Origin of the sequence: Pseudomonas rhizozeae, assembly GCF_031583775.1 — a bacterium.
Lineage (GTDB): Bacteria > Pseudomonadota > Gammaproteobacteria > Pseudomonadales > Pseudomonadaceae > Aquipseudomonas.
Window position 1 is genome coordinate 1 of the sequence record NZ_JAVLSB010000049.1, and the last position, 57,671, is coordinate 57,671.

The window sequence follows — 57,671 nt, forward strand, 5'->3', positions numbered from 1 at the left end:
GAAGGTACGCCGAGCCTAGGCGAGGGGCCGAACGTCAGGGGCGAGCGTTTTGGGTTACCTTTTAGGCGTTTGTAAAAGGTGACTCGCTGTAAGAGCGAAACCATAAGCAGCCGTTACCGCAGCAACGGATATGCACTCGCCCACCAACCCAATCCAACCCAAAAAAAACCCCGCCTCTTTGCAGAAGCGGGGCCTTTCATCACATCACCCGAACTAAGCCAACTGAGACTGCGGCTGCACCAGCAACGGCTGCAGCGGCAACAGCGGCGCATGCGGATCAGCCTTCACCGAAGCCCGCCAGGCGTCGAGCCACTCAGCGTGGTTCTCGTTCCACACCTGCTCGTGCAACCGCGCCAAGGCGACCGGGTCGCTGAGCAGTTGCAGCCGTTCATGATTATTGAGACCGGCCGGGCCGGCCTTCAACGCGTGACGCACGCGCTCGATCCGCAACCACTCGATCGGCTCAGCCTGACCGTGGCGAGAGGTCGCCAGCGAGCATGCCAGGGCGTTCTGCTGCGGATCGACCACCGCGCGGATAAAGCCGTCGTTCAGTGCATGCCAACGGTTTTCGTGGGTGTACTGATCCGTCGCAATCAAAGCCTGTGGCGGATTGTATTCCTCAGGGATCAGGAACAGGCTCTCGTCACGGGACTTCAGGCCCAGGCCCACGCGACTGGAGATCACCGACACCGGGATCGACAGCATCAGCGAACCGACGATCGGCACCAGCCACCACAGGAAGCTCGGGTTCAGCCAGATCACCAGCAGCGCCCATAAGAAACCGAGCAAGGTCTGTGGACCGTGGCGCTTGACCGCTTCGCTCCACGGCGTGGAGTCATCGTCCCGCTGTGGCGAGTTCCAGGTCGCGGCCCAGCCGAGGAACGCGGCGAGGACGAAACGGGTGTGGAAAATCATCCGCACCGGCGCCAGCAGCATGGAGAACAACATCTCCAGCAGCATCGACAGGGTGACCTTGAACTTGCCGCCGAACTCTTTCGCGCCCTTGGCCCAGATCAGGATGATGCTCAGCAACTTCGGCAGGAACAGCAGCACGATGGTCGTCGAGAACAACGCGACGGCCTTGTCCGGATGCCATTGCGGCCACAACGGATAGAGCTGTCGCGGCGCCATGAAGTACTGCGGCTCCATCAGGGTGTTGACCGCCAGCAGCGCAGTCGACAGTACCAGGAAGAAGAACCACAACGGCGCCGACAGGTAAGACATCACCCCCGTCAGGAACACCGCGCGGTGCACCGGGTGCATGCCCTTGACCAGGAAAAGACGGAAGTTCATCAGGTTGCCGTGACACCAGCGACGGTCACGCTTGAGTTCGTCGAGCAGGTTCGGCGGCAATTCTTCGTAGCTGCCGGGCAAGTCGTAGGCAATCCACACACCCCAGCCGGCACGGCGCATCAACGCCGCTTCAACGAAGTCGTGGGAAAGGATTGCACCGGCGAACGCGCCTTTACCGGGCAACGGCGCCAGGGCGCAGTGCTCGATAAACGGCTTCATGCGGATGATCGCGTTGTGACCCCAGTAGTGGGATTCGCCCAACTGCCAGAAGTGCAGGCCGGCGGTGAACAGCGGACCGTAAACCCGGGTCGCGAACTGCTGCATGCGCGCATACAGAGTGTCCATCCCCGAAGCTCGCGGCGCGGTCTGGATAATCCCGGCGTCCGGCGTGGCTTCCATCAGGCGCACCAGGCTGGTCAGGCATTCGCCGCTCATCACCGAGTCCGCGTCGAGCACCACCATGTACTTGTAGTCGCCGCCCCAGCGACGGCAGAAGTCGTCGAGGTTGCCGCTTTTGCGTTTAACGCGACGACGGCGACGGCGGTAGAAGATCTTGCCGAAGCCTTTGGCTTCCCGGCAGACGTCCAGCCAGGCCTGTTGCTCGGCCACGCAGATGTCGGTTTCGTTACTGTCGCTGAGCACGAAAAAGTCGAACCGGTCGAGGTCGCCGGTAGCGGCCACCGATTCGAACGTCGCGCGCAAACCGGCAAACACTCGCGGCACGTCTTCGTTGCAGATCGGCATCACCAATGCGGTGCGTGCGTCCTTGGCAATCGGCTCGTTGCCGGCGCTTTTGCCGGAGATACGGTATTTATCGTGACCGGTGAGCAACTCGAGGAAGCCCATCAGCGCGGTCCAGAAACCGGCCGAAACCCAGCAGAACAGGATCCCGAACAAAATCAGGATGCTGGTTTGCAGGGCATACGGCAGCACTTGGGTCGCTGTCTGCAGCAGAGACTGATTGATGATCTCGTCCATGTCGACGAACGACCAACCCTGATACGGCATGATGCCTTTCATGTACCAGCCGGCAACGATGGTCTGGCCGAGCATCAGGATCAGCAGAATATAACGACGGATCGAACCGACCGTGCGCCAGCGCGCCGCTGGAAGCACGCGCTCATCCTTCGGCGGCGCCGGTGGATTGGTGCGCCCGGTCAACCGTCGCCAGCCGCGCACCAGGATATTGGTGCGCCACGGCTCCGGAACGACCTTGGTCCGACGGATCGGCGGGGTGGCCTTCAGGCACACCCGGCCGCTGGCATCCAGCGCCAGCATCTCGGCGTCCTGCAGTTCTTCAGCCGTGCTCAACGTCAAACGCGTGCCGACCGAGGCTTGCGCAGCCTCGGTGGGCGCGTCGAACGTCGAGGACGACAGACGCTGGTGCAGTTCGCTGAAGGACTGGCAGCCCGCGAGTTCCGCGCGCTGCTGATCGGTCATCGGTAAGTGGGCCAAGTACTCGTGCAGAGTCTCTGGCTGTACAGAAGAGTTACTCATCGGCAGGCAACTGATAGCTCCAGGTCTCGGTCAGGACTTCTTCAGTCGGCGCCGATTCCGGTGTGGCTGGGGCCGCGTCCGCAGCGACTGGCTGCTTGGCGTCTTTATTGGCCTGATCCTTGGTGTCGCTGACCGGTTGCGCAGCGGCGTCGGCCGGTTTGGCGTCTGCGGCCTTGCCGTCGGCTTGCTTGGCGGCGGCTTCCTTGTCTTTCTTCTCTTGCTGGCGGGCCGCCACTTTCTCGGCCTTGGCGATCGAAGAATTGGCCGGCGCGGCCGAGGCCTTGGTCAGGTCGACCGGAGCAATGTTCTGCACCAGCGCCGCGCGCATTTCAGTTGGCTTGCCTGCATCCTTGATCTTCATCCGCAGGGTCAGGCGCCAGCCCTTGGTTTCAGGGTTGTAGCGCACGCTGTTTTCCACCAGTTCGGCGTTGTCGCCGACACTGACCTGGCTACGCACTTCGGCATCCGGTTGCAGGGCTTGCAACGATGGGCCTTCGAAATCGACCAGGTAGGCCACACTGCCATCCGGCTGACGGATCAGGTTCGACTGCTTGACGTCACCGGTAGAACGCAGGGTCTGTTGCACCCAGGCGCTGTCCGGCGCGTGCAGCGCTGCTTCGTCGATGGTCCAGTGCATGCGGTAGGCGAAGTCCAGCGGCTGGCCAGGCTCCGGCAGTTTTTCCGGGCTCCAGAAAGCCACGATGTTGTCGTTGGTTTCATCGGCGGTCGGAATTTCCACCAGGTCGACCGAGCCTTTGCCCCAATCGCCTTTCGGTTCGATCCAGGCGCTTGGGCGCTTGTCGTAGCGGTCGTCGAGGTCTTCATAGTGGCTGAAGTCGCGGCCACGTTGCAGCAAGCCGAAGCCACGCGGGTTCTCGACGGAGAAGTTGCTCACGGCCAGGTGTTTCGGGTTGTTCAGTGGGCGCCAGATCCACTCTCCGTTGCCGGCATGGATCGACAGACCGCTGGAGTCGTGCAGCTCGCGACGGTAGTTCAGCACTTTCGACGGCTGGTTGGCGCCGAACAGGAACATGCTGGTCAACGGCGCAATGCCGAGCTTGCTGACATTTTCCCGCAGGAACATCTGCGCTTTCACGTCGACAATGGTATCGCTACCTGGGCGCAGGGTCAGGCGGTAGGCACCGGTGGCGCGCGGGGAGTCCAGCAGGGCGAAGATCACCAGGTGCTTGTCACCCGGCTTCGGCTGTTGAACCCAGAACTCGGTGAAGCGCGGAAATTCTTCGCCGGACGGCAATGCGGTGTCGATGGCCATGCCGCGAGCGGACAAGCCATAGGTGTGACCTTTACCAACCACGCGGAAGTAACTCGCGCCGAGCATGGTCATGATTTCGTCTTGCTTGTCGGCCTTGTTGATCGGGTACAGCACACGGAAACCGGCATAACCCAGTTGCTCGGTGGCTTTAGGATCGAACTGCAGGTCGCCGAAATCGAAGCGACTGGCGTCGTATTTGATCTCTTCGACGGTGTTGGCCGTGATTTCGTTGATTTTGACCGGTGTGTCGAAGTGCATGCCCTGGTGATAAAAGGACAGCTTGAACGGGGTTTTCTGATCGGCCCATTCGGCTTTTTCGGTGCGGAAACGAATTTTTTGATAATCCGCGAATTTCATTTCGCGGAATTCGTTCGGCAGGTTACTGCGCGGCGCTTGGTACTTCTGCGCGGCCAGCTCTTTTGCCTTGACCGAAACATCATCCAGACTGAATGCGAAAAGCTGGCCGGCGCTGAGCAGGCAGAGCAAGGCAGAGCCCGCTACCAGAGCGTTTCGAAACCGTTTGGCAGACAATTTTGGAGCATTACAGGGACTAACAATCACGAGCAACCCTCGCCGAAAACAGATCAAAAAACCAACGGCCAGTTGAAGGGCCTGTGCGGTGCGCGGTTCGTAAAAACCACCCTCACAAACCACTCTTGCCAAGTTGGCGAGCAATGTTCGGACTCCGATGGGGCAAAATGATTCCCCAAACGGTTCCGGGCATGTCTCTACCTAAGTCAAAATGGACCAACGAACGCTGATCCCCGTAGCGCGCGATTATCTAGTAGGCCGCGTTACAACGCATCAGGGGTAACAAAGTATTTATCGCGGAAAAACCCCGTTTTCAGTCGAAATGGGCCTAAAAAGGTGTTTCAAGCGCTTTCAGGTCTGTAACAGGAAGGTCACCGGGCCGTCATTGACCAGATGCACTTGCATATCGGCGCCGAATCTACCTGATGCCACAGTGCCATGCACCTGTTTCGCTTTGCCTAATAGATAGTCGAAAAGCGCTTCGCCCAAGTCCGGTGGCGCCGCTGTCGAAAAGCTCGGCCGCAAGCCGCTCTTGGTGTCGGCCGCCAGGGTGAATTGCGAAACCAGCAGCAATCCTGCGCCAACGTCCGCCAGGGACAAATTCATCTTGCCCTCGGCATCACTGAACACTCGATAGTTAAGCAGCTTATGCAGAAGTTTGTCGGCGCTGGCCCGCGTGTCGTGTGGCTCGACCGCCACCAGCACCAGCAAGCCTTGATCGATGGCGCCGACCACTTGCCCGTCTACCTCAACCCGCGCGCCGCGCACGCGCTGCAACAGCCCCTTCATGCTTCTTCGGGCGGCAGGTCGAGCAAACGGCTGGCCATCTGACTGGCGGCACGCACCAGGGCATCGGTGATGCCCGGCTCGGACGCCGAGTGCCCGGCATCGCGGATCACCTGCAATTCGCTGTTGGGCCAGTTCTGGTGCAGTTCCCAGGCGTTATCCAGCGGACAGATCACGTCATAGCGGCCATGCACGATCACACCGGGCAGGTGGGCGATCTTGCCCATGTCGCGGATCAACTGGTTCGGCTCAAGAAAGGCATTGTTGGTGAAGTAGTGGCATTCGATGCGGGCGATCGACAAGGCGCGCTGCGGCTCGGAGAAGCGGTCGACCACCAGCGGGTTCGGGCGCAGAGTTGCGGTGCGGCCCTCCCAGGTCGACCAGGCTTTGGCCGCGTGCATCTGGGCGATCTGATCGTTACCGGTCAGGCGTTTGTGGAAGGCATTGAGCAAGTCACCGCGCTCATCCAACGGGATCGGCGCGACGTAGTCCTGCCAGTAGTCCGGGAACAGACGACTGGCGCCGGCCTGGTAGAACCACTCGATGTCCTGCGGGCGGGCGAGAAAGATCCCACGCACGATCAGGCCGTGCACGCGTTCCGGATGGGTTTGCGCGTAGGCCAGCGCCAGGGTCGAACCCCAGGAACCGCCGAACAACACCCACTTGTCGATACCCAGGTGCTGGCGAATCCGCTCGAGGTCGGCGACCAGATCCCAGGTCGTGTTGTTTTCCAGACTTGCATGCGGTGTTGAGCGGCCGCAGCCACGCTGGTCGAAGGTGACGATGCGATAGAGATTGGGATCGAAGAAGCAACGACTCTGTGCATCACACCCGGCGCCGGGGCCGCCGTGGATGAACACCACCGGCAAACCTTCCGGTGAACCGCTTTCGTCGACATACAGGGTGTGGGTTTCATCGACGGCCAGATCGTGCCGGGCGTAGGGTTTGATCTGCGGGTACAAAGTCTGCATTGCGCGCTCCGTAAGGGGTCGAGGTCATCCCTGGGGGGACTTCTATTATTCTGCCGTGGGGCATCATAAACCCGATTTACGTCAATGAGCATGCCCTTGCTGCGTTAGCGACCCGCCGTCAGAAAAGGCTGTAGCCAGGCGAGCAACTTTTCGTACAAGCGATCCACCTCTGGCACCTGGCCATGGCCGCGCAAACAGCCGTGCACCAGGCCGGTACCATAATAGAGCTCGGCGTGGCTACCGGCCTGCTGCAAGGCCCGGGCGTACTCGACGCCGTCGTCGCGCAAGGGATCATGCTCGGCCACCGCGATCAATGCCGGCGGCAGATGATCGAAATCACCGGCCAATAACGGCATGGCATACGGCGACGGACCGACCGGGCCGCTCAGGTAGAGCCCGAGATAGTCATCCACCTCGCTACTGCTGAGCAACGGCGCGTTGGCGCATTGGCGACGCGAGGACAACTCGGCACTGCCGCCCAGTCCGGGGTAGATCAACACCTGCGCCAAGGGCAGACGCTCGCCTGCGTCGCGTAGCGCGAGGCACAACGCGGCGGCCAGATTGCCGCCGGCGCTGTCGCCGATCACCAACAGGCGCTCGCGATCCAGGTTGAAGGTACCCTCGCCTGACCACAGCGCGCGCCACACCGCCAGGCAGTCGTCGAACGCCGCAGGGAACGGATGCTCAGGCGCCAGTCGGTAGTCGATGGCGATCACCAGCACGCCCAGCGCCATCGCCAGTTCGGCGCAGATGAAGTCGTGGGAATCGAGCCCGCCCACCACCCAGCCGCCACCATGCATATAAAGGAGGGCCGGCCAACCCTTGGCCGGTGGCGGCACCGGCGGTTGATAACGGCGCACAGGCACGCCGTCCATGGTGAAATCGGCGACGCTCAGGCCAGGCGGGCGCGGTGGGGTGAACGCGCGGCACATGGCGTTGTAAGTCTGGCGTGAGGCCGCGAGGCTGCTGTCGACGCTGCTGAAGCGCTGGGTTTTCTCGATGAAAACGGCCATCTCGGGAGAGAGGCGATAGTCAGCCATGGGTGATTGTCCTCTGGGAACATCGGGGCTGCTGGAGTTTAGCGGGAGCAAGCTCCCTCGCCACAAGCAAGCTCTTCAGCCACAAGCAAGCCCCACCGCCACAAGGGAGTAGGTTACTTGCGGTAGTGGTGGTTGCCCCACGTCAGTAAACCTTCAAGCAATTGCCGTAACACCACCTGCGTGGGCGCGGCCAGGTCCGGGCGATAGCGGAACGGTTCGAACTCTTCCATGTAAGTGCACTGGCCCAGTTCCAGTTGCACCGCGTGGATGTTCTGCGCCGGGTCGCCGTAATGGCGGGTGATATGGCCGCCCTTGAAACGGCCGTTGAGCACGTGGCTGTAATCGCTGTGCTGCGCGCAGATGGCTTCCAGTTGCCGCGCCAGCTCAGGATCGCAACTGGCGCCGTTGAAGGTACCGAGGTTGAAGTCTGGCAGTTTGCCGTCGAACAGGTGCGGGATCACCGAGCGAATCGAATGCGCATCGAACAGCAGCGCGTAACCGAATTCATCCTTGAGGCGCGCCAACTCCTCTTGCAGGGTGCGGTGGTAGGGCGTCCAGATCTGCTCCAGATACGTCGCCCGCTCCGCCGCCGTCGGCTCCAGGCCTTCGCGGAACAGCGGGATGCCATCGAACAGCGTGGCTGGGAACAGCCCGGTGGTGGCGCCGGCGTACAGCGGTTTGTCGTCGGACGGCCGATTGAGGTCGATGACAAACCGCGAATACTCCGCCGCCAGGGTGCTGGCGCCCAGTTCAGCGGCGAACGCGTACAGCGTCGGGATATGCCAGTCCGTGTCCGGCAGGCTGCCGGCATCGGGGATCAGCCCGGCCTCGACCGCAGGCGTCAGACGCAGGCCGGCGTGGGGCATGCTGATCAGCAGCGGCACGCGTCCTTGTTGGAAATTCAGAACCTTATCCACAACCGCTCTCCTCTTATTCAACGTCGACGCCGTGACGCACGACGCGTTTGTCCAGTTCGCCGCCCAACCAGTACGCCAGGTCGGCCGGACGATCAATCTGCCAAGCGACAAAATCCGCGACCTTGCCGACTTCCAGCGAACCGTGGGTGTGCTCCATGCCCAGGGCTTTGGCCGCGTGAATGGTCGCGCCGGCCAGGGCTTCCTCAGGGGTCAGGCGGAAACAGGTGCAAGCCATGTTCAGCATCAGGCGCACCGACAGCGCCGGCGAGGTGCCGGGGTTAAGGTCGCTGGCAATGGCGATTTTTACGCCGTGCTTGCGCAGGGCCTCCATCGGCGGCAACTGGGTTTCGCGCAGGCAGTAAAAGGCCCCAGGCAGCAGCACCGCGACCGTGCCGGATTCCGCCATGGCGATGGCGTCGTCCTCGGTCATGAACTCCAGGTGATCTGCCGACAATGCCTGATAACGCGCCGCCAGGCTGGAGCCGTGCAGCGACGACAGTTGCTCGGCATGCAGTTTCACCGGCAAGCCCAGTTTCTGTGCGGCGATGAAGACTCGCTCGACCTGCTGCGGCGAGAACGCCAGGTATTCGCAGAAGGCATCCACCGCATCGACCAGGCCTTCGGCGGCCAGGGCCGGGAGCATCTCGTTGCAGATCAGGTCGATGTAAGCGTCGGGGCGATCGGCGTATTCCGGCGGCAAGGCATGAGCCGCCAGACAAGTGGCGCGCACGCTGACCGGGAAGGCTTCGCCAAGACGACGAATGACTCGCAGGATTTTCCGCTCATTGGCCAGGTCGAGGCCGTAGCCGGATTTCATTTCGACTGTGGTCACGCCGTCGCGCAGCAAGCTGTGCAGACGCTTGGCAGCGCTGGCGAACAATTCGTCTTCGCTGGCCGCGCGAGTAGCGCGCACCGTGCTGGCGATGCCGCCACCGGCCGCAGCGATCTCGGCGTAGCTGACCCCTTGCAGGCGCTGCTCGAACTCGCCGCTGCGGTTGCCGCCGAACACGGTGTGGGTGTGGCAGTCGATCAGGCCCGGGGTGACCCACGCGCCGTTGAGGTCGTTGACCGCTGGGTAGTCGCCGGACGGCAACGCGTGGCGCGGGCCGATCCACTCGATGAGCGACCCTGACGTCACGATGGCCGCATCCTCGATGATCGAGTAAACGCCCTGCGCCATGGTTGCGACGTGGCAGTGTTGCCAGAGGGTTTTCATCCCGTAATCTCCACAATGTTCAAAATCTGTTCGCGAGCAGGGGGCGTATTCCAGAGTGGGAGCGAGCCTGCTCGCGAAAGGGCCTTCACAGGCTCGGCAACAGCTTCGCCGGCATCAGTTCATTCAGGCAGCGGGTCGCCAGCAGCTCGCTGGCGGCGTTGATGTCCGGCGCGAAGAAGCGGTCCTTCTCATAGAACGGCACTTGGTTGCGCAAAATCGCCCGCGCTTTTTCCAGTTTCGGCGAGGTCTTCAGGCCGTTGCGCAGGTCCAGTCCCTGCACCGCCGCCAGCCATTCCACAGCGAGCACGCCACGGGTGTTTTCGGCCATTTCCCACAGGCGCTTGCCGGCGGCGGGTGCCATGGACACATGGTCTTCCTGGTTGGCGGAAGTCGGCAGGCTGTCCACCGAATGCGGATGGGCCAACGCTTTGTTCTCGCTGGCCAATGCGGCAGCGGTGACCTGGGCAATCATGAAGCCGGAGTTGACCCCACCGTTGGCCACCAGGAACGGCGGCAATTGCGACATGTGTTTGTCCATCATCAGCGAGATGCGGCGCTCACTCAGCGAACCGATTTCAGCGATGGCCAGGGCCATGTTGTCAGCGGCCATGGCCACCGGTTCGGCGTGGAAATTGCCGCCGGAAATCACGTCGCCTTCGGCGGCGAACACCAACGGGTTGTCGGACACGGCGTTGGCTTCGACCACCAGCACATCGGCAGCCTGGCGGAACTGGGTCAGGCAGGCGCCCATGACTTGCGGCTGACAGCGTAGGGAATACGGGTCCTGGACCTTCTCGCAATTCTCGTGGGACGCCGACACTTCGCTGCGCTCGCCGAGCAACTCGCGGTAAGCGGCGGCGGCATCGATCTGCCCTTTTTGTCCGCGCGCGGCGTGGATGCGCGCGTCGAACGGCGAGCGCGAGCCGAGCACTGCTTCCACCGTCAACGCACCAAGGGTCACGGCGCCGGCAAACAGGTCTTCGCCTTCAAACAAACCGCGCAAGGCGTAAGCGGTGGACACTTGAGTGCCGTTAAGCAGCGCCAGGCCTTCTTTTGCCGCCAGGGTCAACGGCATCAGGCCGGCGACTTTCAACGCGTCGGTAGCCGGCAGCCACTCGCCTTTGTAGCGCGCCTTGCCCTCGCCCAGCAGCACCAGCGACATGTGCGCCAGCGGTGCCAGGTCGCCGGACGCGCCGACCGAGCCTTTCAGCGGAATGTGCGGGTAGACCTCGGCATTGATCAGCGCAATCAGCGCATCGATCACCTGCCGGCGAATCCCGGAGAAACCGCGGCTGAGGCTGTTGACCTTGAGCACCATGATCAGTCGCACCAAGGCGTCGCTGATCGGCTGGCCGACGCCGGCGGCGTGGGACAGCACCAGCGAGCGCTGGAGGTTTTCCAGGTCTTCGCTGGCGATGCGGGTCGAGGCCAGCAGGCCGAAACCGGTGTTGATGCCGTACGCGGTGCGGTTCTCGGCGAGGATCTGCTCGACGCAGGCGACACTGGCTTCAATCTGCGCCGCCGCGCTGTTGTCCAGGCTCAGGGTCACCGGGTGCAGGTAGATATCACGCAACTGGGCCAGGGTCAGTTGGCCGGGAATCAGGTTAAGCGCAGTCATTTCGTGCTCCTTTTGAGAGGTTCTTATTAACTCGCCAGACGCTCCGGAGCGATCCGTTGTCCGTCGCGTCAGCCCTTGTGGGGAGACGCGCCTTGGCACGCTGGCGTGGTAAGGGTCAGTGCAAATTCGGTAGCGCGCTGTGCAGCAGGTTTGGCTCCTTGAGCAGGCTCGCGGCGGCGGCTATGTCCGGCGCCAGCCAGCGGTCCTGGTCGTAGGCCGGGACCAGTTCACGCAGCAAGCGCCACGCGGTGTCGGTGCCCGCGCCAAATCGCTGTTCTTTGAGAAACTCAAAGGCCTGGCCCGCCAGCAGGTATTCGATGGCGAGGATCTGCGTGCAGTTTTCCAGGGCGCGGTGCAGTTTCAGCGCGGCGTTGGTGCCCAGGCTCAGGTGGTCTTCTTGCAGGCCGGAGGTCACGAAGTTGTCGAGCACCGCCGGTTGCGCCAGTTGGCGGTTTTCCGCACACAGCGATGCTGCGACGTACTGCACGATCATCATCCCCGAGTTGACCCCGGGATTGGCCACCAGAAACGCCGGCAAACCGCTGACGTGCGGGTTGATCAAGCGGTCGAGGCGACGCTCGGCAATCGAGCCGATTTCCGCCATGGCGATCGCCAGCAGGTCAGCGGCCAGCGCCACCGACTGGCCGTGCGGATTGGCCTGGGACATCACCCGGTAATCGTCCGGCGTGCCGAGCAGCATCGGGTTGTCGGTGACCGAGTTGAGTTCTGTTTCCACCTGCTGGATCGCATGGTTCAGTTGATCTCGCGCGGCGCCGTGCACTTGTGGAATCGAGCGGATGCTCAACGCGTCCTGAGTGCGAATACCTTTGCTTGCGGCGATCACTTCGCTGCCGTCGAGCAACGCGCGCAGGTTGATGCCGACCTGCTGCATGCCGGGGTGCGGCTTGAGCGCGAGGATCTCGCCATCGAACGCAGCGATTTGCCCGCGCTGCGCCTCGAAGCTCATGGCACCGATCACATCGGCCCATTGCGCCAGCCGCGTCGCATCGGCAATCGCCAGACAGCTGAGGCCGGTCATGCACGGCGTGCCGTTGACCAGGCACAAGCCGTCCTTGGCGCCGAGCTTCACCGGTTGCAGGCCTTCTGCGGCCAACGCTTCTTGCGCGCTGACGATGCGCCCGGCGTAGCTGACGTTGCCGACGCCCAGCAGCGCGATGCTGATGTGCGCCATGTGCGTCAGGTAACCCACCGAACCTTGCGCCGGCACTTGTGGGGTGATGCCACGGTTGAGCAGCGCCAGCAGGGCTTCGACCACTTGCCGATGAATGCCGGATTTGCCCTGGCTGTAATTGAGGATCGCCGCGCAAAGAATCGCCCGGGTTTGCTCATCGGCCAGCGGCGCGCCAACGCCACAGGCGTGGCTGAGCAGGGTATTGCGCGACAGTTGGCTGAGTTGTTCGTCCTTTAGCGAGACGTTGCACAGCGCACCGAGGCCGGTGTTCACGCCGTACGCCCGTTCGCCACTGACCACAATGCGCTGGACGATCGCCTGGGCATTGTCGATCCGCGCCCAGGCACTGGCCGACAACTCAAGCACCGCACCATGACGCGCCACCGCGACCACATCCTGCCAACGCGACTTGGCGTCGGCGATAACGATTTTTTCAGCCTGGGACATCTTTAACCTCAACCTGACTATTGATGCAGCTTCACCGCCCCTATCGCTGGCAAGCCAGCTCCCACAGTGTTCTGCTGAGTGAATGTAATCTTCGCAACACAACAAACCTGTGGAGCTGGCCTGCGATCAGACCTGGCCAGTCACTGCAAATCCTTAAACCACCGCCGCCCGCCGCTGCACGAACCGGTCGACGTACTCATCCGCTGGCGAGTGCAGGATCTCCCGCGGCGTACCGACCTGGATCAGCCGGCCGTCCTTGAGGATCGCGATGCGGTTGCCGATGCGCACGGCTTCGTCGAGGTCGTGGGTGATAAAGACGATGGTCTTGTGCAGGGTCTTTTGCAGCTCCAGCAACTGGTCCTGCATTTCTGCGCGGATCAGCGGATCGAGAGCACTGAAGGCTTCGTCCATCAGGATGATGTCGGTGTCCGCCGCCAGTGCGCGGGCCAGGCCAACTCGCTGGCGCATGCCGCCGGACAGCTGATGCGGGTATTTGTTTTCGTAGCCTTTGAGGCCCACGGTGTTGATCCAGTGCAGCGCGCGCTCGGTGCACAGTTGCTTGGTCTCGCCACGCACCTTGAGGCCATAGGCAACGTTGTCCAGCACGGTCTTGTGCGGCAGCAGGCCGAAGCTCTGGAACACCATGCTGATCCGGTGCCGACGAAATTCACGCAGGGCGTCCATGTCGTATTGCAGGATGTCCACGCCGTCCACCAGGATCGCGCCGCTGGTGGGGTCGATCAGGCGATTGAAGTGGCGCACCAGCGTCGATTTACCCGAACCCGACAGGCCCATGATCACGAAGATCTCGCCGGTGCTGATGCTCAGCGACAAGTCGTTGACCCCGACCACGCAACCGGTTTCGGCCAGTACCTGATCCTTGGTCTTGCCCTGGCCGACCATGGCCAATGCGTCTTTGGAGCGGTTACCGAAAATCTTGAAGACGTTCTTCACTTCGATCTTGCTGATGGATGCTTCGCTCATTTGCTCACCTCATGCCGTGGCCGACCATACGCCTGCGTGATGCGGTCGATGACCACTGCGAGAATCACGATCGCCAGGCCGGCCTCCAGGCCACGCCCGACGTTGAGGGTCTGGATGCCCACCAACACATCTTCACCCAGGCCACGGGCGCCGATCATCGAGGCGATCACCACCATCGACAGGGCCATCATGGTGGTCTGGTTGATTCCGGCCATGATGCTCGGCAGCGCCAGCGGCAGTTGCACGCCAAACAGTTGCTGCCAACGGTTGGCGCCGAAGGCGTTGATCGCTTCCATCACTTCGCCGTCGACCTGGCGAATGCCCAGGTCAGTCAGGCGAATCAGCGGCGGCGCGGCGTAGATCACCGTGGCGAAAATTGCCGGGACCTTGCCCAGGCCGAACAGCATCAGCACCGGAATCAGGTACACGAAGCTCGGCATGGTTTGCATGATGTCGAGCAGCGGCATCAGCACCGACCGCAGGCGATTGCTGCGCGCCGAGAGAATCCCCAAGGGTATGCCGATCAGCACCGAAATTACCGTGGCCACCATCATCAGCGCCAGGGTCTGCATCAGCTTGTCCCACAGCCCGACCGCGCCCACCAGGAACAACAGGCCGACAATCACCAGCGTGGTCACAACCTTGCGCGTCGCATGCCAGGCCACGGCCGCGACGATCGCCAGCATCAGCCACCAAGGCGCCGCCCGCAGCAGGCCTTCGAGATTGACGATGGCCCAGAGCAGCGTGTCGGAGATGTGCCGGAACACATCACCGTAGTTGGTCACCAGCGAATCGACCCAACCGTTGACCCAGTCAGCGATGGAAAAAGTAAAGCGTTCGGGAAACATAAGCGGCTCTCAATCAGGAAACTCAATCAAGCGATTGCGGCGAACATCCCGGCCAGCCTCTCGGTTAGCCGGGAGGATTCAACCTACAGCGCCGCGTCGATTTTCTTCGCTGCATCGGCACTGACCCACGCGTGCCAGACCTCAGGATGTTCCTTCAGGAAGATCTTCGCCAGTTTTGGCGACTCGATCCGCTCCTTGGCCATGCGCCCGAGGTTCTGGTTGAGGATGTCGATCGGCAGGTTGACCTTTTCCAGCACGGCGACCAGCTCCGGCGCTTCGTCGTGGAAGGTCTTGGACAGGCCGACCTTGATGCTCACGCTTTTATCGACGCCGGGTTTTTCTTCGAGTTTCACCAGGTCGACCTGGCCCATCAGCGGAGTAGGCGACCAGTAGTAGAACAGGATCGGCTCGCCACGCTTGTAGCTCGACAGCACGGCCGCATCCAGCGCCGGGCCGGTGCCTGGGCGGAAGTTGGTGTAGCTGCTTTCCAGGCCGTAGCTTTTGAGCATTTCGCTGTTGTCCAGCTCGCAGGTCCAGCCGGCCGGGCAGTTGTAGAACCGGCCCTTGGACGGCTCTTCGGCGTCCTTGAACACGGCGGCGTATTTACCCAGGTCAGCGATGTTTTTCAGGTCAGGGGCTTTGGCTTCCAGCTTGCGCTTGGCGTCGCCTTCGATCACATAACGCGGCACGTACCAGCCTTCAATCGCACCCACCACCGGGGCGCCGACGCCAATGACTTTGCCGGCCTTCTCGGCTTTGTTCCAGACTTCGCTGCGGCCGACCCATTCTTCGGCAAACACTTGGATGTCGTTGCTGCTCAGGGCGTTTTCCATGGTGATGGAGTTGCCCGGCAGGCTGTCGGTCTTGCAGTCGTAACCTTTCTCGAGCACCACTTGCAGCACGTCGGTCAGCAGCATGCCGCTTTCCCAGTTCAGGCCGGCGAATTTCACCGGTTTGCCCGACTCGCACCAACCGGCCGCCTGGGTAGCACCGGCGCTGGCGAGCAGGCCCATGGACAGCAATGTGGTCAGCAGGGTCTTGTTCGATTTCATTGTGTGACGCTCCTAATCATGAAATTGGCTTACGGCAGTCAAGAGGCATCCAGCCCTGTCCACGTCCAATCAAGGTCTAGATCGCAGCAGCGCGACCTGCCCCGCTTGCTTTAGGTTGTACAACGCTGTCCTGCTCGACCGGCAGGATCAGACGATCGGGCACCGCGCTGTGCCATTTTTTTGCGCACAGGTAATACAGGGCGGCGGGCAATACCAGGCCGATGATCCAGGAAATATCCACATCACCCAGCGCCGCCACCAGCGGACCGGTGTAGAACTTGGTGGAGATGAACGGCAACTGCACCAGCACGCCAAACACGTAAACGCTGATCCCGAGCAGGTTCCAGCGGCCATAACGACCGTTGGGATCGGCCAGGGCCGGCACGTCATAACGCTCGCGGGTGATGCAGTAGTAGTCCACCAGGTTGATCGCGCTCCAGGGCGTGAAAAACGCCAGCAGGAACAGGATGAAAGACTTGAACGCACCGAGGAACGAATGCTGGCCGAGCAGGGCAATCAGGGTCGCCGCACCGACGATCACCAGCACGAACACCAGGCGCTGCAAGCGCGAGACCTGCAAGTGGCCACGGAAGCCGCTGATGATGGTGGCGATGCACATGAAGCTGCCATAGGAGTTGAGCGTCGAGATGGTCACCTTGCCGAAGGCGATGCTGAAGTACAGCAGCGCCGCCGTGGCACCGGTGCCACCGAGGCCGACGATGTACGCGACTTCGTGGCCGGCGAACTGGCCGTTGGCCGAGGCCGCAGCGAACACCCCGAGGATCATCGCCACTTGCGCGCCAATCACCGAACCGGCGCCGGCGGCAAAAAAGGTTTTCACCGAAGACGTCGTGCTCGGCAGGTAGCGAGAATAGTCGGCCACGTAAGGGCCGAACGCGATCTGCCAGGACGCCGCAAGCGAGACCGCCAGCAGGAAGCTGCTCCAGCTGAAGTGACGAATCTCCAGCAGCGCGCCCACATCAACCTGGCTGATCAGTCGGCTGAACAGGTACACAAAGGCAATCACGCCAATGACGCTGGCGACCCGCCCAATAAAGTGGATCACCCGGTAACCGAGCACTGTCACCAACACGATGACACTGGCGAAAATCAGGATGCCGGTGCTATCGCTGACCCCAAACAACTGACCCAGCGCCTGGCCGGACAGAACCGTACCCGTCGCGGTGAAGCCCAGGTACATCAGGCACACCAGCACGATCGGAATCGCCGCGCCATACACGCCGAACTGCACGCGACTGGAGATCATCTGCGGCAAGCCCAGCTTCGGCCCTTGCGCAGCATGCAGCGCCATGACGCCGCCGCCGAGCAACTGACCGATCAACAAACCGATCAATGACCAAAACACATCACCGCCCAGCACCACGGCCAACGCCCCGGTGACAATCGCAGTGATTTGCAGGTTGGCGCCCATCCACAGGGTGAACTGACTGAACAGACGACCGTGTCTTTCCGCTTCCGGGATGTAGTCGATCGAGCGTCGCTCGATCAACGGTTTACTGCTTGCACGATCGTTGACAGCCATGGTTCAACCTCTGTGGATTGTTTGATTGTTCTGTTCGGGCGACTCGCCCCCTGTGGGAGCTGGCTTGCCAGCGATGACGTCGGCACCTGCTACATCATTTCCAGCAGCGCCACCGCTTTCGCTGGCAAGCCAGCTCCCACAGGAATCTGTGTTACTTGCTGCCGGTAATCATCGGCAAGTTCAGCCCTTGTTCCTTGGCGCAATCGATGGCGATCGGGTAACCGGCATCGGCGTGACGCATGACACCGGTGGCCGGGTCGTTGTGCAGTACGCGAGCGATGCGCGCGGCCGCTTCGTCGGTGCCGTCGCAGACAATCACCATGCCCGAGTGCTGCGAAAAGCCCATGCCGACGCCGCCGCCGTGGTGCAGCGAAACCCAGGTTGCGCCGCTGGCGGTGTTGAGCAAGGCGTTGAGCAGCGGCCAGTCGGACACGGCGTCGGAACCGTCCTGCATCGATTCGGTTTCGCGGTTGGGGCTGGCCACCGAACCGGAGTCGAGGTGGTCGCGACCGATCACGACCGGCGCCGACAACTCGCCGCTGCGTACCATTTCGTTGAACGCCAAACCAAGCTTGGCGCGCTGGCCCAGGCCGACCCAGCAAATACGCGCCGGCAGGCCTTGGAAGCTGATGCGTTCACGGGCCATGTCCAGCCAGTTGTGCAGGTGCGCGTCGTCCGGGATCAGCTCTTTAACCTTGGCGTCGGTTTTGTAGATGTCTTGCGGATCACCCGACAGCGCCGCCCAACGGAACGGGCCGATGCCACGGCAGAACAGCGGACGGATATAGGCCGGGACGAAACCGGGGAAGTCGAACGCGTTTTCGACGCCTTCTTCCTGGGCCATCTGGCGGATGTTGTTGCCGTAGTCGAAGGTCGGCACGCCCATTTTCTGGAAGTCGAGCATCGCCCTGACGTGCACTGCCATCGATTGCTTGGCGGCTTTGACCACGGCGGCAGGTTCGGTCTTGGCGCGGGCGCGGTACTCGTCCCAGGTCCAACCGGCCGGCAGGTAACCGTTAAGCGGGTCGTGGGCGCTGGTCTGGTCGGTGACCATGTCCGGGCGCACGCCACGCTTGACCAGCTCTGGGAGAATTTCCGCGGCATTACCCAGCAGTGCGATAGAGATCGCTTTACCTTCCTTGGTGTATTTGTCGATACGCGCCAGGGCGTCGTCGAGGTCGGTGGCTTGCTCGTCGACGTAGCGGCTGTTAAGGCGGAAATCGATGCTGACCTGCTGGCATTCGATGTTCAGCGAGCAGGCGCCGGCCAGGGTCGCGGCCAGTGGCTGCGCGCCGCCCATGCCGCCGAGGCCGGCGGTCAGGACCCAACGGCCTTTGAGGTCACTGTTGTAGTGTTGGCGCCCGGCTTCGACGAAGGTTTCGTAAGTGCCCTGGACGATGCCCTGGCTGCCGATGTAGATCCAGCTGCCGGCGGTCATTTGGCCGTACATCGCCAGGCCTTTGGCGTCGAGTTCGTTGAAGTGCTCCCAACTCGCCCAGTGCGGCACCAGGTTGGAGTTGGCGATCAGTACGCGCGGCGCATTGCTGTGGGTCTTGAACACGCCGACCGGTTTGCCGGATTGCACCAGCAGGGTTTCGTCGTCGTTGAGATTGGTAAGGCTTTCGACGATTTTGTCGTAGCACTCCCAGTTACGCGCGGCACGGCCGATGCCGCCGTACACCACCAGTTCTTTCGGGTTTTCGGCGACTTCCGGGTCGAGGTTGTTCATCAGCATGCGCAACGGCGCTTCAGTCAGCCAGCTTTTGGCGGTCAGCGTGTTGCCGCGGGCAGCGCGGATTTCGACGTTACGGTATTTGGTCTGTTTGTTGTCAGTCACGAAAAAAACTCCTCAGCGAATCAATTCAAACCAACCCTGGCGGTGGGCGAGCAAGCCGACACGCGTCGACGCGCTGCCAGCGAATCAGTGGACGCTGCGGGAATCGCCATGGACTCATACGCATACGTCTTTACTTGTACATACAAGCATATGCAATCAAGCGGCCAACTTGCTGGATGAGCATTCGATAAAAAATGCAGACACGACTGGAGAGCGCCTGGATCAAGGGTTACTGCTGAAGACAAAATTTTTCGCGGGGGAATTTGCGCGGGTGTTGGGTCGTAGCTTAGATAGGGTTTTGCGCCACGTTGGGGCGTTCGGTAACAAGATGGTGCGGGGATTGGGAACTGACGAGCGCAACACATGTGGCGAGGGCGCTTGCTCCCGCTGGGCTGCGAAGCGGCCCCACTATTTGCAGTTGCAGCCTAGTGAGCAAGCTCTCTCGCCACAGGTTTTTGTACGGAGGTAAATCAGCGTGCAGTCAGTTCGATCACGCAGCAGGCACCGGTGATCGCGAGTTCCAGCAGCCCGGTGTTACCGCTCAGTTGCAGGCAATCATGCCGGCCCAGTTGCTGGGTGTCGGCGGCGATCCGCACTGCAAGTTGCTCGGTCACGCTGAACACCAGCACGATGCTCGCGGCGCTGAACAATCGCTGTTCGCCGTCCAGCCATTGCAAGCGCGCGAGGTAGCGGTCCGGGGCGTAGATCAGGTTGAAATCGCGGATCGGCCCGCCGAGCAAGCGGCACGAGACCTGGCTTTCACCGGTAAAGGCGAACGGGTCCAGCGCTAGCAGAGGCCGAGTGTCGCGGCCATCGACGCGCAAGGTCATGCCGTCACCTTGCAGTACGGTGATCACCCGCTGATAACCGGCGAAAGTGGAAAAACCGCCGGACTCGCCAATATCGGCAATCGACAGGCGCCAGCCGAAGCCGTCGAGGTCATGGCCCGCATCGCGGGTGATTTCTTCAGTGCTGCCGCCGCCGTTTTTCCACGGCATGCGCGGGTAATCCTTGGCGCGTAAAACCTGGGTTTTCATTTATGAAAGCGACCTTCCAGACGATGACGAGAACCGGGGTGAATCAGGCGCGCGGCGGTCACTGGCTGGCGACCCGACCAGGTGCGCCGGCGAATCAGCAGGCACGGCTCGCCTTGTTCGATCTGCAGCAATTTGCATTCGGACGGCTCGGCGAGGATCGCTTCGACCACGTGCTCGCCTTCGGTCAGCGGCGCCACTTGGTTCAGGTAAGCGTAGGGCGTCTGCAAGGTGAAATCCTGCTTGAGGTAGTCCGGTGCCACCAACGCATTGACGAAGCGGTCTTCGATTTGCACGGGGATATCGTTTTCGAAATGCACGATCAGTGAATGGAAGACTTTTTGCCCTTCGCGCATGTCCAGCGCCAGCGCGCGCTCGGAACCGGCGGCCTCTTCTTCCAGGGTAATCACCTGGCAGGTATGGCGATGGCCGCGTGAGGCGATTTCGTCGGCGATGTTGTGCACTTCGAACAGCGCGGACTGGCTCTTGGGCTCGGCGACAAACGTACCCACGCCCTGCATGCGCACCAGCAGACCGTCGGCGGTCATCTCGCGCAGGGCGCGGTTGATGGTCATGCGGCTGAAACCCAACTGGTTGACCAACTCGCTTTCCGACGGCACGCGGTAATGGGGCGGCCAGTTACCACTGTCGATTTGCTGGGTGATCATCTGTTTGACGCGGGCATAGAGCGGCGCCGGACTGTCGCCCATTTGGGCAGCCAGCGGGGAAACAGCAGGCGGAGTCGGCACGGGGAATCCTTGTGGATGTTGAAAGATGGCTAGCTTGCCGGAGTTTACCGAGCAGGCAAACGTCTGTATATGTATATACAAATAACACACGCTGGGGGTTTTGAACCATGTCCGCCTTCTTTGCCGAACGCGCGCTGCTGCCTGATGGATGGGCCAATGATGTACGTCTTGAGGTCAGCCACGACGGCGTACTGACTCAAATCCAGGCCAATTCCACCGCAGAAGGCGCCGAGCGGCTGGGCGGCCCATTGTTACCTGGCATGCCGAACCTGCACTCCCACGCGTTCCAAAGGACGATGGCCGGGCTGGCGGAAGTGGCCGGCAACCCGAACGACAGCTTCTGGACCTGGCGCGATTTGATGTATCGGCTCGTCGGAAAAATCAGCCCCGAGCAACTCGGCGTGATCGCCCGCCAGCTGTACATCGAAATGCTCAAGGCCGGCTACACCTCGGTCGCCGAATTCCACTACGTGCACCACGACAGCAACGGTCAGCCTTACGCCGACCCGGCCGAACTGGCGCTGCGCATCAGCCACGCCGCAAGTGCCGCGGGCATTGGTCTGACGCTGCTGCCGGTGCTCTACAGCCACGCCGGTTTTGGCGGCCAGACGCCGAACGACGGCCAGCGCCGCTTCATCAACAGCACCGACAACTACCTGAAGCTGCAGGCGCAACTGCAGCCCGTTTTGGCCCAGCAACCCGCGCAGCGCTTGGGATTGTGTTTCCACTCATTGCGCGCGGTCACACCGGAGCAAATCAGCGAAGTCCTGGCGGCCAGCGACACAAAGTGCCCAGTGCACATCCACATCGCCGAACAGCAGAAAGAAGTCGACGACTGCCTGAGCTGGAGCGGCCGCCGACCACTGCAATGGCTGTACGAAAACGTCGAGGTCGATCAGCGCTGGTGCCTGGTCCACGCCACCCACGCGAATCCCGAAGAAGTCACGCTGATGGCCAAGAGTCGCGCCATCGCCGGTTTGTGCCTGACCACCGAAGCCAACCTCGGCGACGGGATTTTCCCGGCGGTGGATTTCCTCGCTCAGGGCGGGCGCATGGGCATTGGCTCCGACAGCCATGTGTCGTTGAGCGTGGTGGAGGAACTGCGGTGGCTGGAATACGGCCAGCGCCTGCGCGACCAGCGGCGCAATCGCCTGTATGGCGCGGATCAGCCGATGGTCGGCCGCACGCTGTACGACGCGGCGCTCGACGGCGGCACTCAGGCCTTGGGCCAGCCGATTGGCGCATTGCAAGTGGGCAAACGCGCCGACTGGCTGGTGCTCGACGGCAACGATCCCTACCTGGCCACGGCGCAGGGCGACGGGATTCTCAACCGCTGGTTATTTGCCGGTGGCGATCGCCAGGTGCGCGACGTGATGGTCAATGGGCAGTGGGTGGTGCGAAGTGGCCGGCATGCGGCCGAAGATGAAAGCAACCAGGCGTTCACCCAAGTGTTGCGGGATTTGCTGGGCTGACACTGGATAAAAAAGTGGGAGCATTGTCGCTCCCACCTAGTGCAGTCAGTTGGACGTCTTGGCCATTTGCGTATCGCTCACCCGCCAGATCAGCCGCGTGGTGTCGTAGCCTTGCTGACGGGCCTTGCTCAGCAACTCTTCGCGCACTACGCCGTTGACGGTCGGGGTTCGCGACAGCAGCCACAGGTAGCGGCGGCTCGGGTCGCCGACCACGGCAGTCTTGTAGTCATCGCTGACGTACAGCACCCAGTACTCGCCTTTCGCCACGCCCGGTATCAGGCGCGAAAACCAGTTATCGAACTCGACCCACAGCTTGTCCGTCTTGCCGGGCACCTGCGGGTACGCTGTACCGCGCGCTTCTTCCCAGGTCCAGTCCGGCGTCAGGCAGCGGTTAAGCACGCCGACATTGCCATCGGACTGCAACGTATAACGGGCTTCGGATTGCGCGCAGTTGCGCTGGAAATACATCGGCAGGCGCGCCAGCTCGTACCAGGTGCCTTGGTACCGCTTGAGGTTGACGCTGTTGACGGTTTTCGGCGCCAACGTGTCGTCGCCAGAGGTGGCGCAGCCGGCCAAGATCAGGCCGGCGAAAAGAACTATCAATAACCGCATCATTGTTTTTCTCCCGTGGGCGCGTAGCCCCGGTTTACTTCAGGCCTTGGCCGGAAAACATCAGCACTTTGTCACCAGCGTATTGCACGCTGATAAAGCTATTTTTATCGCCCCAGGTGCAACTGGACATGCCCAAGGCGCCTGAGCAGTCGCTCGGCTTGCCCAGCAGGTTCTCAACCTCGGCCTTGGCCATCCCGGCCGATAACTTCGCGTAATTTTCCTGATTGACCTTGCTGCACGCGGCCAATAGCACGCAGAGCGACAAGAGGGCGAGGGATCGCAGCGACATGGAGTAACTCCTGGAACGAAAGGGGGGCGGCATGGCTGCCAACCAGAAGCTTAGACAGGAAAGCCAAATTCGGTTCCCCGAGCCCTGTGCTTTTTGTCCCGCCACTCGTCCGGGATTTACCGATAAATCAGCCACTTTGCAGGGCTATTTGGCATTTCGTCGGTTTTTCGACAAAGACGCCTAATCTTTGGCGCTCGCGTGTCGACACAAATGCAACGCCAAGCTCGGTCCCGGGCACTGGCTTCCTCTTAGTCGATCAGCCCACCCCGCGGTAGCTCATTCAATGACCAGAAACATGAAATTCAGCCATAAGATCCTGCTGGCTGCAGCCCTTGTGGTGGCCGTCGCGTTCGTTTGCTTCATTCTGTTCAACGACTACCGGCAGCGCCAAACCCTGCGCAGCAGTACGGAAGCGTCGATGCAGGAACTCGGCAACCTTACCAGCCGCAACATCCAGACCTGGCTGGAGAGCCGCATCCAGTTGCTGCAATCGCTGTCGCAGCAGATCGCCGTCGACGGCAACGCCCCGGCCAGCCTCAAACGCGCCATCGACTTGCCGGCCTACACCGGCAACTTCCAGCTCAGCTACTTCGGCGGCACCGACGGCGTGATGTTCTCGATCCCGGCCGGCAACCGCGCCGCCGACTACGACCCGCGCGCTCGCGGCTGGTACAAGGCTGCCGACAGCGCGCGTCAGACCATCGTCACCGAACCCTATATCGCCGCGTCCTCGGGCAAGCTGGTGATCACCGTCGCCACGCCGGTGCAGCATCAGGGGCAAATGCTTGGCGTGGCCGGCGCCGACATTGATTTGTCGAACGTCAGCGCGATCATCAACTCGCTGAACTTCGGTGGCCACGGCCATGCGTTCATCGTCAGCGCCGACGGCAAGATCCTGATCCACCCGGACAGCAAACTAGTGCTCAAAAACCTCGCCGAGGCTTATCCCGCAGGCGCGCCACACGTCAGCCCTGGCCTGAAAGAAGTCGAGATCGACGGCCAGCCGCAATTCATCTCGTTCAGCCACGTCAACGGCGTGCCGTCGGCAGACTGGTACGTGGGCCTGGTGCTCGATCAAGACACCGCGTTTTCGATGCTCAGCGAATTCCGCACCTCGGCGATCATTGCCATGGTCATCGCGGTGGTGATCATCATCGCCCTGCTCGGCATGCTGATCAGCTTCCTGATGCAGCCGCTGCTAACCATGGGCCGCGCCATGCACGACATCGCCGAAGGCGAAGGCGACCTCACCAAACGCCTGGTGATCCACGGCCAGGATGAGTTTGGCGCGCTGGGCACCTCGTTTAACCGCTTTGTCGAGCGCATCCACACCTCGATCCGCGAAGTGGCGTCGGCCACCGGCCAGGTCAACGAAGTGGCGTTGCGGGTGGTCGCGGCCTCCAACTCGTCGATGTTCAACTCCGACCAGCAAGCTTCGCGCACCAACAGCGTGGCCGCGGCGATTAACCAGCTCGGCGCCGCCGCCCAGGAAATCGCCCAAAACGCCGCCCTCGCCTCACAACATTCCAGCGACGCCCGCGGCCTTGCTGAAGAAGGCCAGCAGGTGGTGGATAAAACCATCGTCGCGATGCAGCAGTTGTCGGCCAAGATCAGCGACTCGTGCGGCAACATCGAAACGCTCAACAGCAACACCGTGAACATCGGGCAGATTCTCGAAGTGATCACCAGCATCTCCCAGCAAACCAACCTGCTGGCGCTCAACGCAGCCATCGAAGCGGCCCGTGCCGGTGAGGCGGGACGAGGTTTTGCGGTGGTCGCCGATGAAGTGCGCAACCTCGCCCACCGCACCCAGGATTCGGCGCAGCAAGTGCAGAAGATGATCGAAGAGCTGCAAGTCGGCGCGCGGGAAGCGGTCAGCACCATGACCGACAGCCAGCGCCAAAGCGAAAGCAGCGTCGGCATCGCCAACCAGGCCGGCGAACGCCTGGGCAGCGTGACCCAGCGCATCGGTGAGATCGACGGCATGAACCAGTCGGTGGCCACGGCCACGGAAGAACAGACGGCGGTGGTCGAGTCGATCAACGTCGACATCAGCGAGATCAACACCCTTAACCAGGAAGGCGTGGAGAACTTGCAGTCGACACTACGGGCCTGTGCCGATCTGGAACAGCAGGCGGCGCGGCTTAAGCAGTTGGTGGGCAGTTTCAGGATTTAAAGCACTGCTGATGGCCCCATCGCTGGCAAGCCAGCTCCCACAAGGATCGGTTGTGAACACGGATTTTGTGGACGACAGTGATACCTGTGGAACAGCAGGCGGCGCGGCTTAAGCAGTTGGTGGGCAGTTTCAGGATTTAAAGCACTGCTGATGGCCCCATCGCTGGCTAGCCAGCTCCCACAAGGATCGATTGTGAACACGGATTTTGTGGACGACGCAGATACCTGTGGGAGCTGGCTTGCCAGCGAAGGCGGCATCAGTAACAGCAGAAAATTAGAACCTTGACCCAGGTTTGGACAGGAACACCCGTTCTTCCTCAGTCGACTCCCGCCCCAACAGCGCATTGCGATGGGGAAAGCGCCCGAACTGGGCGATTACCTTTTGATGCTTTTCAGCGTAATCCAGGTAATCGGCAAACAACGCTCGATCCTCCTCCGGTTGCTGCGCGAGCAATTCGCGGTAGCGGGAGATGGCTTCGTTCTGCGCGGCGAGGTTTTCGCAGTGCTCGAACACGATGTAGATGAACACCCGCTGGATCGGCTGTAGTTGCCGGTCGAAATCCGCGGCGATGCCTTGCGCCACAAGGGCCAACGCTCTGGCGTCACCGGCGTAGGATTTGCGGTTTTCGCGGAAGATCATCCGCGGCACCTGGTCGAGCAACAGCACCAGTGCCAGCCAACCTTCAGGACATTGCGCCCACTCGGTCAATTCGCCGGCCAGTGCCTGCTCCACCAGCGCCCCGAAACGCGTGCGCGCTTCGAGGTCCTGGCTGTCACGCTTGCCGAACCACAATTTGCCCCTGGCCGCCGCCACTTCTTGCGCGGTGTCGGCGGTGCCGAACCACCAGTCGAGCACTGGCTGCCAGGGCGCGGTCATGGCTCAGGCCTTGTGGTAGGCCGTGGCGCGCTCGACTTCTTCTTTCGAGCCGAGGAACACCGCCACACGCTGGTGCAGGCCGTCCGGCTGAATGTCGAGGATGCGTTGGTGACCGTCGGTGGAAGCACCGCCAGCCTGCTCCACCAGGAACGACATCGGGTTGGCTTCGTACATCAGGCGCAGTTTGCCCGGCTTCGACGGCTCGCGGCTGTCGCGCGGGTACATGAACAAGCCACCGCGAGTCAGGATGCGGTGTACGTCAGCGACCATCGCGGCCACCCAACGCATGTTGTAGTTCTTCTTCAGCGGACCTTCTTCGCCAGCCAGCAACTCGCCGACGTAGCGCTGCACCGGGGCTTCCCAGTGGCGCTGGTTGGACATGTTGATGGCGAATTCCTGGGTGGTCTCCGGGATCGTGATGTCTTCGTGGGTCAGTACGAAGCTGCCCATTTCACGGTCCAGGGTGAAGCCTTTCACGCCGTCACCGAGGGTCAGCACCAGCATGGTTTGCGGGCCGTAGATCGCATAACCGGCGGCGACTTGCTGGGTGCCTGGCTGCAGGAAGGCTTTTTCGTTCAGCGCTTCGTTCTGGCTCAGGTATTCGCTTGGGCAACGCAGGACCGAAAAGATGGTGCCGACCGGGGCATTGATGTCGATGTTCGACGAACCGTCCAGTGGGTCGAACACCAGCAGGTAGGCGCCTTTCGGGTATTTGCCGGGGATCTGGTAGGCATTGTCCATTTCTTCGGACGCCATGCCGGCCAGGTGACCGCCCCATTCGTTGGCTTCGAGCAGGATCTCGTTGGAGATCACGTCGAGCTTCTTCTGCACTTCGCCTTGCACGTTTTCGGTGCCCATGCTGCCCAGCACACCACCCAGGGCGCCTTTGGACACGGCGTGGCTGATCTCCTTACAGGCACGCGCCACCACTTCGATGAGGAAGCGCAGATCGGCAGGAGTGTTGTTGCTGCGGGTCTGCTCAATCAAATAGCGACTCAGGGTAACGCGGGACATGGACGGCTCCGAAGCAATGGTGGGGGTGAAAACCCGCGCAGTTTAGCGCGAGTCAGGGCGTAATTCCTCCTATCGGACCGACTTAGCGTCGATTGAGTTCATGAGCCCCCCAACAAGGGTAGCTGTAAACCCCTACCACCAGGGTGCCCTCAGGATTTGGCCGGGGGTTTGCGCAACAAACTCGCGGCCATCGCCGCCAAAAACAATACGCTCAGCAGCAACACGCCCCACAGCCCGAATTTTTTCCAGTCAGTGCCACCCACGACCCGCGGTGTTTCCACTACCGGGGTAGTCAGCGCGGCGCCGCGATCCACTTGCGCAGTGCCGAGGGTCGCCAGTTTCGCCGCGCTGTAATCGGGAATCAGCGTGGCCAGCGATAGGTTCGCCGCTTTCACGCTCGGGTTGCCCAGCGCCAGGGTATAAGGCCCGGCACCACGGGCCAGGAACACCAGCGCCGTGGCGCGCACGGCGTAGCGCACGGTCGGGGCTTCGGTGCCGAGACCGCCGCCGCGCTCGTCGACGGTCAACTTCAACTGCTGCACGGTTTGCCCGGTCAGCGGCAGTTCGTTTTGCACCACGTCCTGGCCGCTTTGGGTCAGGCGATAGAGCAAGCCGCTGCTCAACGGCTGCCACGGCAAACTGCTGTCGCGGCGCCCGGCGAGGGTCACGGGCGCCAGGCTGTTGGGCTGGCTCAGCTCGACTTGCAGACGCTCGACATTCAGCCCCATCGGCAACTGCCACGTGTATTCGCCGGCCTTGAGAGTGCTGCCACTCAGGGCCTCGGACCACACCAGTGGTAGCGGCAGGCTTTGGCGGCTGCTGCTTTCCAGTTGCGCGGCGATCAGCACGGGCGCCGCGCTGGGTGCCGTCCAGAGTAAGCGCAAGTAGCGCGCCGACTGCCCCGGCAAACCGACTTCATGCTGCTCGACCCGCTCGTCGGCGAACGACAAGCGAGCCACCTGCCCTTCACCCCACGGCTGCCAGTTCTGCAAGTCATCGCTGGCTTCAATGGTGAAACGCTGGAAGCCATCGCGCTCGCTGGTCCAGTCGAGGATCAACTGCTGCAAAGGCGCCTTGATTGCACTGGCATCGAGCAACCAGCCGCGCAGCACTTCTTCGCCGGCCTCCAGTTGGCTCGACGGCTGCACTTCGACCAGCGTGCCGTTGGCGCTGGACTGCACGCGCACGCTCGGCGCACCTTCGCCAGCGTCGGCCGAGGCGTACAGCGGGAACCACTTCACGTCAGTGAGGCTGCGTTTTTCCTGGGTCTGCGCCGGCTCCTTGGCCAGAGCGTAGGCTTGCGGCTCGCCGGCGGCGTTGAACACCCGCAGGTCGCTCAAGTCGGTTTGCCGGGCCGTCAACTGCACGCTCAATGGCAACTCGAGGCGATACCACGGCCCCTCGCCGCTGACCGACAACGGCACGTGCGTGGTGAAATCCGCCAATTGCTCCGCGGCATTGGCGGCCAGGCTCATCCCCAGCACCAAACACCCCAACCAGCCCAGGTTCAACTGCTGACTCAAGACGACACTCCTTCGGTTTCAGGCGCCGGTTTGGCTTCACCCGATCCAGCGTCAATGCGTTTGGGCGGCAACGGCGCAAAATAGCCGACCACCAGCAACAACACGCCAACGCCGATAAACGACACGATCCGCGCCAACCCGCCACGGTTACTCAATTCGACAAAGAACAGCTTGGCCACCACCACGCCGATCAACGCGGCGCCGATCAGCCAGACCTCACGGCGATGACGCAGATGGCCGCCGATCATCAGGCTCAAGGCAATCAAGGTCCAGACGATCGACAGCCCGGCCTGCACCAGCATCGATTCCAACAGGGTATCCAGCGCAAACGGCACGCCACCCCAATGGTGCGCGGCGCGCATCACCAGCGCGGTAAAGAAGGCGAACAGCGACACCCCGACGATCACCTCCGCACCGCGCTCGGCGTAGTCCTTGCGAAGGGCCAGTTGCGTTACGGCACTGCGCGACCAGACATAAATCCCGAACAGCGCGAACAGCAGACCCAGCTCCAGCGGGTTGATCAGCGGCACGTAAGGCAAAGGCTCGGCGCGGCCGTTACTGAAGGTATTCGCCAGCCAGAACCAGCCGAGCATCAGCAATGCCAGCGGTGCGGCGGCGTACACCCGGTATTCGCGGGAATAGGCCGACACCGGCCACGGCCACGCGCGCGGCGCGGCCATCAGCACCAGGTACAGGCTCGGCAGAATCGCCCAACCCAACCAGCGCCAGGCATTGAATTGTTCGGACATCAGCATCAAGCCGTAACGCAACTCCAGCGCCAGCACGCCGATCAACAACCAGGCGCCCAACACATGCGCCGCGCTCAGCACTTGTGCCGGGAGCATCGGCGCCAGGCGTCGCAGGGCGATGAAATGCACAGCGAACACCGCGAGCCACGCCAGCCAGCCGAAGTCAGCTGCCGGGTGATAACGGGAATGCCAGGCGCTCAGCAACACCACCGCCGCCACCGGAATCAGCAAGGTGCAGAGCAAGCCGAGCGACGTCCATTTCAACCGCAACGCCAACACGGCGCAGAGGGCGGCGCTCGCGGCGGTGATCGCCAGCAGCAAGGTTGCCTGTAACGACGCAGGGGCAAAGCGCAACACCTCGTACAGCCAGGTCAGTGCCCACCACCCCGTCCCCCACAGCAACAAGGCATCGGCCAAACGGCGCTGAACCGCCGGCGCCCGCGACGCAATCTGCGGCCCCGAGTGCAAGCGCCAGGCCCCGACCAACGCCGTCAGGCTAAGCAGCAACGGCGTGTAGAAACCACGATGGGCCAACGGCGTCAGCCCCTCGGTGGACAGAGGACCGAACAGGTTCGCCCCCGCCACCAGAAACCCGGCGCCGCCCAACGTCTGTACCACCAGCGCCGAGAGGACAAAAGCCCTGGAGCGCAAATGCAGGCCGATCCACAGGGTCGCCAGACCGGCCAACGCCCAACTGATCGCGGTGCCGTGGGTGCGGAAATACAGCGGCGCCAGTAAATAGACGAAGGCCAAGCCGACGCACGCCAACAGCGGCGCACCTTTGCTTTCCCACGATGACCGGTGCTCCGGTGCGGCGTTGTGCAACTGGTAAAAAGTGAACAGCAGCGCCGCGCCAACCATCAGCGCACCCAGCAATGAGCCATCGAGCAGACTCGCCTCGCCGCCGCGCAATTCACTGAGGAAGGCCAGCGCCGCGCCCAGTTGCAGCAGCAAGGCAAAGGCGTGAGCCAGGGTGCGCTGTTGACGCAAACCGAGCCAGAAAATCCCTGCGCCCTCCACCGCCCACGCCGCCGAGGTCCAGCGCGCGTCGAGGCCCAAGGGAATGGCCAGGCTGGTGAAAATCACCCCCAGCGCCAGGCACGTTTCCCCGAGCAACGCCGCGCGGCCGCCCATTAGCCAGCGGGCCAGGCCCATGTAGATGATGCCCAGCGCCAGCGCACTGAACGCCGCCGCGAACTCCAGGTGTTGCACCAGCGCGAACTGCAAACCGAAGCCCACCAGTGGCGGGCCGAACAGCAGCGTGCCATCGACGTAATCGCCCTTGCGCGCCGACCACTTGAGCACCGCTTCGCGGTCGTCGTCCGCCGGCGCATCGTTCAATGCCTGCAACTTGCGCCGAGCGAAGAGCAGGCCAATGCCCAGATACATCAAGAAGAACAGGATCAGGAACGGCTCGGTGCTCCACAGCAGGTCCGGCGTGTAGGCGCGCAGCCCCCAGGCGAAGCCAATGCCGAAGGTGCCGACGAACCCGATGACATTGAGCAAGCGCCAGGCCTTGAACCAGGCAATGACGAAGATGCCGGCGTTGAGCAGCGCAAAGTAGCTGAACAGCGCCACATGGCTGCCGGCACCGCTGGACGTCAGGATCGGCGCAGCAAAACCGCCCAGGGCAGCGACACAGGCCAGGGCCAGGGAATCCTGTTTGATGGCGAGGATCGCGGAAAACACCGTGACCGCGACCAGCACGCCGAATGCCGCCGTTGAGTCGAGCAACGGGTGCACACGCATGGCGGCGAACACCGTCAGGTACAGCACGGCGATGCCGGTGCCTTGCAGGATCAGCGCGTAGTTGGTGTTGCGTGTTCGCAGCCACCAGCCCAGCGCCAGCAGCGCCAGGGCACTGGCCGCGACCCCGGCGTAACGCAACTCGATCGGCACCACCAGGCCTTCGGTGGCGTAACGCAGCAGGAAGGCCAGACCAAAAAACAGCAGCACCACGCCGACTCGCAGCACGGTGTTGCCGCCCAGCAGCCAATCGCGCGCTGCCGTGATGGCGCGGTCGATCAAGCTCGGCGTCCGTGGCGCGGCGGTTGCGGATGGTGCAGACGGTTCCGCGACTACCGCGTCCAGGCTCCACGCGTCCGTCGGCGATGGCTGGCGGGTTTCAACGGCCGCGACGGTCAGCGGCTCGAGTTCGGGTGGCAGTTCCCAGACCAATGCCCGAGGCGCCTCGGGCGTTGGCGTTGCAGGCGCGGTCGCTGCATCGGGATCAGCCGTCGGCGTCGTCTCTGGAGCGGTTGCTGCAAACGGGCCGACTCCGGAGCGCTCGAGAAATATCAGGCGTTGTTCCACTGCGCCGAGGGCGACTTTCGCCTGTTCAAGCTGCGCGCGTTGCTCGGCGGCTTGCGTGCGCAAGCGCGCCAGCCCGATGGCCTGGCCGATACCCAGGCCCAGCAACGCGCCGATCAAGGCGTCGCTGAACGACTCGTCGAGTATCCAGCCCAGTACCAGGCCAATCAGCATGAACATCCATTGCATGGTCGATATCCCTAAGCGGCCCCGGGGTGGGGCGAGCGCGGCGGTGTGGCGTTGACGGTCAGTCTAGTTTGAAAACACCACAAAACCTGTGGGAGCGGGCTTGCTCGCGAAGGGCGTGTCAGGCGACATGAGTGTCGATTGTTACGCCGCTTTCGCGAGCAAGCCCGCTCCCACAGTTGATTTGCGCTGCTCCCGGAAACGGTCAAGCCCCGGCAAAAACCGGGGCTCAGTCTATCGATCCGGCCCAACAGGCGTTGAGCCTTGCGCACAGTTGACGCTATTCCAGCGCTTTCCAGATGTCGGTGGCGTACTCACGAATCGTCCGGTCCGAGGAGAACCAGCCCATGCGCGAGGTGTTGAGCACCGCCGAGCGCCACCATTCGTTGCTGTTGTGCCAATGGGCTTCGACGCGCATCTGCGCTTCCCAGTAGGAATCAAAGTCAGCGCACACCAAGAAGCGGTCGTAGTCGATCAAGCCATCGATCAACCCGGCGTAGCGCGACGGATCGTCCGGCGAGAACACCCCGCCCCGGATCGCTTGCAGCACATCGCCCAAGCGGTGCGAGGCGGCAATGTCAGGCGTGGCGTTGAACTCGTGGTTTTGCTTGCGCGCTTCCACCTGTTGCGCGCTGAGGCCGAAGATGAACATGTGCTCGGCACCGATGCGTTCGCACATTTCCACGTTGGCGCCGTCGAGGGTGCCGATGGTCAGCGCGCCATTGAGGCCGAACTTCATGTTACTGGTGCCCGACGCTTCGAAGCCGGCGGTGGAAATCTGCTCCGACAAATCCGCCGCCGGGATGATGCTTTCCGCCAGGCTGACGTTGTAGTTGGGCAGGAACACCACTTTGAGCAAACCGCGCACGGTCGGGTCGTTGTTGACCACGCGGGCGATGTCGTTGGTCAGCTTGATGATCAGCTTGGCCTGGTGATAGCTGGCCGCCGCTTTACCGGCGAAGATTTTAACCCGCGGCACCCAGTCCACTTCCGGCTCGGCGCGGATCGCCTGGTACAGCGCCACGGTGTGCAGCAGGTTGAGCAGCTGGCGTTTGTACTCGTGGATCCGCTTGACCTGCACGTCGAACATCGCCGCCGGGTTCACCGCGATCCCGAGGCGTTCGTGGATCAAGTAGGCCAGGGCTTTTTTGCTGTGCAGGCGCTGCTCGGCGAACTGTTTGCGGAACGGTGCTTTCTCGGCAAACGGCTCCAGGTCGAGCAAGCGCTCTTCCGGGTTGTCCAGCACGTCGGCGCCGAGGGCGTCGACCAGCATCGAGGTCAATTCCGAGTTGGCCTGGTACAACCAGCGGCGGAACGTGATGCCGTTGGTTTTGTTGTTGATGCGGTCTGGGTACAGCTTGTGCAATTCAGAGAACACGGTTTTGCGCATCAATTGCGTGTGCAGCCCCGAGACGCCGTTGACGCTGTGCGAACCGAGGAACGCCAGGTTGCCCATGCGCACGCGGCGGCCGTTGTCTTCTTCGATCAGGGACACCGCGCGCAGCACATCGAAGTCGTGGATGCCCTTGGCCCGCAGCGAATCGATGTGCTGGGCGTTGATCAGGTAAATGATCTGCATGTGCCGCGGCAGCATGCGTTCCATCAAACCGACCGGCCAGGTTTCCAGGGCTTCCGGGAGCAAGGTGTGGTTGGTGTACGACAGCGTGTCGACGGTCACCTGCCACGCCGCATCCCACGCCACGTCGTAGACGTCGACCAGTTGCCGCATCAGTTCGGCCACGGCGATTGACGGGTGAGTGTCGTTGAGCTGGATCGCCGCATGGTCGCCCAGGGTCAGTACCGAGGTGTGCATGTTGCGATGGCGGCGTAGCAAATCCTGCAACGAAGCAGCGACGAAGAAGTATTCCTGGCGCAGGCGCAATTCCTGGCCGGCCTCGGTGCTGTCCGCCGGGTAGAGCACGCGGGAGATACTTTCAGCACGCGCCACTTCGGCGACGGCGCCCAAGTGGTCACCGGCGTTGAAGCGTTCCAGGTGCAGGTCTTCCACGGCGCGGGCACGCCACAGGCGCAAGGTATTGACGCTGGCGCCGCGCCAGCCGACCACCGGGGTGTCGTAGGCAATGGCGCGCACGGTTTCCGCCGGCGACCAGACTTGTTTGGTCTTGCCGTTTTCGTCGGTGACGGTTTCGACGCTGCCGCCGAAGCCGATCGGGTACACCACCTCCGGGCGTTCGAATTCCCAAGGGTTGCCGAAATCCAGCCAGTGCTCGGTCTGTTCCTGCTGCCAGCCATCGACGACCGCCTGGCGGAACAAGCCGTGTTCGTAACGAATCCCGTAACCATGGCCGGCAATGCCGAGGGTCGACATGCTTTCCATGAAGCACGCCGCCAGACGGCCGAGGCCGCCGTTGCCGAGCGCCGCATCGGGCTCCAACAGGCGAATGCGTTCCAGGTCGACGCCCAGTTCAGTCAGCGCCTCGCGCGCTACGTCGAGCAGGCCGAGGTTGCTCAAGCTGTCGTAGAGCAACCGGCCGATGAGGAATTCCAGCGAAAGGTAATAAACGCGCTTCTGGCCTTTGCGGTAGATCTGCCGCGTGTGGTCCATCCAGTGCTCGACCATGTGGTCGCGCGCCGCCAAGGCGATGGCTTCGAACCAGTCATGGTCGAAGGCGTGATCCGGGTCTTTGCCCACCGCATAGGTGAGCTTAGTCAGGACGGCATCGCGGAACGCGGCCACCTCTGCTTCGCGAACGAGTGGTTCTTGAGTCATCAATAGGACCTCTTGCGAGCATGGAATTGTCTGAGCCTAGACGGTCTGACCGACGGTAGAGGCTCGGGTTCGGCAGTTTTTCCTGTGGGGCGTGATTCCGTTGGCATCTAGCGCGAATGAATGCAGATGCCGTGCCGGGGACGTTGCTGTTTTGCTCGACAAATGAAAAAAAACTGGCGAAAGGTTGTTCAAAAATCCACCAGTCCCGGTATGATCGCGCGCCCTGATGCACACGCTGGTAACCCTTGATGATGAAGTCCAACCTGATCGCCGCCGCGGAGATCGATCGCCTCGATACCTGGGCCAAATATTCGGCCCCGATGTGCGGCTCCTGCGTGTCGAGCTGCTGCACACTGCCGGTCGAAGTCAAGATCAAGGACTTGATCCGCATTGGCATCGTCGATGAATTCGAGCGCGGTGACCCGCCGAAGAACATCGCCAAGCGTTTGCAGAAGGAAGGGATCGTCGAGCGCTACAACCAGAAGTCCGAGATCTTCACACTCCAGCGCATGAGCAACAACGATTGTTTATACCTGGATCGTAAGAGCCGTCTGTGCACTATTTATGAAAAGCGCCCGGATACTTGCCGTAACCACCCGAAGATTGGTCCGCGGCCGGGGTTTTGTGCGTACAAGCCGAAGGAAGTGGCGCGGGAATCGAGCAGCAGCCGGCGCACGCTCGAGAAGTTTTGATCGCCTGATCCGGCCTCATCGCTGGCAAGCCAGCTCCCACAGAGATTTGTGGTGGTCACACAATTCGTGTTCAACGCCGGCCCCTGTGGGAGCTGGCTTGCCAGCGAAGGCGTCAGCCCTGACACGACACAAATCCCGGACAAACAAAAACGCCCCCGATCTCGCGATCGGGGGCGTTTTTTTGCCGCTAACTGAAAGACTTAGTTACCGGACTTCTTGGCAGCGCGGGTACGCTCGCTTTCGCCCAGGATCTTCTTGCGAAGACGGATGGACTTAGGCGTCACTTCACACAGTTCGTCTTCTTGCACAAACTCCAGAGCTTGCTCCAGGGTGAACTTAACTGGCGGAACCAGAGCGATGGTTTCGTCTTTACCCGAAGCACGCATGTTGTCGAGCTTCTTGCCTTTGGTTGGGTTGACACCCAGGTCGTTGTCGCGGCTGTTCAAGCCAACGATTTGACCTTCGTAGATGTCCTGGCCGTGTTCAACGAACAGCTTGCCACGCGCCTGCAGGGTTTCCAGCGAGTAGGTCAGTGCCTTACCGGTTGCAACCGATACCAGCACGCCGTTCTGACGGCCGGACATGTCGCCGGACTTCATCACGTCGTAACGGTCGAAGATCGAGGTCAGGATGCCGCCACCGGAAGTGAGGGTCAGGAACTCGTTACGGAAACCGATCAGGCCACGGGCCGGGATGTTGTACTCAAGGCGCACACGGCCCTTGCCATCCGGAACCATGTTGGTCAGGTCGCCCTTACGCAGGCCCATTTGCTCCATGATCGCGCCCTGGGATTCTTCCGGCAGGTCGATGGTCACGTTTTCGTACGGTTCGTGCTTGACGCCATCCACCATGCGGATGATCACTTCTGGACGACCAACACCCATTTCGAAGCCTTCGCGACGCATGGTTTCGATCAGTACCGAGAGGTGCAGCTCACCACGGCCGGAGACCTTGAACTTGTCAGCCGAGTCGCCTTCTTCAACGCGCAGAGCCACGTTGTACAGCAGCTCTTTGTCCAGACGTTCCTTGATGTTACGGGAGGTCACGAACTTGCCTTCTTTACCGCAGAATGGCGAGTCGTTGACCTGGAAGGTCATGGAAACGGTTGGCTCGTCAACGGTCAGTGGCTTCATCGCTTCAACAGCGGTTGGGTCGCACAGAGTGTCGGAGATGAACAGTTGCTCGAAGCCGCTGATGCAGACGATGTCGCCGGCTGCCGCTTCTTCAACGTCGATGCGGTGCAGACCGTGGTGACCCATCAGTTTCAGGATACGGCCGTTGCGCTTCTTGCCGTCGGCGTCGATGGCGACAACCGGGGTGTTCGGCTTGACGCGACCACGAGCGATACGGCCAACGCCGATCACACCCAGGAAGCTGTTGTAGTCCAGTGCCGAGATTTGCATCTGGAAAGGACCGTCACGGTCGACTTTCGGCGCCGGTACGTTGTCGACGATCGACTGGTACAGCGGGGTCATGTCTTCAGCCATGTCGGTGTGTTCCAGACCGGCAATGCCGTTCAGGGCCGAAGCGTAGACGACTTTGAAGTCCAGCTGTTCTTCGGTGGCACCGAGGTTGTCGAATAGGTCGAAGATCTGGTCCAGAACCCAGTCCGGACGCGCGCCTGGACGGTCGACTTTGTTGATGACCACGATTGGACGCAGGCCGGCTTCGAAAGCCTTCTTGGTCACGAAACGGGTTTGCGGCATAGGGCCGTCTTGTGCGTCAACCAGCAGCAGAACGGAGTCAACCATCGACATTACGCGTTCAACTTCGCCGCCGAAGTCGGCGTGGCCCGGGGTGTCCACGATGTTGATGTGGTAGCCGTTCCAGTTGATGGCGGTGTTTTTCGCCAGAATGGTAATACCGCGCTCTTTCTCCTGGTCGTTGGAGTCCATCACGCGCTCGTCGTTGAGCTCGTTGCGCTCCAGGGTGCCGGATTGACGCAAGAGTTTGTCTACCAGGGTGGTTTTACCATGGTCAACGTGAGCAATGATGGCGATGTTGCGTAGATTTTCGATCACTTGTGTATCTCGATCAGAGGATTCGGTGTGCTGACAAGTCTTGGCAGCGATTAACAGTAGAGTCCGGCAAAGCCGTTACAGCTTGACGGCGGCGTCGGGGGGCCGGTGACGCAGGCCACAGGCAAACAGCCCCGGGCACTTAGCTCGGTCGATAAACGCGCACATTGGCATGCCCCTCACTGAGCAAATGGTGGGCATGCAGGCGACTCATCACGCCTTTGTCGCAATACAGCAGGTACTGGCGAGTAGGGTCCAGTTCCTTGAAACGCGCGTTCAGTGCATAGAACGGCATCGTTTGTACATCGATGCCAGCCAGTGCCAACGGGTCATCCTCGGCCGCATCCGGGTGGCGGATGTCGATCACGATCTGACCAGCGAGCGCTTCGCTGACTTCCTCAATCTGCAAATCCTGGCCCAACTCGTCGATCACGCGATCGATCGAAACCAGTTTGGCGTTCTCGAGCGCACGCTCCAGCACCGCCATGTCGAACTGTTGTTCTTCGTACTCCACGCGGTTGCGCTTGGCGTGGGTCTTGGGGTTCACCGAAATGACCCCGCAATACTCGGGCATGTGCTTGGCGAAATCAGCGGTGCCGATTTCGTTGGCCAGGTCGATGATGTCCTGCTTGTGGCTGGCGATCAGTGGCCGCAGCACCAGCTTGTCGGTCACGCAGTCGATCACCGACAGGTTCGGCAGTGTCTGGCTCGACACCTGGGAAATCGCTTCACCGGTGACCAGGGCATCGATATCCAGGCGATCGGCGATTCGCGACGCAGCGCGCAACATCATACGCTTCAAAACCACGCCCATATGACTGTTATCGACTTTGCCGAGGATTTCGCCCAAAACTTCTTCGAACGGCACACTGACAAATAACACGCGTTGCGAGCTGCCGTACTTCTTCCAGATGAAGTGCGCGACCTCCATCACCCCCAATTCATGGGCCCGGCCGCCCAGGTTGAAGAAGCAGAAATGCGCCATCAGCCCGCGACGCATGATCTGGTACGCCGCCACGGTGGAATCGAAACCACCGGACATCAGCACCAGCGTCTGCTCCAGCGCACCCAACGGATAACCGCCGATGCTGTCGTGCTGGCTGTGGATCACGAACAACCGTTGGTCGCGAATTTCGATACGAACTTCGATTTCCGGCTCTTTCAGGGAAATCCCGGCGGCGCCGCACTGGCGACGCAACTGGCTGCCGACGTATTTTTCCACGTCCATGGACGAGAAATCGTGGTGCCCGGCGCGCTTGCAGCGTACGGAAAAGATCTTTCCGGCCAGGGCATCGCCGAAGTGCAGCTTGCACTTGGCAACCACGTCGTCGAAATCCCCCAACGGGTATTCATCCACCTGCAGGAAATGCGCGATGCCCGGCATGCAGCTTAGGCGCTCGGTCATTTCCTTCAGGGCTTTGGGCTCGCTGATGCGGGTTTCCAGCTCGAGGTTGTCCCACACACCGTTCACCACCACAGCCGGGTCCAGATCGCGGAGCACGGCACGGATGTTCTTGGCCAACTGGCGGATGAAACGCATCCGTACCGGGCGGCTCTTGATGGTGATCTCGGGGAAGACTTTTACGATAAGTTTCATGAAAACAGCGCGCGAACGGCCAGCCGAAAAAGGGGGGCGCGGATTATAGCGGAAATTGCTCAAGGTTTAACCAGTTAATGTGCAGAAGGTTTTGCACGCACCAAAACAGGTCGTTTGCAGAAATAAACGCCACATTACAGGGCGCGCTTTTCTGCGAATCACCGCTCCAGGCCTTTATAAGCATGAATTTGGAGCAAAAAACCCAAGCTGGGGCACTGGCATGCAATTTGCTCCCTTGTGAGGCAGGTTGCCATGGCCGAGTATTCGCGCCGGCATCACCCACATTCTAAGGGCACTCCACTACTTAGCCCTAAGCCACCCCGGAGGACATATGTCGAAGTCGGTTCAACTCATCAAAGATCATGACGTCAAGTGGATTGATCTGCGCTTCACGGACACTAAAGGCACTCAGCACCACGTGACCATGCCGGCTCGCGACGCGCTGGATGAAGCTTTCTTCGAAGAAGGCAAAATGTTCGACGGTTCCTCCATCTCTGGCTGGAAAGGCATCGAAGCTTCCGACATGATCCTGATGCCGGACGACACCACTGCCGTTCTCGACCCGTTCACCGAAGAGCCAACCCTGATTCTGGTGTGCGACGTGATCGAGCCTTCGACCATGCAAGGCTACGACCGCGACCCGCGCGCGATCGCCAAGCGTGCCGAGGAATACCTCAAGTCCACCGGCATCGGCGACACCGTTTTCGTTGGCCCTGAGCCAGAATTCTTCATCTTCGATTCGGTCAAGTTCAAGTCCGACATCTCCGGTTCGATGTTCAAGATTTTCTCCGAGCAAGGCTCGTGGATGTCCGACCAAGACGTGGAAGGCGGCAACAAAGGCCACCGTCCAGGCATCAAAGGCGGCTACTTCCCGGTTCCTCCGTTCGACCACGACCACGAAATCCGTACCTCCATGTGCAACGCCATGGAAGAAATGGGCCTGGTCATCGAAGTGCACCACCACGAAGTGGCCACTGCCGGCCAGAACGAAATCGGTGTGAAGTTCAACACCCTGGTTGCCAAGGCTGACGAAGTTCAGACCCTGAAGTACTGCGTACACAACGTCGCTGACGCTTACGGCCGCACCGCGACCTTCATGCCGAAGCCACTGTACGGCGATAACGGTTCGGGCATGCACGTTCACCTGTCCATCGCCAAAGATGGCAAGAACACCTTCGCTGGCGAAGGCTATGCCGGCCTGTCCGACACCGCTCTGTACTTCATCGGCGGCATTATCAAGCACGGTAAGGCCCTGAACGGCTTCACCAACCCGTCGACCAACTCCTACAAGCGTCTGGTTCCGGGCTTCGAAGCGCCAGTGATGCTGGCCTACTCGGCTCGCAACCGTTCCGCTTCGATCCGTATTCCATACGTGTCCAGCCCGCGCGCTCGCCGTATCGAAGCTCGCTTCCCGGATCCAGCAGCCAACCCATACCTGGGCTTCGCTGCCCTGTTGATGGCTGGCCTGGACGGCATCCAGAACAAGATCCACCCTGGCGACGCTGCTGACAAAAACCTGTACGACCTGCCGCCTGAAGAGGCGAAAGAGATCCCACAAGTTTGCGGCAGCCTGAAAGAAGCCCTGGAAGAACTGGACAAAGGTCGTGCGTTCCTGACCAAAGGCGGCGTTTTCAGTGACGACTTCATCGACGCTTACATCGCCCTGAAAAGCGAAGAAGAAATCAAAGTACGTACCTTCGTACACCCACTGGAATACGAGCTGTACTACAGCTGCTAATCCGGTAGCGCCTGCGCAAGCAGCGTGAAATGAGAGAGGCCTCCTTCGGGAGGCCTTTTTTGTGGACGGTATTTAATGTGTGGGAGCGAGCCTGCTCGCGAAGAGGCTGTGTCAGTCAGATCCAGGCTGGCTGACACGCCGCTTTCGCGAGCAGGCTCGCTCCCATTGGGTTTTCGGTGCTCGGACTAACCGGCAAATCATGCCCAAATGTTAACAACCTGGGCCTACGGCTCGCCCTCGCCTATGCTGCAAGCCAACGCTTTTTCAAGATCGGTTGATGCCATGGGTCGTGGATTTCTCTGTTTATTACTATTGATCGCGCTGCCCGCCGCCGCGCAGATCTACAAATACACTGACGCCAACGGCAACACGGCGTACAGCAATCAGCCGCCGGACGGGGTCAAGACTGAAACCGTGGACCTGCCACCGCTCAACAGTGTGCAACCACAAGTACCGGTCGACAGCCCCGGCCCATCCACCGAGCCGGTGCAATCGAGCAATACCTACAGCGTGCTGGAACTCACCGACCTGCCGACCAGCGAAGCCTTGCGCGCCAACAACGGCACCTTCACGGTCAAGGTGTTGATCAAGCCGCGCCTGCAAGGTGGGCACCTTTTTCGCCTGCTGCTCGACGATCAGCCCTACGGCACTCCCAGTAACGTGCCGAGCCTGCAATTGGTGAACATCGATCGCGGTACCCACAGCCTCGCCGTACAGGTGGTCAGTGGCGAGACCGTGGTGCAGCAGAGTCCCGTGATGACCTTCACCGTGCAACGGGTTCACGTGCCATGAGGTGCGGACTGCTTGCAGCATTGTTCGCCCTGACCTGCCTGAGCGCCTCGGCCGAAGTGTTCACGTACGTCGACGCCCAAGGCAATCGGGTGTTTACCGACCAGCCACGGGGCAACGCCAAACGAGTACCGATGGCCACCAGCAATCGCATGGCGCCCACGCAGAGCAGCGCGCCAGCGGCGGTCAGCCCGAAGAAAACCGAAGAACCCCCAGCCTTTCGCTACGACATGTTGCGGGTGCTGATCCCTGAGCCTGATGCGACGGTCCGCAGCACTGCGGGCGAAGTGATTGTCAGCGTCACCAGCGAGCCCGGCCTGCAACGAGGCCATCGCTATCGCTTGTTGCTGGACGGCAAGGCCACGGGTGAGCCGGGGCCGAGCCCGGTGTTCGCCCTGAGCAATCTGGATCGCGGCAGTCACACCCTGTCGGTGGAAATCCTCGACGGCCAAGGGCGCACCGTTGAGCGCACGGCCGGCCAGCCCTTTCACATGCTGCGCATGTCCCTGGCGCAGAAGCGCAAAGTCAAACCCTGCGAACTCGCTGATTACGGACAGCGACCGGAATGCCCGCTGAAGGACAAACCCGAAGAAGAAAAAAGTCCGTTCTTCCGAATCTTTTAAGCCGTTCAGCTTTGCGCGCCAATTTGGTGCAATACACTGCACCGTTCCCAACAGCGAGCCCATTTTGGTTCGAAAGTACCCGCAAAAGCTGGCATGACGCCACGCAAACGCGCGTCAAACGCCCGTTTCAGGCCGCGAACGCTTCTTTTCGGAGCCTTGGTTTGGTTTTTGCATTTTCCTCGTATCAGCGCTTTATTCGCGCGCGCGACTTGGGATCGGCCCCAGGTTGCCTTGCTCCAAAAGAGGTCCTATGACCATTAGCGACGCACTGCACCGCTTACTGCTCGACAACTTGACCACTGCCACCATTCTGCTCGATGCGGAGTTGCGCCTGGAGTACATGAACCCGGCGGCAGAAATGCTGCTGGCCATCAGCGGCCAGCGCAGCCATGGGCAGTTCATCAGTGAGTTGTTCACCGAATCCACCGAAGCGCTGAATTCCCTGCGCCAGGCGGTGGAGCAGGCACACCCGTTCACTAAGCGCGAAGCGATGCTCACCGCCCTGACTGGCCAGACCCTGACTGTCGACTACGCCGTCACGCCGATCCTCAGTAATGGCGAAACCATGCTGCTGCTGGAAGTGCACCCGCGTGACCGCTTGCTGCGCATCACCAAGGAAGAAGCGCAGCTGTCGAAACAGGAAACCAGCAAGATGCTGGTGCGCGGCCTCGCCCATGAAATCAAAAATCCTTTGGGCGGGATTCGTGGCGCCGCACAGTTGCTGGCCCGCGAGCTGCCGGAAGAAAGCCTGCGCGACTACACCAACGTGATCATCGAAGAGGCCGATCGCCTGCGCAATCTGGTGGACCGCATGCTCGGCTCCAACAAATTGCCATCGCTGGCGATGTGCAACGTCCATGAGGTGCTCGAGCGCGTCTGCCATCTGGTCGAAGCTGAAAGCCAAGGCTGCATCACCTTGGTGCGCGATTACGACCCAAGCATTCCCGATGTATTGATCGACCGCGAGCAGATGATCCAGGCCGTGCTCAACATCGTGCGCAACGCCATGCAGGCCATCAGCAGCCAGAACGAACTGCGCCTGGGCCGCATCAGCCTGCGCACCCGCGCCATGCGCCAGTTCACCATCGGCCACGTGCGCCATCGCCTGGTGACCAAGATCGAGATCATCGATAACGGCCCGGGGATCCCTGCGGAACTTCAAGAAACGATTTTTTTCCCAATGGTCAGTGGCCGCCCGGACGGTACCGGGCTCGGTCTGGCCATTACCCAGAACATCATCAGCCAGCACCAGGGCCTGATCGAGTGTGATAGCCACCCAGGCCACACCACTTTCTCGATCTTTCTGCCACTGGAACAAGGAGCCACATCGACATGAGCCGTAGTGAAACCGTGTGGATCGTCGATGACGACCGTTCTATCCGTTGGGTCCTGGAAAAAGCCCTGCAGCAGGAAGGCATGACCACCCAGAGCTTCGACAGCGCCGATGGCGTGATGAGTCGCCTGGCGCGTCAGCAGCCGGATGTGATCATCTCCGACATCCGTATGCCCGGCGCGAGCGGCCTGGACCTCCTGGCGCGAATTCGCGAACAGCACCCACGGCTGCCGGTGATCATCATGACCGCGCATTCGGACCTGGACAGCGCAGTCGCCTCCTATCAGGGCGGCGCGTTCGAATACCTGCCCAAGCCGTTCGACGTCGACGAAGCGGTGTCGCTGGTCAAGCGTGCCAACCAGCACGCTCAGGAACAGCAAGGCCTGGAAGTCGCGCCGACGCTGACCCGCACCCCGGAAATCATCGGCGAAGCGCCGGCGATGCAGGAAGTGTTTCGCGCCATCGGCCGCTTGAGCCACTCCAACATCACCGTGCTGATCAACGGCGAATCCGGCACCGGTAAAGAACTGGTCGCCCACGCCCTGCATCGCCACAGCCCACGGGCGGCCTCACCGTTCATCGCACTGAACATGGCGGCGATTCCCAAGGACCTGATGGAGTCCGAGCTGTTCGGCCACGAAAAAGGCGCATTCACCGGCGCGGCCAACCTGCGTCGCGGGCGTTTCGAACAAGCGGACGGCGGCACCCTGTTCCTCGACGAAATCGGCGACATGCCGGCCGACACCCAGACCCGTCTGCTGCGCGTATTGGCGGACGGCGAGTTTTACCGGGTGGGCGGGCACGTGCCGGTCAAGGTCGACGTGCGGATCATCGCCGCGACGCACCAGAACCTGGAAACCCTGGTGCACGCCGGGAAATTCCGTGAAGACTTGTTTCACCGCCTCAACGTGATCCGCATCCATATTCCGCGCCTGTCGGACCGTCGCGAAGACATCCCGACCCTGGCCAAGCACTTCCTCAGCCGCGCCGCGCAAGAACTGGCGGTGGAGCCGAAGCTGCTGAAGAGCGAGACCGAGGAGTACCTGAAGAACCTGCCGTGGGGCGGCAACGTGCGTCAGTTGGAGAACACCTGCCGTTGGATCACCGTGATGGCGTCCGGTCGCGAAGTGCACATCAGCGACCTGCCACCCGAGCTGCTGAGCCTGCCGCAGGATTCGGCGCCAGTGACCAACTGGGAACAGGCGCTGCGCCAATGGGCCGACCAGGCGTTGGCACGCGGCCAGTCAAGCCTGCTCGACAGCGCCGTGCCGAGCTTCGAGCGGATCATGATCGAAACAGCCCTCAAGCACACCGCCGGCCGCCGCCGCGACGCCGCCGTGTTGCTGGGCTGGGGCCGCAATACCTTGACCCGCAAGATCAAGGAGCTGGGCATGAAAGTCGATGGCGGCGATGACGATGAGGGCGAAGAGGCCTAAGTCTCAAGCCCTGCGCCGGCCCCAGTGGGAGCGAGCCCGCTCGCGAAATCAGAGTGTCAGTCGACATCAATGTTGCTGACCCACCGCTTTCGCGAGCAGGCTCGCTCCCACATTTTTTCCCCTCTGTTTTTTCTAAGCAATGCACCGACGCAATGCACCGTGACCCGCAATCGCGCACGGCAACTGATCTGAAATGCCGCCAACCTCGCTGAAATTAACAGTCGCACAAAAACACGAAAGCCCCGTAAATCGGGGCTTTCAGCGTTTTACAGGGCTTTTATGTTTCAGGTTATTAACAGTTGGCACGCGCCCTGCAATAGTCCTTTCAGTGATTCAGGCAACACGCTGATCACCACCCAGTTTTGGGGACCTTGGTACAGGCAGGCCGGGGATTCCCTCTTTTACACCAGGCTCACACCGCACCTGCGACGAGCCGACCGTTTTGGGGCCCTTGATACAGGCAGGTCAGGGGTTCCTTCTTTACACCGGGTCCGCGCGCCCTGCGCGAACCTTGCCGTTTTGGGGACCTTGGTACAGGCAGGCCGGGGATTCCCTCTTTTATTGCTCCTGGAGATGGATCTCCAATCGCCAGCGGTCATCGACCTCACTACCGGCCCACTCCCCCTTCAAGGGCCGGGCCGCCAGCAGCGTCAGCAACAACCCCTTATCAGTCAATCGCAGCCGCCAGTTCACGTCCTTGTCGTTGAGCTTGAGCTGGCCTCGCGCGGTTTTGCCTTGAGCGTCGAACAGCAACGCCACGGTGCCGTCGATCAGCTCGCCGTGGGTCTTGGGTTCGTTGTTGAACCACACCACCAAGCCATCCGCGGTGACTTCGACCTGTTGCAACACGCTGGGATCCGGGGTGGTGAGGCGGCCGATCATCAAACCCACCATCATCCCGACGATCGCTAGCGAAAACATGACCCGCAGCAATAGTTTCGAACGCTGGTCCGTGGGCGGCGTAGAATGCCGGTCATCTTTATCTTCGGAGCCGTGCATGTTTCACGTCATCCTTTTTCAACCAGAAATTCCGCCGAATACCGGCAACGTTATCAGGCTGTGCGCCAACAGTGGCTGCCACCTGCATTTGATCGAGCCGCTGGGCTTCGAGATGGACGACAAGCGCTTGCGCCGCGCCGGGCTCGACTACCACGAATACGCGACTTTGCAGCGCCATGCCGACCTCGCCAGTTGCCTGGAGAGCCTGGGCCAGCCGCGACTGTTCGCGTTCACCACCAAGGGCTCGCGGCCGTTCCATGACGCCAGTTTCGCGCAAGGCGATGCCTTTCTGTTCGGCCCGGAAAGCCGTGGCCTGCCTGCCGAAGTGCTCGACGCACTGCCCGGCGAACAACGCCTGCGCCTGCCCATGCGCGAAGGTTGCCGCAGCCTGAACCTGTCCAACACCGTGGCCGTTGCCGTGTACGAAGGCTGGCGCCAGCTCGGTTTCAAATAACCCAAAAAACAGTGTGGGAGCGGGCTTGCCCGCGAAGACGGCGTGTCAGCCAACATCAATGTTGAATGATCGACCGCTATCGCGGGCAAGCCCGCTCCCACAGTGGACTTGCCTGGATTCAGTAACGCTTACTGAACCGTCGGCGTCTCGCCCGAAGCCTGCATGCGCTGCAGCTCTTGCGCGTACAGGGCGTCGAAGTTCACCGGGGCCAGCATCAGCGCCGGGAACGAACCACGGGTCACCAGGCTGTCCAGGGTTTCACGGGCGTACGGGAACAGGATGTTCGGGCAGAACGCACCGAGGGTGTGGCTCATCGAAGCGTCGTCCAGGTTCTTGATCAGGAAGATCCCGGCTTGCTGCACTTCAGCGATAAACGCCACTTCTTCACCGTTCTTCACGGTCACCGACAAAGTCAGCACGACCTCGTGGAAGTCACCTTCCAGGGCTTTTTGACGGGTGTTGAGGTCAAGACCGACGCTCGGCTCCCACTGCTGGCGGAAGATCGCCGGGCTTTTCGGGGCTTCGAAAGACAAGTCACGGACGTAGATACGCTGCAAGGAGAATTGCGGTGCGCTCTCGTCTTCGCTGGCAGCTGTGTTCTGTTGGTCAGTCATCGCAGATCCTTCTTACATTAAAGGCTTGTAGGTTGTTGAATCAGGCTTTCAGCAGAGCGTCGAGCTTGCCGGCGCGCTCCAGGGCATACAAATCATCACAACCGCCGACATGGCGCTCGCCGATCCAAATCTGCGGCACGGACGTACGCCCGGCTTTCTGGATCATGGCGGCGCGCACTTGCGGCTTGCCATCGACCACGATCTCTTCGAATGTCACACCCTTGTCGGCGAGCAATCGCTTGGCGCGCGAACAGTAGGGGCAGTAATCGCTGGAGTAGACGACGACAGGCTTCATATCACTTCACCAGCGGCAGGTTGTCGCCTTTCCAGGCAGACACGCCGCCGGACAGCTTGGCGGCGGTGTAGCCGGCCTTCATCAGCTCGCGAGCGTGGGTGCCGGCGGTCTGGCCCAGGGCGTCGACCAGGATGATGGTCTTGGCCTTGTGCTTTTCCAGTTCACCGACCCGTGCGGTCAGCTTGTCATGCGGGATGTTCACCGCGCCGACGATGTGGCCGTTGGCGAAATCCTTGGTTGGACGGATGTCGATCACCACGCCTTGGTCCTTGTTGACCAGCGCGGTCAGTTCACCGGTGCTCAGGCTGCGGCCGCCGCCTTGCATCTGATAGGCAATCAGCAACGCCAGCAGGACGACGAAGAGACCGACGAGCAGATAGTGGTTAGTGGCAAATTCAATCAGGTGAGCAACCATCGAAGGAGGTTCCAGGGCGTTAAAATGTCGGCCAGTATACACAGCGGGCCTGGCGGGCCAAACCCCGTCCGGCGGTGACGCCGCAGGAACTTCGCATTAAACTCCTGTTCCCTTTTCCATCGCCCCTCTTTTTTAACTCAGCCACGAGCGGATTCCATGACTACCACGCCTAAACCTTTGGTCCTGATGATTCTCGACGGCTTCGGTCACAGTGAAAGCCACGAAGCCAACGCCGTGTACTCGGCCCGCAAGCCAGTGCTCGATCGCCTGACCGCCAGCGTGCCGAACGGGCTGATCTCGGGCAGCGGCATGGACGTCGGCCTGCCGGACGGGCAAATGGGCAACTCCGAAGTCGGCCACATGAACCTCGGCGCCGGCCGCGTGGTGTACCAGGATTTCACCCGCGTGACCAAATCGATCCGCGACGGCGAGTTCTTCGAGAACCCGACCATCTGCGCCGCCGTCGACAAAGCGGTCGCTGCCGGCAAAGCCGTGCACTTCATGGGCCTGCTGTCCGACGGCGGTGTGCACAGCCACCAGGATCACCTGGTCGCCATGGCCGAACTGGCCTTCAAGCGCGGCGCGCAAAACATCTACCTGCATGCCTTCCTCGACGGACGCGACACGCCGCCGAAGAGCGCCGAGTCGTCGATCGAACTGCTCGACGCGACCTTCCAGGCACTGGGCAAGGGCCGGATTGCCTCCTTGGTCGGTCGCTACTTCGCCATGGACCGTGATAACCGTTGGGACCGAGTCGAGCAGGCGTACAACCTGATCGTCGACGGCAACGGCCAATTCAACGCCGCCACTGCGCAAGAAGGCCTGCAGGCGGCTTACGAGCGTGGCGAGAGCGATGAATTCGTCAAAGCCACCACCATCGGCGAACCGGTGAAAGTCGAAGACGGCGACGCCGTGGTGTTCATGAACTTCCGCGCCGACCGCGCCCGCGAACTGACCCGGGTGTTCGTCGAAGACGATTTCAAGGATTTCGCCCGCGCCCGCCAGCCAAAACTGGCCGGCTACGTGATGCTGACCCAATACGCTGCCAGCATTCCCGCCCCCTCGGCTTTCGCTGCTGGCAGCCTGGACAACGTGCTGGGCGATTACCTGGCGAAAAACGGCAAAACCCAACTGCGCATCGCCGAAACCGAGAAGTACGCGCACGTGACCTTCTTCTTCTCCGGCGGCCGCGAGGAACCCTTCCCGGGCGAAGAACGCATCCTGATTCCATCGCCGAAAGTCGCCACCTACGACTTGCAGCCGGAAATGAGTGCGCCGGAAGTCACCGACCGTATCGTCGAAGCCATCGAAAACCAGCGCTTCGACGTGATCGTGGTCAACTACGCCAACGGCGACATGGTCGGCCACAGCGGCAACCTCGAAGCTGCAGTGAAGGCCGTGGAATGCCTGGACCTGTGTGTCGGCCGCATCGTCGACGCCCTGGAAAAGGTCGGCGGCGAAGCGCTGATCACTGCGGACCACGGCAACTGCGAAAAGATGTCCGATGAAGAAACTCATCAGGCGCACACCGCGCACACCACTGAGCCGGTGCCGTTCATTTATGTCGGCAAGCGCGACTTCAAGGTCCGCGACGGCGGCGTCCTGGCGGACGTGGCACCGACCATGCTGATGCTGATGGGCCTGGAGAAACCGGCGGAAATGACCGGCACGTCGATCCTGGTGAAATAAGCCTCTTCAAACGACACTAAACCTTGTGGGAGCGGGCTTGCCCGCGAAAGCGGTGTATCAGCCAACAGAGATGTCGCCTGATACTCCTACTTCGCGAGCAAGCCCGCTCCCACATTGGTTTGCGCTGTTTTCACTCGCGAACTTGCTCCAGTTATCACACAGCCCCAATTGGGCGTTTTTTTTGCAACGCATGGCGGGCATACTAGGCCGTCCTTTTCCCTGGTGTCGCCCGCCTCTATGCTTCGCGCCCTGATTGCCCTTGCTCTGATGTGCCTGCTTCAACCGGCCTTTGCCGATGAACGCGCGCAAACCCAACAACAGTTGGACGCCACGCGTCAGGACATCGCCGAGCTGAAAAAACTGCTGGGCAAATTGCAGGAAGAAAAATCCGGCGTGCAGAAAGAACTGCGCGGCACCGAAACCGAGATGGGCAACCTCGAGAAGCAGGTCGAAGCGCTGCAAAAAGAGCTGAAAAAAAGCGAATCCGAGTTGCAGCGACTCGATGCCGAGAAAAAAAAACTCCAAAGCGCGCGCACTGAACAGCAACGGCTGATCGCCATCCAGGCCCGGGCCGCCTACCAGAACGGCCGACAGGAGTACCTCAAGCTCCTGCTCAATCAGCAGAACCCGGAAAAATTCGCCCGCACCCTCACCTATTACGACTACCTGAGCCAGGCCCGCCTGGAGCAGTTGAAGAACTTCAACGAAACCCTGCGCCAACTGGCCAACGTCGAGAAGGACATCGCCCAGCAGCAAGCACAACTGTTGGTGCAGAAAAGCAGCCTCGACAGCCAGCGTGACGAACTCGACAAAGTGCGCCAGCAACGCCAGCAAGTCCTGGCCAAGCTCAACAGCGACGTAAAGGCCCGCGACCAGAAACTGCAAGCGCGCGAGCAGGATCAGGCAGACCTGTCTAAAGTCCTTAAAACCATCGAAGAAACCCTGGCGCGCCAGGCTCGTGAGGCGGAAGAAGCGCGGCAAAAAGCGCTGATCGCCCAGCAGGAAGCGGAAAAAAAGCGCTTACGTGAAGCCCAGGCAGCCGCAGATGCTGAGACCAGCGATGCGCCGCGCAAGCCCGCGCGGCCAACCCCTGGCGCGCTGGTTTCCAGTGCCGGCGAGACCTTCGGTGGGCCATTTGCTTCCACTCGCGGAAAACTTCCTTGGCCGGTTGATGGTCGACTGTTGGCGCGCTTCGGCGAATCCCGTGGCGACGACGTGCGCACCAAGTGGGACGGCGTGATGATCAGCGCCTCCGCCGGCAGTGCAGTGCATGCCGTGCACGGTGGTCGCGTGGTGTTTGCCGATTGGCTGCGCGGTGCCGGGCTGCTGGTGATCCTCGACCATGGCAACGGTTTTTTGAGTCTTTACGGTCACAACCAGACATTGCTTAAGTCGGCCGGTGACGTGGTAAAAGCCGGCGAGTCCATTTCCACTGTGGGTAACAGTGGCGGCCAGGACACGCCAGCGCTGTATTTCGCAATTCGTCAGCAGGGTCACCCGAGTGATCCGGCGCAATGGTGCCGAGCGCAAGGATAAGCGCTGCATCTACATTAGGAGTTCGTTCGACATGCTGCATTTGTCTCGCCTTACCTCGCTGGCCCTGACGATCGCCCTGGTGATCGGCGCGCCTCTGGCGTTTGCTGCCGACCCAGCTCCGGCCATCGCCCCTGCGGGCACTGCAGCCACCACCAAAGCGCCATTGCCGCTGGAAGAGTTGCGCACCTTTGCCGAGGTCATGGACCGGATCAAAGCGGCGTATGTCGACCCGATCGATGACAAGACCCTGCTGGAAAACGCCATCAAAGGCATGCTCAGCAACCTCGATCCGCACTCCGCCTACCTGGGCCCCGAAGATTTCGCCGAATTGCAAGAAAGCACCAGCGGCGAATTCGGCGGCCTGGGCATCGAAGTCGGCGCCGAGGATGGCTTTATCAAAGTGGTGTCGCCGATTGACGACACGCCGGCCTCCAAGGCTGGCATCCAGGCTGGCGACTTCATCGTCAAGATCAACGGCGCGCCCACTCGTGGCCAAACCATGACCGAAGCCGTGGACAAGATGCGCGGCAAGATCGGCCAGAAAATCACTCTGACCCTGGTGCGCGACGGCGGCACGCCGTTTGACGTGACCCTGGCCCGTGCGGTGATTCAGGTCAAGAGCGTCAAGGCACAACTGCTGGAGTCGGGCTACGGCTACATCCGTATCACCCAGTTCCAGGTCAAGACCGGCGAAGAGGTCTCCAAGGCCCTGGCCAAGCTGCGCAAAGACAATGGCAAAAAGCTCAACGGCATCATTCTCGACCTGCGTAACAACCCGGGCGGCGTGTTGCAAGCGGCGGTGGAAGTGGTGGACCACTTCATCACCAAAGGCCTGATCGTCTACACCAAGGGCCGGATCGCCAATTCCGAACTGCGCTTCTCCGCCACCGGCAAAGACGAAAGTGAAGCTGTGCCCATGGTCGTGCTGATCAACGGTGGCAGCGCCTCGGCCTCGGAAATCGTCGCCGGCGCCTTGCAGGACCAGAAGCGCGCCGTGCTGATGGGCACCACCAGTTTCGGCAAGGGCTCGGTGCAAACGGTGCTGCCGCTGAATAATGACCGCGCGCTGAAAATAACTACCGCGCTGTACTTCACCCCAAACGGCCGCTCGATCCAGGCTCAGGGCATCGTCCCGGACATCGAAGTGCGCAAGGCCAAGATCACCAACGAGGCCGACAGCGAATACTTCAAGGAAGCCGACCTGCAAGGTCACTTGGGCAACGGCAACGGCGGCGCCGACAAGCCAACCGGCTCGGGCACCAAGGCCAAGCCGATGCCGCAGGATGACGACTACCAACTGGCCCAGGCACTGAGCCTGCTCAAGGGCCTGAGCATCACCTCCGGCCGCTGAGATGCGCCGCTGGTTGCTCATCGGTCTGCTGGGTTGCCTGGCGGGCGCTGCACACGCAGCCCCTGCCCCGCCAGAGAGCAAACCCCACAAAGCCTACCTGAGCCTGATCATCGATGACCTGGGGCAAAACCTGCCCCGGGATCGCCGGGTGCTGAGCCTGCCCGGCCCGGTGACCACGGCGATCATGCCCGACACCCCCCACGCCGCTGAATTCGCCCGCGAAGCCCATCGCGCCGGCAAGATCGTCATTCTCCATATGCCCATGGACCCGGCCACCGGCCCGTTCGCCTGGCACCCCGAGCTGCCGATCGAAGAACTGCAAAAACGCCTTGATGCTGCCTTCAACGCCGTCCCTTTTACCTCCGGCATCAATAACCATATGGGCAGTCGCATGACCGCCCAACCGGTGGCCATGGCCTGGCTGATGGGCGAGCTGCAGCGTCGGCACAAATTTTTCGTCGACAGCCGCACCAGCGCACAAACCGTCGGCGCCGCCGAAGCGCAGAAGATCGGGCTGGCCAGCGTCTCGCGGGACGTGTTCCTCGATGACGAACGCACCGAAGCGGCGATCTTCACCCAGTTGCAGACCGCTATCAGCCTGGCGCGCAAGCAGGGCTCGGCGGTGATGATCGGCCATCCCTATCCGCAGACCCTCGCCGTGCTTGAACGTGAGTTGCCGAAGCTCAAGGCACAGGGCATCGACTGGATCGATATTCGCTTGATGATCAGCGTGCGCAGTAATCTGGCGACCGCCGCCCATGGGGTAAAAGGGGTGTATCGCCCGGCCCGTCCGGCGACTCAATAACCCGGTTTAACTTTTCCGTGTTTACATCGGGACACAGTGCCGAACTTAGTAAACTTCTTAATCTCAGCTTAAACTTGCGACGCGCACTAAAACGATAGTTGCTGCTTAATTAAAAACATCATTACCAAGGATCGGTCATGAAGACACCGCTATTTCACGCATATACTTTAAGCGCGTTATTAATGACTCAAACGGCCTGCGCCGCGCAAAGTTCATCTCCTGCTGAATCGGTACTATTGAATAACCAGGATAATTCCTACGCTCATTGGAACGGCATCGGCAAATTATTCAAGGGTGGCGAACCGCTGTGTACTGCCACTTTGTTGGACACCCGCGACAGCGATAACAACAGCGTCGGCCCCGCTTACTTGCTAACGGCCGGCCATTGCGTATCGTATGACCCGGGTCCCAATACTGATGAGCCCTTCGATGGGGCGGTTGTCTTCAATTATTTCAACGACACGCCGGATGAACATCACCGCTACGACGTCGAAAAAGCCACCTGGAACAGCATGGTCGGCACTGACTTTGCCATTCTGCAACTGAAAGCGCCGCTGGCAACGCTCATAGAAGATGGGATTACGCCGATCAGGCTATCGACCCGGGCGTCCGCCGCTGTTGGTGAGATCCAGATCGTCGGGGCGCCTCACGCATTCGCCGAATCCGGCCTGCGTCTCGCCACGTGCAACCAGGCCCCCACCGATGCGGCACTGGTTGAGTCCATCGGGACCTTCGCCAATACCTTGAAAAATCACTGCGCGGGAATTGGCCAGGGTTCCTCCGGGAGCCCGGTGATCGAGCCGGCAACGGGGGAAATCACCAGCGTGCTGTTCACCTCCACCAACGAAGCCACTGTCGATACCTTGTGTTTCTGGAATACACCCTGCGAAGTTAAAAATGGCCAACCAACATTAGCCACAAACGCTCAGTACAGCCACAGTGTTGAATACCTGGCGGGTTGTTTTGTCAGCGGTACTTTCAATTCGCGCCTGAATAGTTGCGCACTCAATAAAAGTTTCAATCTAAACCCCGAGCGCTTCGGCTTTTCAGACTACGCATACACACCCAAGGAACATGAACAAACGCCTGCCTGGAAACTAACGTTTTCTCCCGATACACCGTTTTATCATTACAAATCAGTCAACGATGCGCGCTCTTGTTACTCACCGGCTGGCTACAGCGCGGCCACTGATAGTCATGACGCAGAAATTGATTCAGTGATGGGCCGTGAACCCGGTATGTACTCACTGTGCATCGTCGGGACAGATACCGCGCAAGAGCGCCCCGACGCCGCAGCGCTGAAACATACGAAGATTTTCTCCGCCCAGTTAGTGGATGACGGGCCTGCGCGCATGCCGGAAGTAACGGTTACGCCCATTGAGACGGGCGGCTATCAAGTCGAAGCTCGCCGAGGCGACCCGCACTTCACCCAAAACCGCTATCAAGTCGCGGCGGCGGAGGATACTCGCTGCGAACAGACGGAGCGCAAGGATTACCGTTGGTTTACGAGCCTCACGCTTACGCCTGAACAACTGCCACTGACGCTCTGCACCTACGCGATCAACCGCGCAGGCAAGGCGTCTGCCACACGCATCGACCTGCTCCCGCAGCACTGACGGATCACAGGTAGCGCGCCATGATGTCGTCGACGATACCTTCCTGGCGCAATTCATTCAGGGCTGCCTGCAACTTGGCCACTGTTTCATCGGGCACGTCTTTATTCAGCGCCAAGTACAACTCGGCGCTGTTGAAGCGCAGCACGGTCTTGAGCCCGCTAACGCCTTCCTGGCGTGCCAGGTAACGGCCGGCGGGGTCGCCGGTGGCCCAGAGGTCGATCTGACCGTTAACCAGTTTCCTGGCGTTGTCTTGGTCGCGCAGCACGACGATCGGTTTGAGCCCTTGCTTGGCCAGGGTTTCAGCGATGGCATCGCCCTTGTAGGCGCCGATCCTGTACTTGCGCGCGTCTTCCAGAGTTTCGAGGCTGAGCTTGCTGTCGGCCTTGGCCAGCATGATCCAGTCGTCCGGCCCGATTGGCCCGACCCATTTGAAGAGTTTCTCCCGGTCCGGCAGGCGTGCCATCACGAACACGCCGTACCCGGGTTTCTCGAGGGCGAGTTTGTAGATGCGCTCCCAGGGAAATCGCAGGGTCAGGCTGTAGGTGATGCCGGCGCGCTTGAACATCTCACGCACGATGTCCACGGCGATGCCGTTGATGTTCTCGTCCTGGGCGAAATTCTTGCCGTTTTTCGCCATGTTGTAGGGCGGGAAATTTTCCGTCAGCAGCACCAGATCCGTGTCGGGACTGTCTTCGGCAAATGCCCCATTCAGGAGCAGGAAGGAAGCACTGGCGAGGGCGAGGAGAAGGCGTTTGAGCATGTCGGGCTACCGGAATCCATGGCGTGCCCAAGAGTGCCTTGAGCCCGCCATGCTGTCCACTGGCCTGTATCGATTTTCAGGTGCGCGACTTAGCGCATCACAATCCCGCGATGGGCCATAAAGGCCTTCGCTTCCTGCACCGTGTATTCGCCGAAGTGGAAAATACTGGCCGCCAACACTGCGCTGGCGTGGCCTTCGACGATGCCGTCGGCCAGGTGCTGCAAATTACCGACGCCACCGGAAGCGATGACCGGAATACCCAGCGCATCGCTGATCGCGCGCGTCACGCCGAGGTCGAAGCCGTTTTTCATGCCGTCCTGGTCCATGCTGGTCAGGAGGATTTCACCGGCGCCCAGGCCTTCCATTTTCTTCGCCCACTCCACCGCGTCGAGGCCGGTCGGCTTGCGTCCGCCGTGGGTGAAGATTTCCCAGCGCGGGGTTTCGCCCGGGCCGGAGACTTTCTTCGCATCGATCGCGACGACGATGCACTGCGAGCCGAAATGCTGAGCCGCTTCGCCGACGAATTCCGGGTTGAACACCGCCGCCGTGTTGATCGACACCTTGTCCGCGCCGGCATTGAGCAGATTGCGGATGTCTTGCACGGTGCGCACGCCACCGCCGACGGTCAGCGGGATAAACACCTGGCTAGCCATGCGCTCGACGGTGTGCAGCGTGGTGTCGCGGCCATCGACGCTGGCCGTGATGTCGAGAAAGGTAATCTCGTCAGCGCCCTGCTCGTCGTAGCGGCGAGCGATTTCCACCGGGTCACCGGCGTCGCGGATGTTCTCGAACTTGACGCCTTTGACCACCCGGCCGTTGTCCACGTCCAGGCAAGGGATGATGCGTTTGGCCAGGGCCATGGTCGTTTCCTCAGCCGGTGTACGAATCGCAGAAAGCTTGCGCTTCGGCGACGTCGAGAGTGCCTTCGTAAATCGCCCGGCCAGTGATCGCGCCGATGATGCCCGGCGCCTTGGCATCGAGCAGCGACTTGATGTCGCCCAGGTTATGAATGCCGCCGGAGGCGATCACCGGAATTCGCGTGGCCGCCGCCAGCGCTGCAGTGAACGGCACGTTGCAGCCCTGCATCATGCCGTCTTTGGCGATGTCGGTATAAACGATCGCGGATACACCGTCGGCCTCGAACTGCTTGGCCAGGTCGATGACCTGCACGGTGCTGATTTCAGCCCAGCCGTCGGTGGCGACGAAGCCGTCCTTGGCGTCGAGGCCGACGATGACCTTGCCCGGGAAGGCGCGGCAGGCTTCGGCGACGAAGGCCGGATCTTTCACGGCTTTGGTGCCGATGATCACGTAGCTGACGCCAGCCTTGACGTAGTGCTCGATGGTTTCCAGCGAGCGAATGCCGCCGCCGATCTGGATCGGCAGGTTCGGGTAGCGCTTGGCGATCGCGGTGACCACTTCACCGTTGACCGGCTGGCCTTCGAAGGCGCCGTTGAGGTCGACCAGATGCAGACGGCGGCAGCCGCCCTCCACCCACTTGGCGGCCATGCTCACCGGGTCATCGGAGAACACCGTGGAATCTTCCATGCGGCCCTGGCGCAGACGGACGCAGGCGCCGTCCTTAAGATCGATAGCGGGGATAATCAGCATCTGGCAAACCTTCAAATTCGAATGTTCAGCTTGGCTCGGAAATCAGTTTTTCTCGAGCGCCCACAGGTCGCTTTCGATGCTGTCGAACCTCTCTTTGAGGTGCGTCTGCACGTCGAAAATCGCCCTGTTGTAATAGTGCGGAGCAATTTCGCGGGTAAACAGCTCAAGGATTTCCGCCGCTTCGAACGAACCCAGATCCAGTTCGAAGCGATCCTCCATAAAGCGTTTGATCTTGTGAGTGGCCTCGTTCTCCTGCTCGGGAGTGAGGGTCAGGATCGGCGGCTTTACCTTCTTGGCCATTTACCAGCGACCGTCCCATGCGGCGAAGTTCTGCAGCAATTGCAGGCCATGGGTATGGCTCTTCTCGGGGTGGAACTGCACCGCGAAGCGCGAGCCATCGGCCAGGGCCGCGGCGAAATCGACACCGTAGTGCCCGTTACCCACCACCTGTCGCGGGTTGGCGGCGGCGATGTAGTAGCTGTGCACGAAATAGAATCGCGCCAGATCCGGAATGTTGTGCCACAGCGGGTGTTCCAC

At 61.2% G+C, this 57,671-nt stretch carries 48 protein-coding genes and 1 pseudogene (1 of these 49 running past the window's edge); 15 read left to right on the plus strand and 34 right to left on the minus strand.

Features of this window, described 5'->3' with window-relative positions; translation table 11 throughout:
• Positions 1-213: 213 nt before the first annotated feature.
• The 16 genes from mdoH to hutC all read right to left on the minus strand — a co-directional run bounded on the left by mdoH (position 214) and on the right by hutC (position 20,789).
• Positions 214-2,790 (minus strand): glucans biosynthesis glucosyltransferase MdoH, encoded by a 2,577-nt coding sequence (mdoH, locus tag RG836_RS17145; RefSeq protein ID WP_310847777.1) that lies wholly within the window; start codon positions 2,788-2,790, stop codon positions 214-216.
• The gene (locus tag RG836_RS17150) at positions 2,783-4,624 is read right to left on the minus strand and encodes a glucan biosynthesis protein G (RefSeq protein ID WP_310847778.1); all 1,842 of its coding nucleotides are present in this window, start codon (positions 4,622-4,624) and stop codon (positions 2,783-2,785) included. Before RG836_RS17150 ends, mdoH begins: the two co-directional genes overlap by 8 nt.
• A gap of 321 nt (positions 4,625-4,945) precedes the next feature.
• Positions 4,946-5,383, minus strand: coding sequence for a D-aminoacyl-tRNA deacylase (dtd, locus tag RG836_RS17155; RefSeq protein WP_310847780.1), 438 nt, complete (start codon positions 5,381-5,383; stop codon positions 4,946-4,948).
• A complete protein-coding gene (pip, locus tag RG836_RS17160; protein ID WP_310847782.1) occupies positions 5,380-6,351 on the minus strand; it encodes a prolyl aminopeptidase in 972 nt (323 codons plus the stop codon). Before pip ends, dtd begins: the two co-directional genes overlap by 4 nt.
• A gap of 104 nt (positions 6,352-6,455) precedes the next feature.
• Complete coding sequence (locus tag RG836_RS17165; protein WP_310847783.1) at positions 6,456-7,391, minus strand: alpha/beta hydrolase; 936 nt, start codon at positions 7,389-7,391, stop codon at positions 6,456-6,458.
• Positions 7,392-7,504: 113 nt separating this feature from the next.
• A complete protein-coding gene (gene hutG, locus RG836_RS17170) occupies positions 7,505-8,308 on the minus strand; it encodes an N-formylglutamate deformylase (RefSeq protein WP_310847784.1) in 804 nt (267 codons plus the stop codon).
• A 13-nt stretch (positions 8,309-8,321) separates the two neighbouring features.
• Positions 8,322-9,524, minus strand: a complete 1,203-nt coding sequence (hutI, locus tag RG836_RS17175; protein WP_310847785.1) for an imidazolonepropionase — start codon at positions 9,522-9,524, stop codon at positions 8,322-8,324.
• Between the two features lie 85 nt (positions 9,525-9,609).
• On the minus strand, positions 9,610-11,142 hold the full coding sequence (gene hutH / locus RG836_RS17180; protein WP_310847786.1) for a histidine ammonia-lyase: 1,533 nt from the start codon (positions 11,140-11,142) through the stop codon (positions 9,610-9,612).
• 115 nt (positions 11,143-11,257) lie between these two features.
• Positions 11,258-12,781 carry an HAL/PAL/TAL family ammonia-lyase gene (locus RG836_RS17185; RefSeq protein ID WP_310847787.1) on the minus strand — a complete coding sequence of 508 codons (1,524 nt, stop codon included), beginning with the start codon at positions 12,779-12,781 and terminating at the stop codon, positions 11,258-11,260.
• A gap of 153 nt (positions 12,782-12,934) precedes the next feature.
• Complete coding sequence (locus tag RG836_RS17190) at positions 12,935-13,765, minus strand: quaternary amine ABC transporter ATP-binding protein (RefSeq protein WP_310847789.1); 831 nt, start codon at positions 13,763-13,765, stop codon at positions 12,935-12,937.
• Positions 13,762-14,613 carry an ABC transporter permease gene (locus tag RG836_RS17195; protein ID WP_310847791.1) on the minus strand — a complete coding sequence of 284 codons (852 nt, stop codon included), beginning with the start codon at positions 14,611-14,613 and terminating at the stop codon, positions 13,762-13,764. The genes RG836_RS17190 and RG836_RS17195 overlap by 4 nt, the downstream gene beginning before the upstream one ends.
• An 83-nt stretch (positions 14,614-14,696) precedes the next feature.
• Positions 14,697-15,665, minus strand: coding sequence for an ABC transporter substrate-binding protein (locus RG836_RS17200; protein ID WP_310847793.1), 969 nt, complete (start codon positions 15,663-15,665; stop codon positions 14,697-14,699).
• Positions 15,666-15,741: 76 nt separating this feature from the next.
• Complete coding sequence (locus RG836_RS17205; RefSeq protein WP_310847794.1) at positions 15,742-17,208, minus strand: purine-cytosine permease family protein; 1,467 nt, start codon at positions 17,206-17,208, stop codon at positions 15,742-15,744.
• Positions 17,209-17,359: 151 nt separating this feature from the next.
• Positions 17,360-19,045 carry a urocanate hydratase gene (gene hutU / locus RG836_RS17210; protein WP_310847795.1) on the minus strand — a complete coding sequence of 562 codons (1,686 nt, stop codon included), beginning with the start codon at positions 19,043-19,045 and terminating at the stop codon, positions 17,360-17,362.
• Between the two features lie 470 nt (positions 19,046-19,515).
• Entirely contained in the window at positions 19,516-20,082 is a 567-nt protein-coding gene (locus RG836_RS17215) for a HutD/Ves family protein (RefSeq protein ID WP_310847796.1), read from the minus strand.
• The gene (gene hutC / locus RG836_RS17220) at positions 20,079-20,789 is read right to left on the minus strand and encodes a histidine utilization repressor (RefSeq protein ID WP_310848059.1); all 711 of its coding nucleotides are present in this window, start codon (positions 20,787-20,789) and stop codon (positions 20,079-20,081) included. The genes RG836_RS17215 and hutC overlap by 4 nt, the downstream gene beginning before the upstream one ends.
• 146 nt (positions 20,790-20,935) lie before the next feature.
• Here hutC and RG836_RS17225 point away from each other — a divergent pair, with 146 nt between their 5' ends.
• Positions 20,936-22,300 carry a formimidoylglutamate deiminase gene (locus RG836_RS17225; protein ID WP_310847798.1) on the plus strand — a complete coding sequence of 455 codons (1,365 nt, stop codon included), beginning with the start codon at positions 20,936-20,938 and terminating at the stop codon, positions 22,298-22,300.
• A gap of 45 nt (positions 22,301-22,345) precedes the next feature.
• Here the strand turns inward: RG836_RS17225 and RG836_RS17230 are convergent, their stop codons facing one another.
• Complete coding sequence (locus tag RG836_RS17230; protein WP_310847800.1) at positions 22,346-22,915, minus strand: lipocalin family protein; 570 nt, start codon at positions 22,913-22,915, stop codon at positions 22,346-22,348.
• 31 nt (positions 22,916-22,946) lie between these two features.
• Positions 22,947-23,201, minus strand: coding sequence for a hypothetical protein (locus tag RG836_RS17235; RefSeq protein ID WP_310847802.1), 255 nt, complete (start codon positions 23,199-23,201; stop codon positions 22,947-22,949).
• Between the two features lie 418 nt (positions 23,202-23,619).
• On the opposite strand from RG836_RS17235, the pseudogene RG836_RS27395 reads away from it, so the two are divergent.
• Together RG836_RS27395 and RG836_RS27400 are read left to right on the plus strand one after the other, a co-directional pair.
• Positions 23,620-24,519, plus strand: a pseudogene (locus RG836_RS27395) (HAMP domain-containing protein); the annotation flags it as partial.
• A gap of 93 nt (positions 24,520-24,612) precedes the next feature.
• A complete protein-coding gene (locus RG836_RS27400) occupies positions 24,613-25,377 on the plus strand; it encodes a methyl-accepting chemotaxis protein (protein WP_463401497.1) in 765 nt (254 codons plus the stop codon).
• Positions 25,378-25,650: 273 nt separating this feature from the next.
• Here the strand turns inward: RG836_RS27400 and RG836_RS17245 are convergent, their stop codons facing one another.
• The 5 genes from RG836_RS17245 to RG836_RS17265 all read right to left on the minus strand — a co-directional run bounded on the left by RG836_RS17245 (position 25,651) and on the right by RG836_RS17265 (position 34,766).
• Positions 25,651-26,253 carry a DUF924 family protein gene (locus RG836_RS17245; RefSeq protein ID WP_310847805.1) on the minus strand — a complete coding sequence of 201 codons (603 nt, stop codon included), beginning with the start codon at positions 26,251-26,253 and terminating at the stop codon, positions 25,651-25,653.
• Between the two features lie 3 nt (positions 26,254-26,256).
• Positions 26,257-27,267, minus strand: a complete 1,011-nt coding sequence (locus tag RG836_RS17250) for a class 1 fructose-bisphosphatase (protein WP_310847807.1) — start codon at positions 27,265-27,267, stop codon at positions 26,257-26,259.
• Between the two features lie 149 nt (positions 27,268-27,416).
• Positions 27,417-28,790, minus strand: a complete 1,374-nt coding sequence (locus RG836_RS17255; protein WP_310847808.1) for a DUF3999 domain-containing protein — start codon at positions 28,788-28,790, stop codon at positions 27,417-27,419.
• On the minus strand, positions 28,787-32,038 hold the full coding sequence (locus tag RG836_RS17260; protein ID WP_310847809.1) for a DUF2339 domain-containing protein: 3,252 nt from the start codon (positions 32,036-32,038) through the stop codon (positions 28,787-28,789). Before RG836_RS17260 ends, RG836_RS17255 begins: the two co-directional genes overlap by 4 nt.
• Before the next feature lie 277 nt (positions 32,039-32,315).
• Complete coding sequence (locus RG836_RS17265; RefSeq protein ID WP_310847810.1) at positions 32,316-34,766, minus strand: glycogen/starch/alpha-glucan phosphorylase; 2,451 nt, start codon at positions 34,764-34,766, stop codon at positions 32,316-32,318.
• Positions 34,767-35,014: 248 nt separating this feature from the next.
• Between RG836_RS17265 and RG836_RS17270 the strand changes: the two genes are divergently transcribed.
• On the plus strand, positions 35,015-35,458 hold the full coding sequence (locus RG836_RS17270; protein ID WP_310847812.1) for a YkgJ family cysteine cluster protein: 444 nt from the start codon (positions 35,015-35,017) through the stop codon (positions 35,456-35,458).
• Between the two features lie 200 nt (positions 35,459-35,658).
• On the opposite strand, the gene typA is transcribed toward RG836_RS17270, so the two are convergent.
• On the minus strand, positions 35,659-37,479 hold the full coding sequence (typA, locus tag RG836_RS17275) for a translational GTPase TypA (protein ID WP_310847813.1): 1,821 nt from the start codon (positions 37,477-37,479) through the stop codon (positions 35,659-35,661).
• 139 nt (positions 37,480-37,618) lie between these two features.
• Positions 37,619-39,073, minus strand: coding sequence for a tRNA uracil 4-sulfurtransferase ThiI (thiI, locus tag RG836_RS17280; protein WP_310847815.1), 1,455 nt, complete (start codon positions 39,071-39,073; stop codon positions 37,619-37,621).
• Between the two features lie 331 nt (positions 39,074-39,404).
• On the opposite strand from thiI, the gene glnA reads away from it, so the two are divergent.
• The 5 genes from glnA (at position 39,405) to ntrC (ending at position 44,992) form a co-directional block, all read left to right on the plus strand.
• Entirely contained in the window at positions 39,405-40,811 is a 1,407-nt protein-coding gene (gene glnA, locus RG836_RS17285) for a glutamate--ammonia ligase (protein WP_310847816.1), read from the plus strand.
• A 282-nt stretch (positions 40,812-41,093) separates the two neighbouring features.
• Positions 41,094-41,603, plus strand: coding sequence for a DUF4124 domain-containing protein (locus RG836_RS17290; RefSeq protein ID WP_310847817.1), 510 nt, complete (start codon positions 41,094-41,096; stop codon positions 41,601-41,603).
• Entirely contained in the window at positions 41,600-42,223 is a 624-nt protein-coding gene (locus RG836_RS17295) for a DUF4124 domain-containing protein (RefSeq protein WP_310847818.1), read from the plus strand. Before RG836_RS17290 ends, RG836_RS17295 begins: the two co-directional genes overlap by 4 nt.
• Positions 42,224-42,473: 250 nt before the next feature.
• Complete coding sequence (gene glnL, locus RG836_RS17300; RefSeq protein WP_310847819.1) at positions 42,474-43,559, plus strand: nitrogen regulation protein NR(II); 1,086 nt, start codon at positions 42,474-42,476, stop codon at positions 43,557-43,559.
• Positions 43,556-44,992 (plus strand): nitrogen regulation protein NR(I), encoded by a 1,437-nt coding sequence (gene ntrC / locus RG836_RS17305; RefSeq protein WP_310847821.1) that lies wholly within the window; start codon positions 43,556-43,558, stop codon positions 44,990-44,992. Before glnL ends, ntrC begins: the two co-directional genes overlap by 4 nt.
• A 558-nt stretch (positions 44,993-45,550) precedes the next feature.
• On the opposite strand, the gene RG836_RS17310 is transcribed toward ntrC, so the two are convergent.
• A complete protein-coding gene (locus tag RG836_RS17310) occupies positions 45,551-45,991 on the minus strand; it encodes a hypothetical protein (RefSeq protein ID WP_310847823.1) in 441 nt (146 codons plus the stop codon).
• Here RG836_RS17310 and RG836_RS17315 point away from each other — a divergent pair.
• Positions 45,990-46,445, plus strand: a complete 456-nt coding sequence (locus RG836_RS17315) for a tRNA (cytidine(34)-2'-O)-methyltransferase (RefSeq protein ID WP_310847826.1) — start codon at positions 45,990-45,992, stop codon at positions 46,443-46,445. The two genes, RG836_RS17310 and RG836_RS17315, sit on opposite strands and share 2 nt — an antisense overlap.
• Positions 46,446-46,573: 128 nt before the next feature.
• Here the strand turns inward: RG836_RS17315 and secB are convergent, their stop codons facing one another.
• From secB to RG836_RS17330, 3 genes are read right to left on the minus strand one after another with little or no spacing between them, the layout of a single operon-like run.
• On the minus strand, positions 46,574-47,059 hold the full coding sequence (secB, locus tag RG836_RS17320) for a protein-export chaperone SecB (protein WP_310847828.1): 486 nt from the start codon (positions 47,057-47,059) through the stop codon (positions 46,574-46,576).
• Positions 47,060-47,099: 40 nt separating this feature from the next.
• Positions 47,100-47,354, minus strand: a complete 255-nt coding sequence (gene grxC, locus RG836_RS17325; protein ID WP_310847830.1) for a glutaredoxin 3 — start codon at positions 47,352-47,354, stop codon at positions 47,100-47,102.
• 1 nt (position 47,355) lies between these two features.
• A complete protein-coding gene (locus RG836_RS17330) occupies positions 47,356-47,769 on the minus strand; it encodes a rhodanese-like domain-containing protein (protein ID WP_310847832.1) in 414 nt (137 codons plus the stop codon).
• Positions 47,770-47,925: 156 nt separating this feature from the next.
• On the opposite strand from RG836_RS17330, the gene gpmI reads away from it, so the two are divergent.
• The 5 genes from gpmI to RG836_RS17355 all read left to right on the plus strand — a co-directional run bounded on the left by gpmI (position 47,926) and on the right by RG836_RS17355 (position 54,766).
• Positions 47,926-49,458: a 2,3-bisphosphoglycerate-independent phosphoglycerate mutase gene (gene gpmI, locus RG836_RS17335; protein WP_310847834.1), complete on the plus strand. Its 1,533-nt coding sequence runs from the start codon at positions 47,926-47,928 to the stop codon at positions 49,456-49,458.
• 237 nt (positions 49,459-49,695) lie between these two features.
• Positions 49,696-50,994, plus strand: coding sequence for a murein hydrolase activator EnvC (locus RG836_RS17340; RefSeq protein ID WP_310847835.1), 1,299 nt, complete (start codon positions 49,696-49,698; stop codon positions 50,992-50,994).
• A 31-nt stretch (positions 50,995-51,025) separates the two neighbouring features.
• Positions 51,026-52,345 carry a S41 family peptidase gene (locus tag RG836_RS17345; protein WP_310847837.1) on the plus strand — a complete coding sequence of 440 codons (1,320 nt, stop codon included), beginning with the start codon at positions 51,026-51,028 and terminating at the stop codon, positions 52,343-52,345.
• 1 nt (position 52,346) lies between these two features.
• On the plus strand, positions 52,347-53,150 hold the full coding sequence (locus RG836_RS17350) for a divergent polysaccharide deacetylase family protein (RefSeq protein ID WP_310847839.1): 804 nt from the start codon (positions 52,347-52,349) through the stop codon (positions 53,148-53,150).
• Positions 53,151-53,287: 137 nt separating this feature from the next.
• Positions 53,288-54,766, plus strand: coding sequence for a trypsin-like serine peptidase (locus RG836_RS17355; protein ID WP_310847840.1), 1,479 nt, complete (start codon positions 53,288-53,290; stop codon positions 54,764-54,766).
• Positions 54,767-54,770: 4 nt separating this feature from the next.
• On the opposite strand, the gene RG836_RS17360 is transcribed toward RG836_RS17355, so the two are convergent.
• The 5 genes from RG836_RS17360 to hisH form a co-directional block, all read right to left on the minus strand.
• Positions 54,771-55,526 (minus strand): substrate-binding periplasmic protein, encoded by a 756-nt coding sequence (locus tag RG836_RS17360; RefSeq protein WP_310847841.1) that lies wholly within the window; start codon positions 55,524-55,526, stop codon positions 54,771-54,773.
• 89 nt (positions 55,527-55,615) lie between these two features.
• Complete coding sequence (gene hisF / locus RG836_RS17365; RefSeq protein WP_310847843.1) at positions 55,616-56,386, minus strand: imidazole glycerol phosphate synthase subunit HisF; 771 nt, start codon at positions 56,384-56,386, stop codon at positions 55,616-55,618.
• A 10-nt stretch (positions 56,387-56,396) separates the two neighbouring features.
• Positions 56,397-57,134: a 1-(5-phosphoribosyl)-5-[(5-phosphoribosylamino)methylideneamino]imidazole-4-carboxamide isomerase gene (gene hisA, locus RG836_RS17370; RefSeq protein WP_310847844.1), complete on the minus strand. Its 738-nt coding sequence runs from the start codon at positions 57,132-57,134 to the stop codon at positions 56,397-56,399.
• A gap of 42 nt (positions 57,135-57,176) precedes the next feature.
• Positions 57,177-57,434, minus strand: a complete 258-nt coding sequence (locus tag RG836_RS17375) for a DUF2164 domain-containing protein (protein WP_310847846.1) — start codon at positions 57,432-57,434, stop codon at positions 57,177-57,179.
• Positions 57,435-57,671, minus strand: partial view of an imidazole glycerol phosphate synthase subunit HisH gene (hisH, locus tag RG836_RS17380; RefSeq protein ID WP_310847848.1) — the 3' portion only. 402 nt of this gene lie beyond the right edge of the window; 237 of the gene's 639 nt are visible here — the last part of the coding sequence; its start codon lies off the right edge, out of view — the gene reads right to left on this strand; its stop codon occupies positions 57,435-57,437. It abuts the gene before it with no gap.

Bases quoted from the DNA above. Each gene is read 5' to 3' on its own strand.
- mdoH (WP_310847777.1), bottom strand. From the start codon at position 2,790: ATGAGTAACTCTTCTGTACAGCCAGAGACTCTGCACGAGTACTTGGCC.
- dtd (WP_310847780.1), bottom strand. From the start codon at position 5,383: ATGAAGGGGCTGTTGCAGCGCGTGCGCGGCGCGCGGGTTGAGGTAGAC.
- pip (WP_310847782.1), bottom strand. From the start codon at position 6,351: ATGCAGACTTTGTACCCGCAGATCAAACCCTACGCCCGGCACGATCTG.
- RG836_RS17165 (WP_310847783.1), bottom strand. From the start codon at position 7,391: ATGGCTGACTATCGCCTCTCTCCCGAGATGGCCGTTTTCATCGAGAAA.
- hutI (WP_310847785.1), bottom strand. From the start codon at position 9,524: ATGAAAACCCTCTGGCAACACTGCCACGTCGCAACCATGGCGCAGGGC.
- hutH (WP_310847786.1), bottom strand. From the start codon at position 11,142: ATGACTGCGCTTAACCTGATTCCCGGCCAACTGACCCTGGCCCAGTTG.
- RG836_RS17185 (WP_310847787.1), bottom strand. From the start codon at position 12,781: ATGTCCCAGGCTGAAAAAATCGTTATCGCCGACGCCAAGTCGCGTTGG.
- RG836_RS17190 (WP_310847789.1), bottom strand. From the start codon at position 13,765: ATGAGCGAAGCATCCATCAGCAAGATCGAAGTGAAGAACGTCTTCAAG.
- RG836_RS17195 (WP_310847791.1), bottom strand. From the start codon at position 14,613: ATGTTTCCCGAACGCTTTACTTTTTCCATCGCTGACTGGGTCAACGGT.
- RG836_RS17200 (WP_310847793.1), bottom strand. From the start codon at position 15,665: ATGAAATCGAACAAGACCCTGCTGACCACATTGCTGTCCATGGGCCTG.
- RG836_RS17205 (WP_310847794.1), bottom strand. From the start codon at position 17,208: ATGGCTGTCAACGATCGTGCAAGCAGTAAACCGTTGATCGAGCGACGC.
- RG836_RS17215 (WP_310847796.1), bottom strand. From the start codon at position 20,082: ATGAAAACCCAGGTTTTACGCGCCAAGGATTACCCGCGCATGCCGTGG.
- hutC (WP_310848059.1), bottom strand. From the start codon at position 20,789: ATGGGCGACAGTCCGGCGCCGCTCTATGCCCGCGTCAAACAGATGATC.
- RG836_RS17225 (WP_310847798.1), top strand. From the start codon at position 20,936: ATGTCCGCCTTCTTTGCCGAACGCGCGCTGCTGCCTGATGGATGGGCC.
- RG836_RS17230 (WP_310847800.1), bottom strand. From the start codon at position 22,915: ATGATGCGGTTATTGATAGTTCTTTTCGCCGGCCTGATCTTGGCCGGC.
- RG836_RS17235 (WP_310847802.1), bottom strand. From the start codon at position 23,201: ATGTCGCTGCGATCCCTCGCCCTCTTGTCGCTCTGCGTGCTATTGGCC.
- RG836_RS27400 (WP_463401497.1), top strand. From the start codon at position 24,613: ATGTTCAACTCCGACCAGCAAGCTTCGCGCACCAACAGCGTGGCCGCG.
- RG836_RS17245 (WP_310847805.1), bottom strand. From the start codon at position 26,253: ATGACCGCGCCCTGGCAGCCAGTGCTCGACTGGTGGTTCGGCACCGCC.
- RG836_RS17250 (WP_310847807.1), bottom strand. From the start codon at position 27,267: ATGTCCCGCGTTACCCTGAGTCGCTATTTGATTGAGCAGACCCGCAGC.
- RG836_RS17260 (WP_310847809.1), bottom strand. From the start codon at position 32,038: ATGCAATGGATGTTCATGCTGATTGGCCTGGTACTGGGCTGGATACTC.
- RG836_RS17265 (WP_310847810.1), bottom strand. From the start codon at position 34,766: ATGACTCAAGAACCACTCGTTCGCGAAGCAGAGGTGGCCGCGTTCCGC.
- RG836_RS17270 (WP_310847812.1), top strand. From the start codon at position 35,015: ATGATGAAGTCCAACCTGATCGCCGCCGCGGAGATCGATCGCCTCGAT.
- thiI (WP_310847815.1), bottom strand. From the start codon at position 39,073: ATGAAACTTATCGTAAAAGTCTTCCCCGAGATCACCATCAAGAGCCGC.
- glnA (WP_310847816.1), top strand. From the start codon at position 39,405: ATGTCGAAGTCGGTTCAACTCATCAAAGATCATGACGTCAAGTGGATT.
- RG836_RS17290 (WP_310847817.1), top strand. From the start codon at position 41,094: ATGGGTCGTGGATTTCTCTGTTTATTACTATTGATCGCGCTGCCCGCC.
- RG836_RS17295 (WP_310847818.1), top strand. From the start codon at position 41,600: ATGAGGTGCGGACTGCTTGCAGCATTGTTCGCCCTGACCTGCCTGAGC.
- glnL (WP_310847819.1), top strand. From the start codon at position 42,474: ATGACCATTAGCGACGCACTGCACCGCTTACTGCTCGACAACTTGACC.
- ntrC (WP_310847821.1), top strand. From the start codon at position 43,556: ATGAGCCGTAGTGAAACCGTGTGGATCGTCGATGACGACCGTTCTATC.
- RG836_RS17315 (WP_310847826.1), top strand. From the start codon at position 45,990: ATGTTTCACGTCATCCTTTTTCAACCAGAAATTCCGCCGAATACCGGC.
- RG836_RS17310 (WP_310847823.1), bottom strand. From the start codon at position 45,991: ATGCACGGCTCCGAAGATAAAGATGACCGGCATTCTACGCCGCCCACG.
- secB (WP_310847828.1), bottom strand. From the start codon at position 47,059: ATGACTGACCAACAGAACACAGCTGCCAGCGAAGACGAGAGCGCACCG.
- grxC (WP_310847830.1), bottom strand. From the start codon at position 47,354: ATGAAGCCTGTCGTCGTCTACTCCAGCGATTACTGCCCCTACTGTTCG.
- RG836_RS17330 (WP_310847832.1), bottom strand. From the start codon at position 47,769: ATGGTTGCTCACCTGATTGAATTTGCCACTAACCACTATCTGCTCGTC.
- gpmI (WP_310847834.1), top strand. From the start codon at position 47,926: ATGACTACCACGCCTAAACCTTTGGTCCTGATGATTCTCGACGGCTTC.
- RG836_RS17340 (WP_310847835.1), top strand. From the start codon at position 49,696: ATGCTTCGCGCCCTGATTGCCCTTGCTCTGATGTGCCTGCTTCAACCG.
- RG836_RS17345 (WP_310847837.1), top strand. From the start codon at position 51,026: ATGCTGCATTTGTCTCGCCTTACCTCGCTGGCCCTGACGATCGCCCTG.
- RG836_RS17350 (WP_310847839.1), top strand. From the start codon at position 52,347: ATGCGCCGCTGGTTGCTCATCGGTCTGCTGGGTTGCCTGGCGGGCGCT.
- RG836_RS17355 (WP_310847840.1), top strand. From the start codon at position 53,288: ATGAAGACACCGCTATTTCACGCATATACTTTAAGCGCGTTATTAATG.
- RG836_RS17360 (WP_310847841.1), bottom strand. From the start codon at position 55,526: ATGCTCAAACGCCTTCTCCTCGCCCTCGCCAGTGCTTCCTTCCTGCTC.
- hisF (WP_310847843.1), bottom strand. From the start codon at position 56,386: ATGGCCCTGGCCAAACGCATCATCCCTTGCCTGGACGTGGACAACGGC.
- hisA (WP_310847844.1), bottom strand. From the start codon at position 57,134: ATGCTGATTATCCCCGCTATCGATCTTAAGGACGGCGCCTGCGTCCGT.
- RG836_RS17375 (WP_310847846.1), bottom strand. From the start codon at position 57,434: ATGGCCAAGAAGGTAAAGCCGCCGATCCTGACCCTCACTCCCGAGCAG.